Consider the following 57,671-nt stretch of genomic DNA (forward strand, 5'->3'; position numbering starts at 1 on the left):
CATGCCGTAACTGATGTAGTGCCAGTGCGGCACCGGCTCGGTGCGCGAATAGGCACTGATCCCGTCGAGCGGATCCGGCCCGCCGAGCGACCAGCGGTGATCGGTGGCCCAATGGAAAGGTTCGGTAGCGCCGTACAGCGGCTGCAATGCGTCGTCGATGGCCTTCCAGCCGGGTGCTTCACTCACACCGCCACCCTAAGTCCGCCGAGCCGCCCGGCGCCGGGCGGATTGTGTTGCCGGGCAGCCGGTGCCGCGCGGCCGGGTCCAGGCCCGGCCTAGGGCACGTTGCGGGCGAGTTCGTCGAGCCAGGCCGCCGCCGACGCGTCGCTCGGCGCGCGCCAGTCGCCGCGCGGCGAGAGCGAGCCGCCGGAACCGACCTTCGGCGCGTTGGGCAGGGTCGAGCGCTTGAACTGGCTGGTCTGCACGAATCGGCGCAGGAACTCGGCGAGCCAGTGCTTGACGGTGGGCAGGTCGTAGGCGTTGCGCTGCTCGACGGGAATCAGCTCGGGCCAGCTGCCTCGGCTCGGATCCGACCACGCGTGCCTGGCCAGGTAGGCGATGCGGCTCGGCCGATAACCGAAGCGCAGCAGGTAATAGAGGTGGAAGTCCTGCAACTCGTACGGCCCGACGGTGGCCTCGGAGCTCTGGCTCGGCGCCGCGCTGTCGCCGGTGTGCGGGGCACCGGTGCCGGGCACCAACTCCGGTGAGATCTCGGTCCGCAGAATGGATCCGAGCACCTCGCCCGCCGCGGGTCCGAACTCGCCGGTGTCCACCGACCACGCGATCAGGTATTTGATCAGCGTTTTCGGCACCGAGGCGTTCACGCTGTAGTGCGCCATATGGTCGCCGACGCCGAAAGTGCACCAGCCGAGGGCGAGTTCGCTCAGATCGCCGGTGCCGACCACCAGGGCGCCGTGCTGGTTCGCCAGGCGGAACAGGTGCGAGGTGCGCTCGCCCGCCTGCACGTTCTCATAGGTGACGTCGTACTGCGGCGCCCCGTCGGCGGCCGGGTGCCCGAGGTCGCGCAGCATCTGCGTGGCCGAGGGCCGGATGTCGATTTCACGGGCGGTGACCCCGAGCGCGTCCATCAGGCGATGCGCGTCGGTGCGGGTCCGGGTGCTCGTCGCGAAGCCGGGCATGGTGTAAGCCAGCACATTCGCCCTGGGCAGGCCGAGCCGGTCCATGGTCTTCGCCGCGACGATCAGCGCCAGGGTGGAGTCCAGCCCGCCGGACACACCGATCACCACGCGCTCGGTCCCGGTGGCGCGCAGCCGGGTGCTCAGTCCCGCCACCTGGATCTGCTGGACCTCGGCGCAGCGTTCGTTGCGCACCGCCGGATCGGCGGGAACGTAAGGGAAGCGCTCGATTTCGCGGCGCAACGGCACGGCCGCGCGCGGGATCGGCAAGGTCACGTCGATGCGCCGCACCCGCGCCAGCCGCTCGCGGTGATCGTGCACATTGTCGGCAAAGCTGGTGGTGCGCAACCGATCAGCGGCCAGCCGTCGCAGGTCGAGATCGGCGGTGACCAGCTGCGGCCGGTCGGCGAAGCGCTCGCCCTCGGCGAGCAGATCGCCGTTCTCGCACACCAGGGCCTGGCCGTCCCAGGCCAGATCCGTGGTCGATTCGCCCTGTCCCGCAGCCGAATACAGGTAGGCGGCCAGGTAGCGCGCGGAATGCGAAGCGCAGAGCGCACGTCGGTAATCGGCCTTACCGATGACGATATTGCTCGCGGACAGATTGACCAGTACGGTCGCGCCCGCCAACGCGGCATAACCACTGGGCGGCAACGGAACCCAGCCGTCTTCGCAGATCTCGAGATGAAAAACGAAACCCGCGAGATTGTTCGCCGTGAACAACAGATCCGCGCCGAACGGCACCCGCTGACCGGCGATGGTGATGTGCGTGTCGAGATTTTCCCGGGCGGCGGCGAATTGCCGCTTCTCATAGAACTCCCGGTAATTCGGCAGATAGCTCTTCGGTACCGCGCCGAGAACCGTGCCCGCGCATATCGCGATCGCGCAATTGAACAACCGCCCCTGGCTGCGCACCGGCGCGCCGACCACGAGCACGGTGGCCAGCTGCGCGCTCGCCGCGACGACCCGGGTCAGCGCTTCTTGCACGGCGTCGTCCAGCGCGTCTTGCTGGAACAAGTCGTCCGCGGTGTAGCAGGACAGCCCCAGCTCGGGGAATACGGTCAGCACCGCGCCGTCGGCCGCGGCCTGCTCGGCCAGTTGCAGGGTCTGTGCCACGTTGTCCGCCGGATCGGCGACCCGCACCCGCGGCACGGCCACCGCCACCCGCGCGAAGTCGTGCCGGTAGAGCGAATCGAAGGGTAGGTCGTGCACGGCCGTCCCCCTTAGCGGAGAATATCGAAAATGATCATGATTCCCTTCTGCAATCTACGCCGCCCCGCGGCCCGCTAAGCTATAGCAATGGCGGATGAAACGGATTCCGACCTAATCGCGGGGGAACGACGCGCGGATCTGCTGCGTGCGCTTTCTTATGTGTCCACGGAGTCGCAGCCGGACGGCAGTTATGTCGTCAACGGCGACCTTCCCCCCGACGTGGCGCCACCTTTTATCAGGGCGATCATGCGGGTCGAAGCGGAGTTGTTGTTGCACGACGCGGAGTTGGTCACGGTGGAGGGCGGTGAGCCGCGCACGCCGGAGGAACGCCGGACCGACGCCTTCGTGGCGCTGGTGCTGCGCGTCGACGACCGCGCCTGAACCGAGCGAACCGACCTTGCACTCGGCACCCCCGAGTGCTAGAAATGGCTTTGGCACTCTCTACCGGTGAGTGCCAGGTCGGGACGGTGAGACCGGGTTCCATCGACACCCTCGGTCGTCCGTCGCGGGCACCGAACCTGGCCAGCGTAATGGGGCGATCCAACCTGCGGTCGTCCTGTGTGTCAGCCATATACATGGAGGATCTCAACAACGCCATGGCCAAGACAATTGCGTACGACGAAGAGGCCCGTCGCGGTCTCGAGCGGGGCCTCAATGCCCTCGCTGACGCGGTCAAGGTGACGCTGGGGCCGAAGGGTCGCAACGTTGTCCTGGAGAAGAAGTGGGGCGCCCCCACGATCACCAACGATGGTGTGTCCATCGCCAAGGAGATCGAGCTGGAGGACCCGTACGAGAAGATCGGCGCCGAGCTGGTCAAGGAAGTCGCCAAGAAGACCGACGACGTCGCGGGCGACGGCACCACCACCGCCACCGTGCTCGCCCAGGCGCTCGTGCGTGAGGGCCTGCGCAACGTCGCGGCCGGCGCCAACCCCCTCGGCCTGAAGCGCGGCATCGAGAAGGCCGTCGAGGCCGTCACCGCCAAGCTGCTCGACACCGCCAAGGAGATCGATACCAAGGAGCAGATCGCTGCTACCGCCGGTATCTCCGCAGGCGACTCGTCCATCGGTGAGCTCATCGCCGAAGCCATGGACAAGGTCGGCAAGGAAGGCGTCATCACCGTCGAGGAGAGCAACACCTTCGGGCTCCAGCTGGAGCTCACCGAGGGCATGCGCTTCGACAAGGGCTACATCTCGGGTTACTTCGTCACCGACCCGGAGCGTCAGGAAGCGGTCCTCGAGGATCCGTACATCCTGCTGGTCGGCTCGAAGGTCTCGACCGTCAAGGATCTGCTGCCGCTGCTGGAGAAGGTCATCCAGGCCGGCAAGCCGCTGCTGATCATCGCCGAGGACGTCGAGGGCGAGGCCCTGTCCACCCTGGTGGTCAACAAGATCCGTGGCACCTTCAAGTCTGTCGCCGTCAAGGCGCCGGGCTTCGGTGACCGCCGCAAGGCGCAGCTCGCCGACATCGGCATCCTGACCGGTGGCGAGGTCATCACCGAAGAGGTCGGCCTCTCGCTGGAGACCGCGGGCATCGAGCTGCTGGGCCAGGCCCGCAAGGTCGTCATCACCAAGGACGAGACCACCATCGTCGAGGGTGCGGGCGACGCGGAGGCCATCAAGGGCCGCGTGGCGCAGATCCGTGCCGAGATCGAGAACTCGGATTCGGACTACGACCGGGAGAAGCTGCAGGAGCGTCTGGCCAAGCTGGCCGGCGGTGTTGCGGTGATCAAGGCCGGTGCCGCGACCGAGGTCGAGCTCAAGGAGCGCAAGCACCGCATCGAAGATGCCGTGCGTAACGCGAAGGCCGCCGTCGAAGAGGGCATCGTCGCCGGTGGTGGCGTTGCGCTGCTGCAGTCGGCGCCCGCGCTCGACGATCTGACCCTGACCGGTGACGAGGCGACCGGTGCGAACATCGTGCGGGTCGCGCTGTCGGCGCCGCTGAAGCAGATCGCCTTCAACGCCGGCCTCGAGCCGGGCGTTGTCGCCGAGAAGGTCTCGAACCTCCCGGCGGGCCACGGCCTGAACGCCGACTCGGGCGCCTACGAGGACCTGCTGGCTGCCGGCGTTGCCGACCCGGTCAAGGTCACCCGCTCGGCGCTGCAGAACGCGGCGTCCATCGCGGCGCTGTTCCTCACCACCGAGGCCGTCGTCGCCGACAAGCCGGAGAAGGCCGCCGCTCCCGCGGGCGACCCGACCGGTGGCATGGGCGGCATGGACTTCTGAGTCCTGCCTTCCGGCAACACCTTTCAGAAAACCGAAAGCCGGTCCACCCTCGGGTGGGCCGGCTTTCGGCTTGTCGCGGCGTCCCTTCCGCTTACTCCACGCCCTACTATACAGGTAAGCCTAACCTTAATTCCAGTGGGGTGTAACTACAGGGTCAGATCCCGGATACCGCGAGCACGGCGAACGGCCCCGGCGTGCCCGGGCCCATCGGGCCGCCCTTGTCGAATTGTGACGAGACGACCAGGATCCGGTTGTCCACCCGCACCAATGTGGTTGGCAGGGCGAGGGATTCGTCGGTGAAACGCGCGTCCAGGGTGGCGCTGGTCCCGTCGTCGGTCAGCGTCCAGCGCGAGATCGTCGCGGCCGTGTTCTGCACCGCCCACAGGGTACGGTCGTGCAGGTCCAGCCCGTCGCCGAAGGTCAGATCGCCGCCGCGCAGCGCAACCTTGCGGATCTGGCCGATTGCGTTGGGGGCGAGGTCGATTCGGAACAACTCCCCCGCGTGCATGTCGACCGCCAGCAGATAGCGACCGGCGGGGTCGGCCGCGATGCCGTTCAGGGTGAAGTCGCTCGGGGTGTGCGGCGCCAGCGCCGGGTTCAGGTCGAAGTGCGCGGTCAACTCGGCCCGTCCGCCGTGCGCGGCGGTCGTGCTGACCTGATCGGCGGTGACGCGATAGACCACGCCGCGGCTGGAATCGGTCAGATAGGCCGTGCCGTCCGGGGTGACGGCCAGGTCGTTGACGAATCTCGGGCCGGTTCCGGCGACGTCGAAGCGGGCGATCGGCGCGCGAGTCGCGGTGTCGTACACGGTGACTCCGGCGGTGGAGTCCGTCACCCACAGTCGTCCCGCCTGGTCGACTTTCAGGCCGTTGGCGGTCTTGCGGCCGTCGGCTCCCTCGGGGAGGAAGACCTCGGCGGTCGCGGCGCCGGGGGCGGCCCGATAGATCGCGCCGGTGGTGTACGAGCCGACGTAGGTGTCGCCGGTGCGGGGATCGGCGGCGATGCCTTCGGGGTAGGCGTGATCACTCGGCAGCGCGTAGGCGGTGCTGATCCGGTTGGCCGGCGCGGCGGGGGTGGGTTGCGCGGCTTCCTCGGTGCCGCAGGCCGCGAGCAGGCCGCAGGTCAGGGCGACGGCCAGGGTCGACAGGCCGAGTCGAGTCGGGTGTTGCATGGTTAAGCCTCTCATTGAAGTATGGATGCAAAGCTAGGTTAGAGTTCTAATGATCGTCAAGAGTCTAATGATCGGATGGGCGGATACGATCGGGTGATGACGTCCCTGCCCTCCACCGAGCGCATCGGCTCGTACGTGAAGCGCGCCGAACAGGCGCTGCAAACGGCGAAGCATGCCGCCTTGAAGCCGGCGGGCGTCACGGTGCCCCAGTACGCCGCCCTGCTGTACCTCGATGAGAATCCCGGGATCTCGGCCGCGGCCCTGGCTCGGCTCTGCGGCGTCACCCCGCCCACGATGAACACCGTGCTGTCCAATCTGCAGGATCGCGGTCTCATCGAGCGGACCCCGCACGCGTGGCACAAGAACATTCTGGAAACCAGGTTGACCGAGGCGGGCGCCGCGGTGATGCGTGACGCCGACGCCCGTGCGGTGCGGGTCGAGCGTGCCGTCGCCGCCGGTTTCACCGACGCTGAACGTGCCACTCTGCAAGACCTGCTGACCCGCTGTGCCGACCTGTTCGACTCGGTCCGGCCCGAAACTCCATCCGCCACAAAGGGTTGACCGGCCGGCGCTTGTCCGGGTCGTCGGAGTGCCGAACGTCGGAGTGGTGGGGATCGCTTGTGCCTCTTGGCGTTCGGTCAATTCGGCGCGTATTCGCAGATGGGATGAATCCGGCATAACCAGCGGTCCAGTTCGCTTTCTGAATAATTCTATGAATTCCCGTCAAAATCGTCCGCGCGCGCTGTGACCGAACTGTTAGAACTGTTTCGGCAAACATTCAGTGACAAGACAGCTGTCCGCAATCCGCAGAAGTATCGGATGGTCTGAAAAACTGTTGTCCGTGCTCGGAAGGATTTCGTTAAGAGTTGCTCGGCCCGGTTTTCGTAGGACGACATTGTGTGCGCAACGAACCTGACAACTCTGGGCAAACGCCCGGTCAGGCCATGGTTGAAACGAACAGCCCGATCCATGTCGAGCGCTTCTGGCGCTTCTGTATTGTCTGCCCCAATGTCACAGGATGCGAATACGGGTCGAATGTATGCCGGGCAACCCGTCGAGGACCGGCAACGTCAGCGGCGTGCGCGTTTTCTGGAATCAGGCCTGACGGTCTTCGCGCGCGACGGCTACGCCAATAGTTCGGTCGGCGCCATCTGTAAGGACGCCGGACTCTCCTCACGACAGTTCTATGAGGAGTTCACCGGCCGCGAGTCCCTACTACTAGAGCTCTATGAGCAGATCGACCGCGAATCGCGCGACGCGGTCGCCAAGGCGCTGGAGGCGAAGACCGACGCGAGCGTGCTCGAGATCATCGACGCGTCCGTGCGCGCCTACGTCGAATCCATCGGCGCCGATCCGCGCAAGGCCCGCGTTGCCTTGGTCGAGGTGGTCGGGGCGGGCCCCAAGGTGGAGAAGTTCCGGTTGGAGCTGCGCCGGGTGTGGGGATCGCTGCTGGCCGGCGCCGCGGAGGACGCGGCCCTGCAAGGGGAGATTCCGACCGGCGACTACGAGATGCGCGTGCTGGCGGTGATCGGCGCGGTCAACTACGTGGTGGATTCGTGGAGCGGTTCGGATCCGCGCCCGCCGCTCGACGACGTGATCAGGGTGCTGAGCAGGGTGATCATGGGAGCCGTCCGGGCTTGAGCGGGTCGCGGCGCGGTAGCGTGCCGGGCATGGAAACGGTCCCGATCCAGATGCCGGACGGCAGTACGGTGCCGGTCCGGCTGCTTCCGGCCTCGGGTGCGCACCGGCACCCGGTCACGCCGGACGCCCCGCGTCCGGTGCTGGTGGTCGTGCCCGGCCTCGGGGTGCCCGGCGAGTACTACGACGGTTTCGCCCTCGGCCTGTCCCGGCGCGGCTTCGACGTCGCCATCGGTGAGCTGCGCGGCAACGGCGCGAGCACGCCGAAGCCGAGCGCCGCGAGCACCTACGGCTACCACGAGCTGGTCTCGGTCGACTTCCCGGCGATCTTCCAGGTGGTGCGCGACCGGTTTCCGGCGAGCACGCCCTACCTGCTCGGGCACAGCATGGGTGGTCAGCTCGCCGTGCTGTATGCCGCGCGGATTCGCGGGCGGCTCGGCGGGCTGATCCTGATCGCTTCCGGCACGCCGTATCACCGCGGCTACCGGGGACTTTCGGGTCCGGGCATGCTCGTCGGCACCGCGGCGGTCTCGTTGACGGCGAACCTGGCGGGCTTCTGGCCGGGCGATCGGATCTCGATGGGCTTCGGCAGACAGTCCAAGGTGCTGATCTCGGACTGGGCCCGGCTCGCCCGCACCGGCCGGTTCGTGCCGGTCGGGGCCGATATCGACTACGAGGAGCGGATCGCCCGGCTGAAGCTGCCGGTGCTCTCGATCACCATGACCGGCGACGAACTGACCCCGCCGGGCTCGGCCGAGCACCTGCTGGCGAAGCTGCCCAAGGCCGAGGTGACCACCTGGCGCGCGCCGGAACCGTTGGGGCACAACGGCTGGATCCGCGATTACACCGGCACGGTCGATCAGATCGAGAAGTGGTTGCGCGATCGTCAGTGAGGCCTGCGCGGTGTCTCGACATACCGCGCGAACCCGTCGAGCATTGCGTCGACCCCGATGTCGAAGTGGTCGGCCGGTGAAATGTCCTCGGCCGCATCGGGTTCCGCGCGCACCGCGGCGATGGTGTAGCTGAGCAGGTGGCCGAGCACGTATTCGCGCAGGCAGGTGGTCAGCTGCGCCGCGACGTGCGCCGGGAACCCGGCGCCCTGCAGATGTTCCACCAGCCAGCTGCCGGTCTCCAGCGCGGACTCGCTGCGCACCGGCCGAGTCGCGAAGACCGGCACCGCATTCGGGTGCCGGCGCAGCGTGGAGCGCAACCGGTGGGTGTAGGCGCGCATGAGCTCGCGCCAAGGTTCCTGCCAGGGCAGCGAGGCCATGTCCAGCTCGTTGAACATGGTCGCGGCGACGGCGTCGAACAGGTCCTGCTGATCGGCGAAGTGGCGGTAGGCCGCCATCGGATCTGCGCCGAGCGCGGCGCCGAGCTTGCGCATGGAGAACCCGTCGATGCCGGTCTCGTCGATGAGGCGCAGCGCGGCCCCGGCGATGTGGTCGCGGTTCAACGCGACTCGCCGCGACGGCGCGGCGCGGCTCGCGCTGCCGCGTATCGGTTTTCCGGCGGCGTTCTCGCCCTGCACGACTGCTCCTCCCGAGCCGGGTCTACGGCGTAGACGACTCCACTACACCGTAGGCCCGGGCGGTCGAATCGGGCGCTATTTGCCGCGTTCGATCAGCATCTGCGTGAAGAACTCGTAGATCAAGCCCGCCTGGAAGGCGGACTGCTTGTTGTCCGCCGCGCCGCCGTGGCCGCCCTCGATGTTCTCGTGGTACCAGAATTCGTGTCCCTGCTCCTCCAGCAGCGCGGCCATCTTGCGGGCATGGCCGGGGTGCACGCGATCGTCGCGGGTGGAGGTGGTGAGCAGGATCGGCGGGTAGGTCACCTCGGCGCGGGCGTTCTGGTACGGCGAGTACTTGCTGATGTACTCCCATTCCTCGGGCTTGTCCGGGTCGCCGTACTCGGCGATCCAGGAGGCGCCCGCGAGCAGCAGGTGGTAGCGCTTCATGTCCAGCAGCGGCACCTGGCAGACGATCGCGCCGAACAGTTCCGGATAGCGGGTGAGCATCACGCCCATCAGCAGGCCGCCGTTGCTGCCGCCCACCGCGCCGAGCTGGTCGGCGGTCGTGATGCCGCGGGCCACAAGGTCTTCCGCGATCGCCGCGAAATCCTCGTACACCTTGTGCCGGTTCGCCTTCTGCACCGAGGTGTGCCACTGCGGGCCGTATTCGCCGCCGCCGCGGATGTTCGTCATCACCCAGGTGCCGCCGCGTTCCAGCCAGCCCATACCGGACGCGCCGCTGTAGGCCGGCGTGCGGGAGACCTCGAAACCGCCGTAGCCGGACATCACCGTCGGGCCGGGCACGCCCTTGCGGTCGCGATGCCGGATCACGAAGTACGGCACCGCGGTGCCGTCCGCCGAGGTCGCGAAGAACTGCTCGGTCTCGATGCCGTCGGAGTCGAAGAAGCCGGGCTCCTGCTTGAGCCGGGTGGTCTGCCCGCCGACCGAACTGGCCAGCAGCGTGGCGGGTGTGGTGAAACCACTGGTGGTGAGCATGAATTCGTCGCCGCCCTCGAGCGGGTCGAGATTCAGCACGCTGGTCGTCGCCATCGGCGGGGTGTCGGCCAGCGACTCCCGGCGCCAGCCGTCGGCGCCCGGCGTCACCACGTACAGCTTGGTCTGCACGTCCTCCAGGGTGATCAGCAGCAGATGGTGCTCGGTCCAGCCGTAACCGTGCAGCGAGGTGTGCGCGTCCGGTGTGAAGATCACCTCGAAATCCCTTGCCCCGGCGAGGAATCGCTCGAAGTCGGTGGCCAGCAGCGCGCCCGCGGGATAGGTCCGGCCGCCGACCTCCCACGGCGACTTCAACCGGACGAGCAGCCAGTCCTTGTACCAGGATTCGCTGGCGTCGGTCGGCGTGTCCAGGTGGGTCAGCGTGCCGTCGGCGCCGACCAGGTACACCTCTTCGTTGAAGAAGTCGGTGGCCCGGCCGACGAAATGCCGTTCGTAGCCGGGGGTTCGGTCATAACCCGCCGAGACCGCGACGTCCTCGGCCGCGCCCTCGAACACGGTTTCCGCCGCCGCCAGCTCGGTACCGCGGCGCCAGCGCTTGGCGATGCGCGGATAGCCGGAATCGGTGAGCGAGCCGGGACCGAAATCGGTGCCGATGTACACCGAATCCAGGTCGATCCAGCGCATCTCGGATTTCGCCTCGGGCAGGAAGTACCCGCCGTCTTCGGGGGCGATGAACGCCCTTGTCGCGAGGTCGAATTCGCGCACCACCTTGGCGTCCGCGCCGCCGCGGGACAGGCTGATCAGTGCCCGGGACTGTTCGGGCCGCAGCACCGCGGCACCGCCCCAGACCCAGTTCTCCTCCTCGGCGGCGGCGAGCGCGTCCAGGTCGATCAGCACGTCCCAGTCCGGCGACTCCTTGGCGTATTCGTCGAACGTCGTGCGCCGCCACAGGCCGCGCGGGTGCTCGGCGTCGCGCCAGAAGTTGTAGAGCCAGCGGCCGCGCCGTCCCGGATAGGCGATCTTGGTGTCCGTATCGAGCATGTCCAGGATGCGGTGCTCGAGTTCGCTGAACCGGTCGGAAGAGGCGAATCGCTCGACGACGACGTCGTTGTGCGCCCGCGCCCAATCGAGGGCCCGCTCGTCGGTCACTTCTTCGAGCCAGAGGTAAGGATCGGTCACGTTCTGCTCAACGCCGCTCATCCCCACATTGTTGCCGAGCGCCGCGCATCGGCACGTGGGGGTTACCACAAGTGTGCTACGTCCACCACGACGCGCGAGCCGCTACCGGGACCGTCGAGGGTGAACACCCGCATCGGCAAGCGGGCCCGCACCCCGAGGCCGACGGTGGTCTGGCCCTCGAACGAGCCGGCCCACGCGACCTGACGGAAGGTGCGATAGCCGGCGACGTCGGCCAGCTCGGCTCGGTGCGCCGGCTGGTAGGTGGCGTGCCCCGCGTCGTTGTAGGCGGGCGCGAGCACCACGACATTCAGGAACGCGCCGCCGCGCAGCGCGACCGGTGTACCCGATCCGTCCGCGTGGACCCGGTCGACGTAGCCGACCCGATATCCCGGCACCGGGCCGGCCAGGTCGATGACCAGCCGGTCGAAGCATTCGTGGCGGCCGGTGCGCAGGCCGGTGACCGGCGCGGTGGACATCGCGGGATTCGTTTTGTCGAGCGAACCCCACACCAGTCCGCAGTAGGAGGGGGTCGCGGTAGCCGCGCCGGGCACGATCCAGAGGCCGGCGCACAGCGCGACGGAGGCGATCAGGAGAAATAAGCGACGCATGTCGCACCGCCTTCAGGCAGTAAGAATGGAGCACTCGGTGAATCGGGCGAATTGGACACGCTGTTACCGCGCGCGGCGCTGACCTGGGTCAAGGCTGGTTGCACCGAATCGATTCACAGCGCCACCGCGGGTTTGCCCGTGACGGTGACCGCCGCGGCACCGGCAGTAGGATCGCAGCTCCGAGGCCGGTCCGATCAGGAGGTTCGCGGTTGCCGCACTTTCTCTGGGAGCAGCACTGCTGTCTGCCGCTGCTGCCGTCGGCGCGGATCGCGGATCTGGCGCGCTATCCGTCCGGCTCGTATCTGTCGGTGAACGTCGGCTATTCGGCGCAGTCGACCGCCGATTCGCTGGCGCTGATCCGGCAGTTCCGCGCGGACGCGCACGCCGACGGCCGATTCCGGTTGGTGCACAAGCACTCCGACATCGGCGACCCCGAAACCATCGCGCTCGCCTTCGATCTGGAGGACTCGGGTCCGCTCGGCGGTGACATGGACAACGTGGCGCGGTTCTACGAGTTGGGTGTGCGTTCGCTGCTGCCCACCTACAACCATGCCAACGCGGCCGGGTGCGGGTGCCTCGACACCGAGGACACCGGGCTCACCGCCTACGGCCGAGAACTGGTGCGCGCGCTCAACGACGTCGGCATGTTCGTCGACGGGTCGCACTGTTCCCGCCGCACCGCACTGGATCTGGCCACGCATTCGCAGGCGCCGGTGATCTACAGCCACTCGAATTTCGCGGCGCTGTGGGAGCATCCGCGCAACATCACCGACGAGCAGGCGAAGGCCTGTGCCGCCACCGGCGGGGTGATCGGACTGAACGGCGTCGGAATCTTTCTGGGACACAACGGGATCGAAGCAACGGGTGCGCGGATCGAGGCGCTGGCCGACCACGTCGAGCACGGTGCCGCACTCGTCGGCATCGAGCACATCGGGATCGGCTCGGACTATTCGTTCGACGCCGCGGATTTCAACGACATGCTCGCCCAGCATCCCGAGGCTTTCTCCGAGTCCTACACGAAATGGGGCCCGCTGCAATGGGTTCCGCCGGAGGACCTGCTCGGCCTGGGTGCGGTACCCGGCCTCGACGCGGTACTCGCCCGGCGCGGTTTCAGCGCCGCCGACCGAGCGGCGGTGTTCGGCGGCAACTTCTCCCGCGTCGCGGCACAGGTCTGGCGGGACTAGTCGCGAGCGCGGGACCAGCCGAAAGCGCAGTCCCGAAACAGCTGTGGCGCGACCATGCCGGTCGCGCCACGTAACCCGTTCGGCAATCAGCCGAGCCGCACCAGCATCTTGCCGGTGTTGGCGCCGGAGAGCACGCCGAGGAAGGCGGCCGGGGCCTGCTCGAGTCCTTCGTAGACGGTTTCGGTGGTGCGCAGGGTGCCGTCGGCCAGCCAGCCCGCGGCCTTGCCGAGGTACTCGCCGAAGATCGGGAAGTAGCTGTTGACCAGCATGCCGCGCAGCGAAACCTCCCGGGTCGCAGCCTTGTACAGGTCCGGACCCGGCGCGTCGGCGGCGCCGTTGTAGCCGCTGATCGCGCCGACCAGTGCGATCCGGCCCTTCGGCCGCATCGCCTCGACCGCGACGCGCAGGTGTTCGCCGCCCACGCTGTCGAGGTAGACGTCGATGCCCTCGGGCGCCGCCGCGGCCAGCTGCCCGGCCAGATCGCCGGCCCGGTAGTCGAGGGCGGCGTCGAAGCCGAATTCGTCGAGCAGCAGCCGGGTCTTGGCCGGGCCGCCCGCGGAGCCGATCACTTTCGCCGCGCCGAGTGCCCGGGCGATCTGGCCCGCGACGCTGCCGACCGCGCCCGCGGCGGCCGAGATGAATACGGTGTCACCGGGATTCACCGGCGCCACGTCGGTGAGCGCGGCGTACGCGGTGAGGCCCGTGGTGCCGAGGGCGCCGAGGTAGTGGTGGTCGGCCGCGAGCGTGGGATCGATCGGGGTGGCCACGGCCGCGTCCAGCACCGCGTACTCCCGCCAGCCCGCGAAGTGGGACACGGTGCTGCCCACCGGAATTCCCGGCGCCGTGGAAGCGACGACCTCGCCGACCGCGGATCCCTCCAACGCCTCACCCAACTGGAACGGCGCGATGTAGGACGGGCGGTCGTCCATCCGGCCCCGCATGTACGGGTCCACGGACATCCAGGTGTTGCGCACCAGGATCTGGCCCTCGGTCAGCGCCGGAATCGGCTTGTCCACCAGCGCGAAATCCGCGGCGGTCGGCGCGCCGGTCGGCCGCGCCGCCAGCTGGATCTCACGCGAGGTCCGCGGCAGGCCGGTCTGGGTGGTCTCGGTTTCGGTGGTCTGAACGCTCATTGCTCTGCCTCTGCTTCGGTGACTGTCGCGGACCTCGTCGATCCGCTACGGCCAACGCTATGAGCTGCGCGTCTTCGGCCCCAGGTCCGCACACGCCACGCAACGGTCCAAATGCGACAGGCTCGGGATCAGCCGATCGCGAGGCGCGACGGGGACGTGCCGCTCCAGCGGTGCACCGCTTTGCGCAGCGCCCGATCGTCGGTGAAGCCGAGCCGGTCGGCGATCGCGGCGGTGGTCAGATTCCCTTCGGCGAGTAGCGCTTTCGCCTGTTCGTAGCGGATCCGGTCGTATTCGGCTCGCCAGCTGGTGCCGTGTTCGGCGAGCTGCCGCTGCAGGGTGCGCGGGCTGACCGCGAGACGGCGGGCGACGGTCGTCAGCGCCGCGTCACCGGCGGCGAGGGCCGCGTCCAGCGCGACGCGGAACGCTTCCAGCGGACCTGGGATGGTGCGCGCGGCGGCCAGGACCAGGTCGGCGTGGCTGCGCAGCAATTCGGCCAGCATCGGGTCGGCGCGGGGCAGCGCGGCGGTGGCATCGGCGGCGGCGAAGGTGACGGTGTCGGCGGGTGCGTCGAACTCGATGCGGCGGGTGCCGAAGGCGTCCACCAGCACGGCGTGGTCGGCCGGTGCGGCGCGGCTGAAGGCGACCCGCTCGGGTACCACGGGCCTGCCGGTGGCTTCGCGAGCGCGCCGCAGGTAGTAGGCGAGCACGTACTCGTTGACGGCCGCCACCACCGCCGGCTCGCCTGCGGTGGTGCGGAAGCCGACGGTGAGCGCGCCGTCGTGGGTGAGGTCGAAGCCTTCGGCGGCCGCGGTCACCAACCGGTGATACGGCTGTGCGGCGAGCAGCGCGTCGGTGAGTGTCGGCCCGTTCGTTACGAGATAGTCCCAGGTGGTGAGCGTGCCGAGCGGCGCGGCGGCGACCACCGCGAGCCCGGCCCCGGGCTCCGGATGAGCCTGGGCGAGCAACTCCCACAGCCGGATCAGCGAGTGCAGCGGTATGCGATTGAGCTCGCCCGACAGTGCTGCGTCGTCGACCCCGTGGATCGCCGCGAGCCGGTCCGCGCCGATGCCGAACCGCAGCGCGGTGTCGCGGACCAGCCGGATCAGATGCGTCGAGGCCGTGCCGTCGATGGGCGAGGGCGGTGATGGATGGTCGCCCGGTGCGGCCGTGTGGTCGGCGGCGATCGCACCTGCCGATCGACCCGCTGCCACGGGTCAACAGTAGCGAGCCCGGACCGCTCGGTCTCGATCCGATCCGCTCCGCGACCGCCGGGGTGTGGCCCACGGCGCATCGTTGTGGGGGACCGGTGGGCCAACTCGCGGCGACGGAGTTAGGCTCGGTGGCGTGACTTCCCATTACGACGTTGTCGTTCTCGGTGCCGGTCCTGGCGGTTACGTCGCCGCCATCCGCGCGGCACAGTTAGGCCTCCGTACCGCGATCGTCGAGCAAAAGTACTGGGGCGGTGTGTGCCTGAACGTCGGCTGCATCCCTTCCAAGGCGCTGCTGCGTAACGCCGAACTCGCGCACATCTTCACCAAGGAAGCCAAGACCTTCGGGATCTCGGGCGAGGTGGACTTCGACTTCGGTGTGGCGTTCGATCGCAGCCGCAAGGTGGCGGACGGCCGGGTCAAGGGCGTCCACTTCCTGATGAAGAAGAACAAGATCGACGAGTTCGACGGCAAGGGCACCTTCACCGACGCGAACACCCTGTCGGTCGAGCTGTCGAAGGGCGGAACCGAGACCGTCACGTTCGACAACGTGATCATCGCGACCGGCACCGTCACCAAGCTGCTGCCCGGCACCCAGCTCAGCGCCAACGTGGTCACCTACGAGGAGCAGATCCTCACCCGCGACCTGCCCGGCTCGATCCTGATCGTCGGCGCGGGCGCCATCGGCATGGAGTTCGCCTACGTCCTCAAGAACTACGGCGTGGACGTGCGCATCGTCGAGTTCCTCGACCGCGCGCTGCCGAACGAGGACGCCGACGTCTCCAAGGAGATCACCAAGCAGTACAAGAAGCTCGGCATCACCATCACCACCGGTGCGGCCGTGCAGTCCATCGATGACGACGGCTCGAAGGTCACCGTTTCGATCAAGGACAACAAGTCCGGCAACGTGGAGACGGTCACCGTCGACAAGGTGCTGCAGGCCGTCGGCTTCGCGCCCCGGGTCGAGGGCTACGGCCTCGAGGCGGCGGGCGTGCAGCTCACCGACCGCGGCGCCATCGCGATCGACGACTACATGCGCACCAATGTGGATCACATCTACGCCATCGGCGATGTCACCGCCAAGCTGCAGCTGGCCCACGTCGCGGAGGCGCAGGGCGTGGTCGCGGCCGAGACCATCGCGGGCGCGGACACCGTCACCCTGGGCGATTACCGGATGATGCCGCGCGCCACCTTCTGTCAGCCGCAGGTCGCCAGCTTCGGCCTGACCGAACAGCAGGCCCGCGACGAGGGCTACGACGTGAAGGTCGCGACCTTCCCGTTCACCGCCAACGGCAAGGCGCACGGCCTCGCCGATCCGACCGGCTTCGTCAAGCTCGTCGCCGACAGCAAGTACGGCGAACTGCTCGGCGGCCACCTGATCGGCCCGGACGTCTCGGAGCTGCTGCCCGAGCTGACCCTGGCGCAGAAGTGGGATCTCACGGTCAACGAGCTGACCCGCAACGTGCACACGCACCCGACGCTCAGCGAAGCCCTGCAGGAGGCCTTCCACGGTCTCGCCGGGCACATGATCAACTTCTGAGCCGAGCCCCTGAAGCGGTGGCGTCCTACGGGACGCCACCGCTTTCGCATGCTGCCGTCCCGCGCGCGAATCGATGGCAAGGACCGTGCGCGGCAAGAAAAATCGTGTGCCGCGCACTGGTGGACCTCCGCCGGTTTGCTAGACAGCAATGATGCGGAAGTGGCTCATCGGTGGTGCGCTCGTCCTCGTCGTGCTGTTGGTGCTGGCGGTCGGCGGGTACTACCTGATGAACTCGCGCAGTTTCCAGTTGGCCGGGCGGTTGGTGAACCGGGTGGACACGGCCGACAAGGTGGTCGCGCTGACCCTGGACGACGGCCCGACCGAACGCACCCCCGAGGTGCTGAAAACCCTTGCGGACGCCCAGATTCCGGCCACGTTCTATCTGGTGGGCGGTGATCTCGCGGCCCGCCCCGACTACGGCAGGGCGATCGCCGCGGCCGGCCACGAGATCGGCAACCACAGCTACCAGCACCGCCGCATGGTCTTCACCTCCGCCGATACGGTCCGCGACGAGATCGAGCGCACCGACGCCGAGATCGCGAAAACCGGCTACCGGGGCGAGATCACGTTCCGCCCGCCGTACGGCAAGAAGCTCTGGTCGCTGCCGAAGTACCTGTCCGATCACGACCGCACCACGGTGACCTGGGATGTGGAACCGGCCACGGGGGAAGCCGACACCAGCGACGGGATCGCCGCGCAGACGGTGCGCGAGGTGCGTCCCGGCTCGATCATCATCCTGCACGTCATGCATCGCTGGGCGGGCCCGGCGCTGGCCGCCATACCGCGCATCGTCAGCGAACTCCGGGCCGCGGGTTATCGATTCGTCACGGTCGCGGAGCTGCTGCGGCACTGATCAGAGCATGCCGTACGCGTGCGTCGGGGTGAGCAGGGCGAGCGCGCGGCGATCCGCGACCATGGCCCGGCGATAGTCGTCCCAGTCGGGGTGTTCGCCGTTGGCGGCCCGGTAGTAGTCGACCAGGGCTTCCACCGTCTCGTCGTGCGGGTCGGCGGCCACGGGCGTCACCGAGGCGATGGCCTCGACGACGGCATAAGCGAAGAAGTCCGCGCGGGTCACGTGGATGGCGGCCCACGGCTCGCGGACCAGGTTGTGGTACTTCGCGCGGTCGGCGGTGAGGGAGATCCGGATGCGGCCGTCCGCGCCGATCACGTGCAGCACATTGGACAGCTGCGGCCGGCCGTTGCGGCGAATCGTGGTCAGCACCGACCTGGGGTGGCTGCGGGCGAAGTCGACTGCTTGGGCGAGTTCCATACCGGTAGCAACCGGCGGTGATCCAGGTCTCTTCCCCGGCTCACTGCCGGTGGTAGGCCGCCTGCGCCTCGTGCACCCGCGGCATGTTCTGCTCGACCACCAGGATCAGGGCCTCGAGCCGGTCCGCGACGTCGGCGCCGAGTTCGGTGAGCGTGTATTCCACTCGCGGCGGGATGGTTTCGTGCACCTCGCGATGGACCATGCCGTCGCGCTCGAGCGCCTGCAGGGTCTGCGACAGCATGCGCTCGCTGACGCCGTCGACGCGGCGGCGCAGCGCGCTGAACCGGTACGGCCCGTCGCGCAGCGCGACCAGCGCGAGGATGCCCCAGCGACTCGCCACATTCTGCAGAACCAGCCGTGACGTGCAGTTCTTCGCGAAAACGTCGGCTTCGAGGGTCGGATCATCCAGTTCTGGCGACGCGGTGTCGCCGGAAAATCCTGTGCTCATGAACTCAATAGTACCCAACGCGCGGATAGTGGTGTATGAATGTGTAGTACTTACTATTAGTTAGCACTAACAATCCGTACAGACCTCTGGAGGTAAGTCATGACCGTTGCCGTCACCGCTGCCAGCGGACAGCTGGGCCGTCTCGTCGTCGAGTCCCTGCTCCGCGCGGGCGTCGCGCCGATCGTCGCGATCGTGCGCGATCCGGGCCGGGTGGCCGATCTGGCCGAACAGGGCGTGCAGGTGCGCGCGGCGAGCTACGACGATGCCGAGGCGCTCGACCGTGCGCTGGCGGGTGTCGATCGGGTGCTGCTCGTCTCCGGTAACGAGTTCGGCGCCCGAGTCGCCCAGCACACCAATGTCATTCGCGCCGCAGAGCGGGCGGGTGTGCGACTGCTCGCCTACACCAGCATTCCGCTGGGCGCCGACAGCCCGCTCATCCTGGCGCAGGAGCATATCGGCACCGAGGCGGTGCTCGCCGAATCGACTGTCCCGCATGCGATTCTGCGCAACAGCTGGTACTGGGAGAACTACCTGGGCGGCCTCGCGCACACCGTCGAATCGGGCGTGCTGCACGGCGCGGCGGGCACGGGCCGGGTATCGGGTGCGGCCCGTGCCGACTATGCCGAGGCGGCCGCGAAAGTGCTCACCACCGAGGGACACGAGGGGCAGGTCTACGAGCTCGGCGGCGACGAGCACCTCACCTATGTCGAACTGGCCCAGGTGATTTCGCAGGCGGCGGGCAAGCCGGTCCGCTACGAGAATCTCACCGAAGCGCAGTACCGCACCACCCTGGTGCAGGCAGGCATACCCGAGGAGCACGCGCAGGTGCTCGCCGACGCGGATTCCGGCCTCGCCGCGGGTGCGCTCGATGTCACCAGCGGTCATCTGCAGAAGTTGCTCGGGCGGTCCTCGACCCCCGCGCTCGAGGTCTTCCGCGCCGCGCTCGCTTGATCCGAGCGGCCGATTCGCTACTGCCGTAGCGACATTCGGCCTCGAACGGTGAGCTCTCCAACGTCAGAGAGCTCACCGTTCGCGCTAAGTGCTCACACCCACTGCACGAGTTGCAGGATGATGCCGTTCGGGTCGTGCATCTGAAAGTAGCGCTCGCCCCATTCCTCGGTCTCGATCGGCGTCGCGATCGGCACGCCCTCGCCCTGTAGCCGGGCGTACTCGGCGTCGATGTCGTCCACCTCGAACACGACGAGCAGTCCCTCGCCCGCGCTGCCCGCGATGCTCGCCGGCTTGAAGGATTTCAGGCCGGTGCGCAGGTAGATGACGTTCAGGCCGGCGTCGGGACGCTCGAGGGAGACGAAGCCGTCGGCGGACATCTTCTCGGTGAATCCGAGGTGCTCGATGAGGAATTCCGCCGAAGTGCTCGGGTCGGCGACGTTGAGGGAGATGGCGGAAGCGGTGATGTTCAAGGGGTCCTCCTCGGGCTCGCGATTAACTCTATACTAAGTACGTTGTACTTTGTAGAAGAATTCCCACCGGGTTGCACTATGACCCGCGTCACGCCGATACGATCGGACCGACCAGGGCGAGGAGGCAGGGTGACAGACGGCGCGACACGAGGCCGCGGCAAGCAGGACCGCAGCAGCGGGGGCGATCCCGTGCGCACCCTGGAGTTGCTGTGGCGGGTGCCCGGAACTCCGGTGCGCGGTCCGAAGCAGCGCAGCAGCGTCGATGCCGTGGTCGACGCGGCCATCACGATCGCCGACACCGCGGGTATCGAGGCGCTCACCATGCGCGCGGTCGCGACCGAACTCGGCATGACGCCGATGGCGACCTACACCTACGTACCCGGCAAGGCCGAACTACTCGACCTCATGGTGGACAAGGTCTACGGCGCGATGGCCCGGCCGGACCTGACCGAAATGCCTTGGCGCGCAAGGGTCACCGCGATCGCGGAGGAGAACCGCGCATTGCTCACCCGGCATCCGTGGCTGGCCTACCTGCCCACCACCCGCCCGCCGCTGGGCCCCGGCCAAGCCGCCAAATACGACCACGAACTGCGCGCCTTCGAGGGACTCGGCCTCGACGACGTCACGATGGACGCCGCGCTGACCTTCGTTCTCGGCTTCGTGAACTCCGTAGCGCGCATCGCGATCGACACCGCCCGCGCCGCCGCCGACAGCGACATGTCCGACCCGCAGTGGTGGGAGCGCGTCGCCCCGGTCCTCGCGCAACTCGTCGACCCGGCCCGCTACCCGGTAGGTTCCCGCGTCGGCACCACCGCAGGCCAAACCCACAATTCCGCCTACAGCGCCGACCACGCCTACGATTTCGGCCTGGCCCGCATCCTCGACAGCCTCGCGGTCCTCATTCCCTGAGCGGGCAACGCCTTGCGCCGCAGCGCGCCGGCACATCATCGTGGCGGCGTCGCGCGATTTCGCATGCCACGTCCCTGGGTGTCGGCTCGACCGAGGTTCAGACGCCGTCGCGTTGGATGCGCAAGGCGGTGATGGTGGCGGCCAGGCCCTCGTATTGGTTTACCAGGAGGACGATTTCGATGAGGCTGCGTTCGTCGTAGTGGGTGGCGAGGGCGGACCAGTGGGCGTCGTCGAGGTCTCGGGTCTGCACCAGTTGGTCGACGGCGGCGATCAGGGCGCGGTGCTTGCCGGTCCAGCCGGGGGCGTCGGGTCCGGTGCGCAGCCGGTCCAGGATCTCCGGCGTCACGCCCGCTTTTTTACCGAGGCGGATGTGGTGGTCCATTTCGTAGTCGCACCCACGTAGGTGTGCGACCCGGATGATCACCAGCTCCGACTCGTGCCGGGGCAACCTGCCGCCCGGCATGAGCTTGCCCGAATAGTGCAGCCAGCCGCGGAACAGCCCCTTGGTGCGGCCGAGCGTGCTGAACAGGTGCGCGTCCTCGGTGCCCGCGGCGCGGGACAGGGCCCGCCAGACCACCCAGTTGACCGGCCCGAGTTCTCGCAGCCGTCCGGGCGAAATACGTGGTCGCAGCGCTGAAACCATGGTCGGTCGGCACCTCCGCCGGATCGGTGAGCGGCCGCGCGGTGCCCGGCCGATTCGTCAGCCTACCGGCGAGTTCGCCGCGGATCGAGGTCTGCGCTCCCCGGGCCGGCCGGGTTCGGTGCCGAATTGCCTGCGCACCCTGGGGATTACCCGGTTACGATCGGATTCGTGGGCAGCTGGGCAGCGTGTGGGGGACAGCCGCAGCGCGCCGTGCCTTCGACCGCGGGCCGTCGGCGCAGCGTATGCGACGGCACGCGGCGGTAGCCCGGAAGACGCGGAGAGGCGGACGAGCTCGACATGCTGGTGAGGGTCAGGCCCGGGGCGCAGCTCTCCGGTGCCGAACAAGAGTTCGTCGAATGCCTGCGGTCCTATCCGTCGCCCGCCCTCGCGATGGTCGATCTGCAGGTGGCCGAGCGGCAGATCGACGCGGTGGTCTGGACGCCCCGCGGGCTCACCGTGCTGGAGGTCAGAGGCTTCCAACGCAGGCAGAGCGGCATTCTCAACATCTCCGCCGACGGTCCGTGGAAGATCAGCGACGCCGACGCCGACCTGGACGAACAGCCCGGCCGCCCGTCCGACCGACTGGAAAACGGCATGGTCGCGGTGAAGCACACGCTGGAGCGGGCGCTGCTCGACGCGGGACACGTCTGCGGTGCCGTGGTGCTGGTGCCGTTCCGCGGTGCGGTCGTCCGGCCGTCGCGCACCAATCTGCGCCCCGGCCTCGACGTGGTGGTCGGCAATGTCTCCGACGCCACCGAACTGCGCATCTATCTCGAAGGTTTCTCCGCCGGACCGCGGCGCTGGACCGCCGACCGGGTGATCGGCGATTGCAACGCGCTCGGCCTCGGCGACCTCACTCCGTCGCGTGCGGAACTGATCGACGCGGGTTTCGAACAGGTGGCCCAGGAATCGCCGAGCGTCATTCCGCGTCCGCCCAAGCCGCGGGTCGAGCCGACTCCGGGCGTCGCGACCAAGCGACAGTCCTACGCGGGCTGGGGCGTTGTCGCCTTGGCGCTCGCCGGGATGGTCGTCGTGCTCGGCGTGATCGCGAACTCGCTGGTGCACGACTCGTCGCACCCACAGACCGAGACCAGCACCACGAGCCCGACCCCGTCCCCGCCGCCATATCACCCGACCTCGTGCTACCCGTTCCAGACGGATTGCTGACCTGGACAGCATTGCGCGATCGCGCCGGAAGCGGCCGGTGGCTGCGGTGGTGGTTACCGTCTGGTGAACCCTTGGGCGGCTGCACCGTGCTTACGGTTGCGTAGCGTCGCCGCGGTACGGCACGCTGCGTTTGTACAACGTCAGAACGGCCGAACCGTGGGAGGACCGTCGTGGGTCACTACAAGGCGAACGTGCGAGACATCGAGTTCAACCTGTTCGAGGTGCTCGGGCTGGACAAACTCCTCGACACCGGTGCTTACGGTGATCTGGACTCCGAGACCGTGCGCGAAATCCTGGCCGAGGTGAAGCGGCTGGCCGAGGGGCCGATCGCGGAATCCTTCGCGGCCGCTGATCGCGATCCGGTGGTCTTCGACCCGGCCACCCACTCCATCTCGGTGCCGGACGCGCTGCGCAAGACCATCACGGCGGTGCACGAGGCCGACTGGAGCAGGCTCGGGCTGCCCGAGGGCATGGGCGGCACGCCCGCGCCCGCCGCGGTGGTCTGGGCGGTGCAGGAGATGATCAACTGCGCCAACCCGTCGGCGAGCTTCTTCAACATGGGCCCGGTGATGGCCTCGGTGCTCTACAACGTCGGCACCGAACAGCAGCAGCACTGGGCCACCGCCGGCTACGAGCGCGGGTGGCAGGGCACCATGGTGCTCACCGAGCCGGACGCCGGCTCCGATGTCGGCGCGGGCCGCACCAAGGCGATCGAGCAGCCCGACGGCACCTGGCACATCGAGGGCGTCAAGCGGTTCATCTCCGGCGGCGACGTCGGCGACACCGCCGAGAACGTCTTCCACCTGGTCCTCGCCCGTCCGGAAGGGGCGGGTCCGGGCACCAAGGGCCTGTCGCTGTTCTACGTGCCGAAGTTCCTGTTCGATCCCGAAACGCTCGAGCTCGGCGCCCGCAACGGCGTGTACGCGACCAATGTCGAGCACAAGATGGGCCTGAAGTCCTCGCCCACCTGCGAGCTCACCTTCGGCGGCGACGTGCCCGCGGTCGGCTGGCTGGTCGGCGACGTGCACAACGGCATCGCGCAGATGTTCCAGGTGATCGAGAACGCGCGCATGATGGTCGGCATCAAGTCCTCCGGCACGCTGTCCACCGGTTACCTGAACGCGCTCGACTACGCCAAGCAGCGCGTCCAGGGCGCCGATCTCACCCAGATGACGGACAAGGCCGCGCCCCGCGTGACCATCACCCACCACCCGGACGTGCGGCGCTCGCTGGCGCTGCAGAAGGCCTACGCCGAGGGCCTGCGCGCGGTCTACCTGTACACGGCCGCGCATCAGAATGCCGATGTGGCCCAGCTGGTTTCGGGTGCGGACGCCGAGTTGGCGCACCGGGTCGACGATCTGCTGCTGCCGATCGTCAAGGGAGTCGGTTCCGAGCGGGCGTATCAGTATCTGACCGAATCGCTGCAGACCTTCGGCGGTTCGGGTTATCTGCAGGACTACCCGATCGAGCAGTACATCCGGGACGCGAAGATCGACTCGCTGTACGAGGGCACCACCGCCATCCAGGCGCAGGACTTCTTCTTCCGCAAGATCATTCGGGACAAGGGTGTGGCGATCGGCCACGTCACCGGTCAGATCGCGGCCTTCCTCGACACCAAGAGCGGGCGCTTCGACACCGAACGTGAGCTGCTGCGTACGGCTTTGGCCGACGTGCAGGCGATGGCGGCCTCGCTCACCGGCTATCTGATGGCGGGACAGCAGGATCCGGCCGAGCTGTACAAGGTCGGCCTCGGCTCGGTGCGCTTCCTGCTCTCGGTCGGCGATCTGCTCATCGGCTGGCGGCTGCTGGTGCAGGCCGAGATCGCGGCGGCCGCGCTGGCCGCCGAGGCGTCGGCGAAGGATCGGCCGTTCTATACCGGAAAGGTCGGTGCGGCAAGCTTCTTCGCCAAGAACGTGCTCCCGCAACTCACGGCGAACAAGGCGATCATCGCCGCGATTGACAACGACATCATGAAGCTGGACGAAGCGGCCTTCTAGGCTCAGTCGGCGAGTAACTTCAGCACGACGGGTCGCGACAGCGTGCCCGATACCCGGCGGGCGAGTTGGTTGGCGCTCGCACCCGTCGCGTGTGCGTCGCGGAGTGCGGCGGCCAGCTCGTCGCGCGCGGCCTCCGCGGCGGCTTGTGCGGCGCGCAGGCGTTGCGCGGCGCGGTCGACCGCGGCGTCGGGATCGAGGGTGGTCTCGGGGTCGAGGTCGGTGGTGCCGCCGCGCGCTCCAGTGGTCAACCCGTTGACCGGCTCCGCTTCCGGCTGGACGGCGGGCTCGCGCCGCTGATAGGCGCGCGGGAAGTTCTGCATCGCCGCGCGGGCGAACTCCTGCATGAACTCGCGGGTCGCGTCCCGGTCCTCGGCCGCGTCGCCGAGCAGCAGCCGGGTGGTCTGCGGCACCGCGAGACTCCAGTTGGACATGCCGCAGAGCGCGAGCAGCAGGTGTCCGGCGAAGCGCGCGTCGACGCCGAATTGGTCGATGGCCCTGTCGAATTTCTGCTCGTAGTGCTGGGCCCGCCACCCGTCGATGTCGTGCGCGTCCACCCCGCGGTGCAGTCCCTCCCAGAGCAGCAGGCGCAGCAGTTGCGGGTTGTTGTTGTGGTAGTCGAACAGCTTCGCGACGTAGCGGCCGGGATCGGTCTCGGTCAACGGCTGGACCACGTCCATGAATTCCCGCATGGTGTCGATCAGGATGACGTCGAACAGCTTGTCCTTGCTGCCGAACAGCCCGTAGATGCGTTCCTTGTTCACCCCGGCCGCCTCGGCGATGCGGTCGACCCGCGCCCCGGCCAGGCCGTATGCGGCGAATTCGTCGCGGGCGGCGCGCAGCAACGCCTGCTTCGTGGCGTCGCTGCGCTTCATCGTTGCCGTCATGGGTCCGACTTTACCAGCCCATTAAACCAACTATTTGGTTGACATTGTGGCGACCGCGGTCTTAATGTCGTCCGCATGGCAACGCAGACACTTCTCGCGGCCGGCGCCCCGGCCACCGCGCCCACCCGTAGCGCCCCATCGCGCGCTCACACGGCGCGCACCCTGCCTGTTTTCGTGCTGTCCGCCTTGCTCGCGACCGGACAGATGTATGTCCCGATTCCCCTGTTCACCGCCATGAAAGCGGACTGGAACGTCGGCTCGGGCGTGATGACCTGGATCATCAGCGCGTTCGCCTTCGGCTACGCGGGCGGGTTCGTGCTGTTCGGCCCGCTCTCGGATCGCTACGGCCACCGCAAGGTGCTGATGACCGGCATGCTCGTGGCCGCAGTGGTCACGCTGTTGACCGGCTTGGCGTTCAGTGCGCCGGTGGCGGTCGCGCTGCGCGTCGTCCAGGGCCTGGTCGTCGGCTCGATACCGCCTGCGATCATGGCCTATGTCGCCACCCGCATCACGCCCGCACACCGCGCGGTGGTGACCATGTCCATCGCCACCTCGTTCCTGGCGGCGACCGTGATCGCGCAGATCGTCTCGCAGGCGGTGGTCGCCTCCTTCCCGTGGCGCTCGGTATTCATCGCCTCCGCAATCGTTTTCGCGGTGCTCGCGGTCGCGCTGCGCAAGGTGATGCTCGAGGATGCCCCCACCGGGCGCGACCTGCCGCTGCGGCACAGCTATGCCGCGATCCCCGCGGTGTTCCGGCTGCTGCCCCTGGTCCCGATGCTGGTCGCGGGGGCGATGAGCATGGCGGTGATGGTCGGTATCTACACCGGTCTCGAACTCACCGGCGTGGTCGAGAGTTCCGGTGAACTGCTCACGCTGCGGGCGGGCGCACTGCCGGTGATGCTGTTGCTGCCGTTGCTCGCGGTGCCGCTGGCGCGCCTGTCCAAGCACAGCCAGATCGTGCTCGGTGTGCTGGTCGCCGCCGCCGCGATGGTCGCGGCCACCTTCGAGGGCAGCCACCTCGCTGTGCTGACCGTGCTGCTCGCCGTGATGGTCGGCGGTCTCGGCGTGATCGCGCCGGCCGTCCTGCAGAGCGCGGGCGAACTGGGCGGTGAATCCCGTGCCGCCGCAATGTCGGTCGCCATGTTCAGCTTCTATGTCGGCGCCACCGTGGGGCCGCTGGTGGCCGCGGCCGCCGCGCCGCACGGGTTCGCGGCCCTGGCCTGGACGCTGGCCGCCCTGCTGGTCGCGGCGCTGGGCATGACGGTGATCGGTCTGGTCCTGCAGCGCCGCGTGCAGGCAAAGGCGGCGGTCCTCGCCTGAGCATCGAAAACACAAGGCCGGCATCGCGATCCAGCGGTGCCGGCCTCGTCGTGCGCCTACTTGAGCACGTAGGGCGAGACCGAGCTGCGGTGCTCGCTGATGTCGAGGACCTTGCCCAGCGGCGGGAACGCGCGCTGCGGGCAGTTGGTGCGATCGCAGACGCGACAGCCCGCGCCGATGGGGGTGGGCTGGACCTCGTCGAGATCGATGCCGTCGGCGTAGATCACCCGGCCCGCGTGGCGCAGTTCGCAGCCGAGACCGATGGCGAAGGTCTTGCTCGGCTGGCCGTAGCGGGTGGCGCGGCGCTCCACCGTGCGGGCCACCCACAGGTACTTGCGGCCGTCGGGCATCTGCGCGATCTGGGTCATGATCTTGCCGGGATAGGCGAAGGTCTCGTAGACGTTCCAGAGCGGACAGGTGCCACCGCTGGCGGAGAAGTGGAAACCGGTGGCGGACTGGCGTTTCGACATGTTGCCCGCCCGATCGACCCGGACGAAGGAGAACGGCACCCCGCGCAGTTTCGGGCGCTGCAGCGTCGAGAGCCGGTGGCAGATGGTTTCGTAGCTCTGAGTGAAGAACGCCGACAGCCGCTCGATGTCGTACCGGAAATCCTCCGCGACCTCGTGAAAATGCGTGTACGGCAATACGGTTGCCGCGGCGAAATAGTTCGCCAGCCCGAGCATCGCCAGCTTCTTGGTGTCCTCGGAGGCGAAATTGCCTTCCTCGACCAGCTTTTCGAGCAGCTCGCCGCATTCGAAATAGGCGAGCTCGGCGGCCAGTTTGAAGGTGCGCTGCCCGCCGGACAGGTGCGGGGCGATCTCGAGCCGCTGCGTCTGCTCGTCGTAGCGGTGCAGCACGCCCTCGCCGAGGTCGATCCGCTCGACGATCCGCACGTCGTGCGCGCGCAGGATCCGGGCCACCTCGCTGTGCACGTCGCCGCCGTGGAAGCGGATGCGCGCGGTGAGTTCCTCTGCGGCGGTATCCAATTCGTGGATGTAGTTCTGCCGCTGATAGAAATAGTCGCGCACCTCCTCGTGCGGCTTGCTGATCGTCGCGCTGCCCGAGCCGTCGGCGAACCGGTCCTCGGTCGCAGCGGCCAGCTGGGCGGAGGTGTTGCGGTAGCGGTTGTGCATGTTGACCAGGGCGCGCGCCATGCTGGGATGCGCGGACACCATGTCGGCGATCTCCTGGGTGTCGGCCTCGATGCCCAGCTCCTGGTCCATCACGACCTCCTGGAGTTCGGCGATGAGCCGGGTGTCGTCCTGGGAGGAGAAGAAGGTCGCGTCGACGCCGAACACCTCGCTGATCCGCAGCAGCACCGGCACGGTGAGCGGACGCACGTCGTGCTCGATCTGGTTGAGGTAGCTGGCCGAGATCTCCAGCTTCTGGGCAAGCGAGACCTGGCTCAGTCCCCGTTCGGTGCGCAGCTGGCGTAGCCGCGCCCCGACGTAAGTCTTGGCCATTCGTCCAGTTTATGGTCGATTTCGCAACCCTGCCAATGGGGAATTAACAGCAGAGCTGAGCGATTTGTCACAGCGAGGCGCTACCGTCGTCGGGTGTTGTTCTCGCATGTCGTCCAGGCTTCGGAGACGGTTCGCGCAACCAGGTCACGGAAAACGAAGATCGCCGCCTTCGCCGAATTGCTGACCACCGCCGGACCGGACGAACTCGCGCCCGTCGTCGCGTGGGTCTCCGGCGAGTTACGCCAGGGACGCATCGGCACCGGCTGGCGCACCCTGGCCGGGCTGGACACGCCCCCGGCTCCCGTTGCGACGCTGACGGTTTCGGCCGTGGACGCGGCGCTGAGCGAGGTGGCCGCGACCTCGGGCACCGGTTCCACCGCGCGCCGCAAAGAGCTGCTGGTGGCGTTGTGGACCGCGGCGACGTCGGATGAACAGGCCTTTCTGCTGCGGCTGCTGACCGGTGAACTCCGTCAGGGTGCGCTCACCGCGATCGTCAGCGAGGCTGTCGCGGTGGCCGCGGCCGTGCCGGTGGAGCTGGTGCGGCGGGCCTACATGCTGTCGGGCCGGTTGCCGGTCACCGCACTCGCCGCATTGACCGGCGGGGTGGCGGCGCTCAGCGAATTCCGCCTGGAGGTGGGCCGCCCGATCCAGCCGATGCTGGCCTCGCCGGGGGCCTCGCTCGACGAGGCCCTGGCCGAATTCGACGGCAAGGTGAGCGCCGAGATCAAGATGGACGGCGCGCGGATCCAGGTGCATCGCACTGGTTCGCAGGTGTGGGTGTTCACCAGGACGCTGCGTGACATCACGGCCGGGGTGCCGGAATTGGTGGACCTGGTCCGCGGACTCGACTGCGCCAGCGTCGTGCTGGACGGCGAGACGCTGGCGCTCGACGATGCCGGTCGGCCCCGTCCGTTCCAGGAGACGATGAGCCGCTTCGCCGAGGTGAGTTCGACCCGGGAACTGCTGCTGCATCCGTATTTCTTCGACTGCCTGCATCTGGACGGTCAGGACCTGCTCGACGCGCCGCTGTCCGAGCGGCGGGCCGCACTCACGAAAGTGGCCGGCGAACACAGCATTCCCGCGCTGCTCGAGCCGGACGCGGAGGCGGCCGCCGAGTACTTCGACGGCGCGCTTGCCGCGGGCCACGAGGGCGTGATGATCAAATCGCTGGCCGCGCCGTACGCGGCGGGCCGGCGGGGTCGCGCCTGGCAGAAGATCAAGCCGACGCACACCCTGGATCTGCTCGTGCTCGGCGCCGAATGGGGCTACGGCCGCCGCACCGGGTATCTGTCGAACCTGCACCTCGGCGCCCGCGATCCGCACACCGGCGAACCGGTGATGGTCGGCAAGACCTTCAAGGGGCTCACCGACGCGCTCTTGCAGTGGCAGACAGCGGAATTCCCGCGGCACGAACGTACCCGCGACGAGCACACCGTCTACCTGTATCCGGAACTCGTGGTGGAGATCGCCCTGGACGGAGTCCAGGTCAGTCCGCGCTATCCCGGTGGGGTGGCGCTGCGCTTCGCCCGGGTCGTCCGTTATCGGCCCGACAAAGAGGCCCGCGACGCCGACACCATCGACACCGTGCGCGCGCTGCTGCCCTGAACGGCGGTGCGGCTTCGGCGATTCGGCGCACAGCCGCGCCGGCGCGATGCGAAGATGGCGCTGCCACTGCAAATAAGGGCTCCTCAGGGGCGTGGGGTGCGAGCCAGAATGCAGTGGGTTCGGCGGGATGCTGCTTCGGGATCGGGGATGACGGTTGGGTTCGATGGTGTGGCGGCTGCGCGCGCTGGCGCTGGCCGCGGTCGTGGCGGTGAGCGCGGTGCTCGGCACCCTCGCGCACGCGAATCCGATCGATGATCTGCTCTTTCCCTCCAAGAACATCGCCGATGTCATGCCGACGCCGCTGGGTGATCCGTTCTACGTGCCGCCGGCCGGCTTCGAATCCCGCGCTCCGGGCACGGTTCTCGCGTCCCGTCCGGGCGGCACCGGGGTCACGGGTGTCGCGCTGACCTCCACCGAGCTGCTGATCCGTTCGAACGACGCGAAGGATCAGCCGGTGCCCGTGGTCGCCACCCTGCTGATGCCGACGACACCGTGGCCGGGTCCGGGTCCGCGGCCACTGGTCACGCTGAACCCGGCGATCGATTCGCTCGGGCACCAGTGCGCGCCGTCGTACGAGCTGCGAATGGTGTCGAGCAAGTTGTGGATGGCGCAGATACCGCTGTCCAAGGGTTTCGCGGTGCTGGTTCCCGATCATCAGGGGCCGCGGCAGGCGTACGCGGCGGGTCTGATGGCCGGGCACGCGGTGCTCGACGCGATCCGCGCCGCGGTGCGCACCCCCGAACTCGGCCTGGAACCCGCCGCGCCGACCGCGATCACCGGCTACTCCGGCGGCGCCATCGCCTCCGCCTGGGCCGCGCAGCTGGCGCCGCGCTATGCGCCGGAGCTGAATCTCGTCGGCGTCGCGTTCGGCGGGGTGCCCGCCGATTACGAGATGTTGATCCACACCATGAACGGGCGCGACGCGGCCTCCGGGGTCTTCCTGGCCGCGACGCTGGGTCTGGCGCGCGAGTACCCGGAGATACTCGACCTGATGAACGACAACGGGTGGCGCCTGGCACGGGTGGGCCGGGACTTCTGCATGGCCGCCGAGGAGTTCGTGGGCCTGGTCGCGCCGATTCCGGTGCAGGCGCTCACCGACGTGCCCGCGCCCACCGAGGTCCCGTTCATCCGCGAGATCCTGGCGCAGAACCGGCTCGGCGCCCTGCCGCCGACCATTCCGGTGTTCATGTATCACGGCGGGAACGAATGGTGGGTGCCGCTGGCCGGTGCCGAGAACCTGTATCGGGACTGGTGCCGCGGCGGCACACAGGTGGATTTCCAGGTATATCTCGGTGAACATTTCATCGTCAGCACCAGCGGCATTCCTGGTGCATATGCCTGGATCGAGGACCGCGTCGCGGGCAAGCCGATGGCGCCGGGGTGTACCCGATTCGGCTGATGGACGGGGGAATCCGGGCCGATAGAGGACAGGAACCAACTTAACGCACGGCCGACGCGCGGTTAACCGCAACCACCTGGCAATCCTATTGACCCGTACCGCACACTAGAGGCGTGACCGTCGAATTACTGGTTCTTCTGATCGTCATCGTCACAGCACTCGCATTCGATTTCACCAACGGGTTCCACGACACCGCGAATGCCATGGCGACCTCGATCGCCACCGGCGCATTGCGGCCACGCGTCGCGGTCGCCCTGTCGGCGGTGCTCAACCTGGTCGGGGCCTTCCTGTCCGTGGCGGTCGCCGCCACCGTGGCCAAGGGGATCGTCCGGCTCGATGCGGTGCAAGGCCACGACCTGCTCATCATCGTCTTCGCCGGCCTGGTCGGCGGCATCCTCTGGAACTTGATCACCTGGCTGTTCGGCCTGCCGTCGAGTTCCTCGCACGCCTTGTTCGGCGGCCTGATCGGCGCCACCCTGGCCGCCCTCGGCTGGAGCGGAGTGATCTGGGCGGCCGGCTCGGACGGCGTGCTGACCAAGATCATCTTGCCCGCCGTGCTCGCCCCGATCGTGGCGGCACTGGTCTCGGCCCTGGGTACCTGGCTGGTCTACCGGATCACCAGGGGGTCCGACCCCGGCAAGGTGGAATCGGGCTTCCGCTGGGGCCAGATCGGCTCCGCCTCGCTGGTCTCGCTGGCGCACGGCACCAACGACGCGCAGAAGACGATGGGCGTGATCTTCCTCGCGCTGGTGGCGCACGGCACGCTCACCAAGAACGACGAGATGCCGCTGTGGGTGATGGCCGCGTGTGCGGTCGCCATCGCGCTGGGCACCTACCTCGGTGGCTGGCGGATCATCCGGACACTCGGCAAGGGCCTGGTGGAGATCGAATCCCCGCAGGGTTTGGCGGCCGAAACGGCCTCGGCGGCGATCATTCTCAGTTCGGCCCACTTCGGGCTGCCGCTGTCGACCACGCAGACCGCGACCGGCTCGATCCTGGGTACCGGCCTCGGCAAGGGCGCCGAGGTGCGCTGGGGCGTGATGGGCCGGATGGTGGTCGCCTGGCTGCTCACGCTGCCGCTCGCCGGGGTCGCGGGCGCGCTGTGCTGGGCCGTCGCGCATTTCATCGGCGGGCTGCCGGGCGTGCTGGTGGTGTTCGCGATCCTGCTCGGGCTGTCGACCCTGATCTACCTGCGGTCGCGCCGGGATCCGGTGGACACCACCAACGTCAACGAATGGCCGGGCGACACGCCGGGCGTGGCAGGCGATCTCGGGGGTGTTGCGAAGCCGGACGAACCGGCCGCCGCCGCGCCGCAAGCATCGGGAACACCGGAAACACCGCAGGCGCCGGAGGCGACAGAGCGGGCGGCGGGCGCGCCGCAGCCGCCCGCCCGGAGCGGGCAGCCGGCCGAGCCCGGTACGCCGAACCGGTCGGCTCAGGTCTAGGAGGACGCGACATGCATACGCTCATCACGAATCTGAACTCGCTGTGGAAGGTCATGCTGGCCGGGCTGGTGCTCGGCGCGGGGCTGCCCCTGGTGTTCGCGGTCGGGGTACGGTTCTGGTCGGCGGCCGAGACCGTGACCGTGACCGCCGATGGTCGTGTGACCCAACGCAATTACCCCGCGCTCGCGGTTGCGTTAGTGTGTTTCGGGCTGATCATCGCGGCGATCGTCACCGGGATCCTCTATACGGCAAAGGCTTTCATCGCCGCCAGGTTCGGTATTCACCTGTTCGGACAGTCCTGAAGGGCGGAACGTGACCGATCAAGCCAAACCCGCGGAACTCCGGCCGAATCTGCTCGGCCGGGTGATCGGCTGGCTGCGTGCCGGCTACCCGCAGGGGATTCCGCATTCCGACTACGTCGCGCTGTTCGCCGTATTGCACCGGCATCTCACCGATTTCGAGGTGGTCGCGATCGCCGAGGAGCTGGCCGCCTCGAACCCGGACAGCGAGATCACGCGCGCGGAGATCGAGGACGCCATCGCCCGTGTGGCCAAGGAGCAGCCGGCCGACGTCGACGTGGCGCGCGTCGCCTCGCATCTCGCGGCCGGTGGCTGGCCGCTCGCCGACCCGCCCTCCGACTCGGATTGAGCGAGCAGCGTTCATGCCACCCTTCCTGAACGCCATCATCGACTGGCTGCGGGCCGGATATCCGGACGGTGTCCCGGAATCCGACTACATCCCGCTGCTCGCCCTGCTGCGCCGTCGCCTCTCTGAGGACGAGGTGCGCCAGATCGCCGCTGAACTGGCCGGGTCCGGGGATCTGCCCGCGGACAAGACCGATATCCAGGTGCTGATCACCAAGGTCACCAACGAGATGCCCTCGGAGGCCGACGTCGCGCGGGTGCAGACGCGGCTCGAAGCCCACGCCTGGCCGCAGGACGGCTCCGCGTCGGTCGACGATCTCTGATTTGCGCTGCGATACACCGTCTTTCGTGCGGACAGGGTGTGCGCTCCGGCGCGTGGGAAGCGTGCTCTGTCCCGGGCGAGCCGCCGCGGCCGTGCGTGCCACACAGCCGATTCCCAGCTGTACCGGGGCGGCCCTCGAGCTGCACCGGTCACGCTGAACAGGTCGGAATCCGCGCCTTCCGGCACGTGCCTGGTGGGCCTACTGCCCTGGCCCACCAGCCCCACCGGCCGGCGGTGCTCGCCCCTCGCCCGCGCCGCCGGCCGGCCGCGTCATCGGCCGGGGCGCACGCCTTCGCGGGCCGCGGTCCGGAGGCGCTGCGGCGTGGTGCCGTACCAGCGACGCACGACGCGGGTCAGCGCGGATTGCTCGCGCAGCCCGACGAGCGCGGTGATGCGGCCCATGGGCAGGTCGGTTTCGCACAGCAGCCGGTAGGTCGCGTCGCGCCGGGCGGTGTCGAGCACCGCGGTGAAGGTCGTTCCCTCCGCCGCCAATGCGCGCTGCAGGCTGCGTTCACCGATGGTCAGCATGTCCGCGACAGTGGCGATATCGGCGGTGGATTCGACCAGGGCGCGATCGACGGCCAGGCGGACCCGGGCGGTCATGGTCTGGTCGAGTTCGGAGTAGTTGCGGGCGAGGTAGTCCATCGCGAGCTTGTGCAGCATCGGGTCGCGGTCGACCAAGGGGCGCACGAGCAGTTCCCCCGGAAAGCGAAACAGCGTTGTCGGCATGTCGAATCGCACCTCCGCGCCGAAGAACTCGAGATAGCGCGAAATCGGTGCGCGCTGGGTGTGCGGCAGGTGGACCGCCCGCAGTCCGTATTCGCCGCCCACGCCGTGCCGCAGATACCGGTGCACCAGCCCGGCTCCGTGATCGATACCTTGACTGAACGAGGTCACCTCGGCCATGTCGCGGTAGTGCAGGGCGAGCATGCCGCGCTGTTGTTCCGGGTCCGGGCACAGCTGGATCGCGAGCCCGGCGTGCTGGACGAACAGGTACCGCTGCAGGCAGCTGAGGGCCGCGCCGACGGTGTCCGCATTGAGCATCGCGACTGCGAGGGGGCCGAGCACATCGAGGCTCTGCCGGGCAGCCAGGCGTAAACCGAAGTCGGGACACGCCAATTCGGTGGCCGCGATCTCCAGTGCCCAACCCATGGACTCACTGGTCAGGATCGCGTCGTCGGAGTCGAGGGCTTCCGGGGCGATGCCGAACCGGCGGAGCAGCGCGGCGCCGTCGCCACCGAGTTCGTCGGCCAGTTGCCGATAGCCGCGTAAACCGGCCGCCCGCGCCATGATCGCCATCCGCTTCCCTCCACCGTGCGACCGCAAATCGTCCCGGCCGGTTCGCAGGGTAGCGAGCGAACAGGGCCACCAACAAGATGCCTGCGCGTTGTCTGAGTTGCTTACCTGGCTCTCAACAGGGGAAACGTGGTCGTTCTAGCTAGCGGGCCGGTGTGGCTGTCGCCCTCGGGTAAAACGATGTCGCCTAGGGACGAGTCGTAGTTACCGGCCGGTAGCAACAATCTGGCCCATGGAACGAATGAGAGACGGGACACATCGCAAGCGGTTCGTGATGCACGGCATGGTGCTGGCGGCAGTGGCCCTGGCGGGCGCACCCTTCCTGACACCTACCGCCTTCGGTGAGCCGGTCGGGGGCTTCACCGGAATCGACGGTGGCGCCCATGCCGCGCAATGGACTTCGGCGGTGGACGGACCGCAGCCCTACAACGGAATCACTCCCGATCTCGCGGTGCCGATCACCATGAGCGACGGCAAGGTGCTCAAGGCCGACATCATTCACCCGGCCCGGGACGGCCGCCTCGCCGACGGCCGCCGGCCGGTGATCCTGCAGATGCAGGGCTACGGCAAGCTGCCGATCCTGATCGGGCAGGCGGTGCTCGCCGCCTCGGACGGGTTGGGCATCAAGAAGCCGCTGGAGGATTGGATCGCCTCGATCAATCTGCCCGGCGTCGGCATCGACGGCCTGTTCGATATGACCCGTCAGCTCGACGGCGGTGCGCTGGAGGCCGCCGCGCAGGATTGGGCGCTGACCGAGGCCGGATACACCCTGGTACAGGTCGACATGCGCGGCACCGGCACCTCCGAGGGCACCTGGCAGGTGTTCGGCGACCGGGAGAAGCAGGATTCGGCGGAGGTGATCGACTGGATCACCCGGCAGCCCTGGAGCGACGGCAATGTGGGCACCATGGGCGTCTCGTTCACCGGGATCTCCGCGATCGAGGCCACCGACCGGCGTCCGCCGGGGCTGAAGGCGGTGTTCGCCTACGAACCCAGCGCCGACATCTTCACCGATATCGCCGGACCGGGCGGCGCGGTGGGCGTCGGCTTCCTGGTGCCGTGGCTGGTGGGTGTCAACGCGCTCAAGATGATTCCCGACGTCACCGCACTCGCCGTCGGAAAGTTCGATCCCGCACAGCAATTGCAGTGGTTGAAAGACCGCATCGCCGACCCGCTGACCCTGGTCGACATGGTGGCCAACGGCTACACGGCGTTGACGCCGGACCAGCTCACCCCGCGGACCCGGGAGTTGGTGGACCCGAATTCCCCGTTCCGGCAGGGGTTGAAGGCCAAGGTCGACAACATCCGGGTGCCGACGTTCATGGTGGGTGCGTGGTTCGACATCTTCGGCACCACACCGACGGACACGTTCAACAAGATCCCGCTGCCCACGGAGCAGAAGAAGCTGATCATGGGCGACGGCTACCACCTCGGTTCCGGTGTCGGCGGATTCGGGCATCCCGGCATGCCGCCGCGACTGGATGTGTTGCAGCGCGCCTGGTTCGACCACTGGCTGCGCGGCATCGACAACGGCATCGAGGAATACGCGCCGATCGTGGTCAAGCAGCAGGGTGCGGGCTGGACGGACCTGTCGGAGTTCCCGCGCACCGAGGCGACCTATCGGCGCGTGTACCTCAACGACCTGCCCTCGGGTACCGCCCCGGCCTCGGTCTACGACGGCAGTCTCGCGGAAAGCCCGCGGCAGGGGGCGATTCGCGACCTGACGGTGGCGCCGGGCCTGCTGAGCCTGTGCGGCCGGGACACCGCCCGGATCACCGCGGGAGCCACCGCGATCCTGGACGTCTGCGGTAACGACTCGCGCGTATGGGAGCACGACGGTCTGAGTTTCACCAGCAGCCCGGTCGCCGACGCGACCACCATTTCGGGTCCGATCAGCGTGCACCTCAACGTGACCCACGAGGCGGCCGACGGCTACTGGGTGACGACGATCAACGATGTGGCGCCCGACGGCACGTCCCGGGAGATCGCCACCGGGCAGCTGGTCTCCTCGCTGCGCCAGATCGACGAGGCCGCCAGCAAGAAGTCCGCGAACGGCGACTACACCGCGCCGCAGTACTTCCTGGATCTGGACCGGCGGCAGCAGACCGTGCCAGGGGAACCGGTCGCGCTGGATGTCGCCGTGACGCCGATCGACGCGGTGTTGCAGCCCGGGCACCGGTTGCGGGTGGACGTGTACGCCAGCAACTTCCCGAAGGGGCTGCCGCCCGCCCCCTTCCTGTTCGATTCCGGCCTCCGTCCGCAGCATCTGCGCCTCGACCCGGAGGCTCCGAGCTGGGTCAATATCGCGCTGACTGCCTCGATCCCGGACTAGGGCGGGTCGTATGAGTTCCTAACGGAATCTCAGGTGCGTCAGGGGAAGCGCTCAGGTGGGCAGGGCAGTGTCGATGGTGTTGGTGGATCGGCTGCCCCGATGCACCCCTCCCCGAGCGGTCGGCGGCGGTAATCCTGCTGCCGCCGGCCGCCCTCTCCCGGGGGACCGAGCTTCGGTGGACCGCATGGGAACGGTTCACCCTTCCCAGCGGTCGGCGGCGTGGAAGTTGGCGTCGCCGACTGCGCCTTTTCCAGGTCAGGCCAAGAGCTGCAGGAAGCGCGTGACTTCGTGCTGTACCGCCGCGCGCCCGGGGCCCAGGTATTTGCGCGGATCGGACAGGGCGGGATCGGCCGCCAGGGCGGTGCGGACCGCCTCGGTCATCAGGACATTGAGCCGGGTCGCGATGTTGACCTTGGTGATGCCGTGCTGGACCGCCGCGCGCAGCCCGTCGTCGGAGACGCCGGAGGAGCCGTGCAGGACCAGGGGGACCGGCACCTTGGCCGCGAGCCGGGCGATCAATTCGTGGTCGAGGGTCGCAGTGCGCGTGTGCATGGCATGCGACGAGCCCACCGCGACGGCCAGCGCGTCTACGCCGGTGGCGGCGACGAACTCGACGGCCTCGTCCGGATCGGTGCGGACGCCGGGGGCGTGCGCACCGTCCTTCCCGCCGACCTCGCCGAGTTCGGCCTCGACGTGCACGCCGCGCTCGTGGCACCAGCGGGTGATCTCGGCGGTGCTCGCCACATTGGCGGCGTAGTCCAGGGTGGAACCGTCGTACATCACCGAGCCGACGCCGAGTTCGACCGCGGCGCGCACCAAGACCGGATCGGTCGCGTGGTCGAGGTGCACCGCGATGGCGGCGCTGCTGTCGGCCGCGACCCGCAGACAGGCGAGGGCCAGCGGCGCGAGGCCGCCGTGATAGCTCGCCGTGTTCTCCGAAAGCTGGAGCACCACAGGTCGTTTCGCCGCTTCCGCGGCCGCCGCGATGGCCTCCGCGTGCTCCAGCACGATCACGTTGAACGCCCCCAGCCCGCCGGGCGCGGCGGTGGTGACCAACTCGGAGACAGGCGTCAGCGGCATCGGTATCTCTTTCTGGGGGCTCAGCCCGCCGCGGCGGTCACGCCGAGGGCTCCTGGGCGGTGGGTAGGTCGAGCCGGGTGACTCGGACAGTCGGGGCGATGCGGGTGCGCAGGCAGCGGTCGATCTCGCCGGCCACCGGGATGACCACGGCGGCGGCGGAGGTGGCCACCGCGTCGGTGAGAATGGTCGGCCAGTCGGGGACCTCGTCGGCGGTGAGCGCGGCGATCACCGCGGCGGTGGCGGAATCGCCCGCGCCCGTGGGATTTCCGGCCAGCGGTTCGGGCAGTGCGGCGAACCAGGCGCCCTCGGCGGTGACCGCGACCATGCCGTCGGCGCCGCGGGTGGCGATCACCGCGCGCACTCCGCTCTCGATCAGCGGATACGCGGCCGTGACGACCTCTTCGGCGGTGGCCGGCTTGACGCCGGTGAGCCGGTGCAGTTCGTCCCCGTTGGGCATCAGGACGACGCCGGGGACCTGGGCGGCCAGGCGCAACGCCTCGCCGTCCACATCGCAGATGGTCGGCACGTCGGCGGCGATGGCGCCGCGGGCTATCTCGGCGGGCAGCGTCGCCGCGATACCGCCGGGCAGTGAGCCGGAGATGACCAGGCCGTCGATATCGGGCAGCATGCCGGTGACCCGGACTGCGAGCTGTTCGGCGGCGTGCGGGTTGGAGACCCGGGCGCCGGGCTCCCACAGGGCGGTGGCGGTGCCGTCCTCGGATTCGCTGATCACCACGGTGCGCCGGACCCAGGGCAGCGCGTGCACGAAATCGACCGGCATCTCCAGCTCGGCGGCGGCCGCGAACGCGTGATCGGCGAAACCGGTTGCCCGCGCGTACTTCCCGAGCTGGTTGAGCACCCGGGTGACGTCGATGCCCTTGCCGCCGATGCGTTGCTCGACGGAACGGACCCGGTGCGCCTGGCCGCGTTCGAAGTGCTCGACCCGGTAGGTCATGTCGTAGGCGGGGTTCATGGTCACGGTAAGGATCACGACAACCACTGTCCTCGCCTGAGCACCCGATGCAAATGGAGATTGTCACCGACTATCAACAGGTCGGCGAAATATCCCGCGCGCAGGTCACCGACGTCGGCGAGGCCGAGCGCCGCCGCGGGCGTCGCGGTGGCGGCGCGGACCGCGGCCTCGAGCGGCACCCCGGATTCGCCGACGGCCCGTGCGACACAGTCGAGCAGCGTGCTGATGCCGCCCGCCAGCGAACCGTTCGCGATGCGGGCCACGCCTTGGCGCACGGTGACCGACTGCGGGCCGAGCTGGTACTCGCCGTCCGAGAGGCCCGCCGCCTGCATCGCGTCGGTGATCAGCGCGACCCGGGTGGGCGCGGCCGCGAAGGCCAGCGCGGCGAACCCGGGATCGACGTGCACGCCGTCGCCGATCAGCTCGACGATCGCGTGTCCCGCCGCGGCGGCGACGAGGCCGGCGCCGACCGGTCCCGGTTCGCGATGGTGCAGCGGCGGCATGCCGTTCGCCAGGTGGGTCACCACGCTGCCGAAACCGTTGGGCCGCAAGGCCGTCAGGAACGCGGAGAAGTCGGCGTTGCTGTGGCCGAGCGCGACCACCACGCCGTGCTCGGTGAGCCGCTGCGCGACCGCGTCGTACCCGGAACGTTCCGGTGCGAGCGTCATCATCCGCAGCGCGCCGCCGCCGGCCCGCAGCAGCTGGTCGGTCAACTCGAGATCGGGGTCGCGCAGAAACCGCGGATCCTGGGCCCCGCAGCGGGCCTCGGACAGGAACGGGCCCTCGGCGTGGATGCCGCCGAGCACGCCGTCCTCGGCCAGTCCGCGCAGCATCGCGGTCTGCGCCACCATGTCCGCGGCGGCCGCGGTGACGATGCTCGCGACCACGGTTGTGGACCCGCTCGCGTGGTGGAAGGCCGCGGCGGCCCGCGCCTCGGCGGGATCGACGGAGTCGAACCGATGCCCGAGCCCGCCGTGATTGTGGATGTCGATCAGTCCGGGCAGCAGGGTGCCCGCGAACTCCGGCTCCGCCGACCCCGGATGTGCCGCAACCCATTCCGAATAGGGCACGACCGCACTGACCCGATCGCCGACGATCGAGACGACACCGTCGTCCCACTGAGCGGACGCGCACACCACGCGCCCACGAATAGCCAATTCGGTACCCGGACTCATAGGAACACCCTATTGCCGTGACCCCCACGCCCCACTCCCGCACAACAGCCAGCAGCCACCGTCCCGGTAACCGGCCGATCGCGGGGTGCAACGACGGTCAGCGGTCGATCCCGATGGGTGCGGGCCGCGGGCGTGCGGCAGCCCGCTCCAGGTATCGCCTGTGCTATCGCCCAGTCGCGGCGCGCAACGGCGAATGGTGGTCCATCCCGATGGCCGCGACCTTCGGCGGATATCGCTCGTGCTGCCGGGCGGTCGCGGGGCGCCAGTGGTCCATCCCATGGTCGGTCCGGCGCTTGGTGCCCGTCAATCTGGGGCGGGTACCCAGTTGGGTACGGGAGGGGAGCGCTCGTCCCGGGCCGGGTGTGCCGCGCTGGGCGGGTCGGGGTGGGGACCACCGGGCTCATGCCAGGGCTCCTTGGCGGGCGAACAACGCGGCACCCATCAGGCCGGCGCGGGCGCCGTATTCGCCGAGTACGACGTGCGGGGCGGGTACCAGGCGGAGCCGGTCGGCGATGGCCTGGTGCAGCGGATCGGTGAGGGCCGCGCCCGCACCGGCGAGTCCGCCGCCGAGGATGATCAGCTCGGGACAGGCCGCGTGCACGATGCCGATCAGTCCGTCGGCCAGCGCGTCCACCGCGTCCACCAGCACGGCCTTGGCGGCGGGGTCGGTGTCGACCAGCGCGAAAACCTCTGCCGCGCCCTTGATTTCGCGACCGGTGCGGCGGGTGTAGGCGCGGGCGATCGACGCGCCGGAGGCCACGGTCTCCACGCATCCGGTGTTGCCGCACGGGCAGGGCAGCCCGTCCGGGCGCACCGGGATGTGCCCGTATTCGCCGACCTGGCCGTAGCTGCTGCGCACCAGATGACCGCCGACGGACAGCGTGCCGGAGATGCCGGTGCCCAGGATGACGACGCAGACGTTGTCGTGCCCGCGACCCGCGCCGAAGCGCCATTCGGCCCAACCCGCCACGGCGACATCGTGTTCGATGAGCACGGGGATGCCCCAGCGGTCGCGGAACCGGTCGCCGATGTGCACGTCCCGCCAGCCGACATTGCTGCTGAATACCGCGATCGAGCGGACGGAATCGACGATTCCGGGCAGGACCACGGCCGCGCGGCGCACCCGATCCCGTTGGGCCGCGGTCAATTCGGCCAGCAGGTGATCGCCGAGCGCGCCCATCGCCTCGAACGCCGCCTCGCCCTGCGGCGTGGCCACGGTCGCGACGGCGAGCACTTCGCCTGCGCGGTCGGTGATTTCACCCTTGATCGTGGTGCCGCCGACGTCCAATCCGAGGACCAGTGCGTCGTCGGGCAACGGGGCAGGCCGCGCAGGTGCCGCGGTCTGCCCCGTCGACGGGCCGCCAGGACGAGCCGTCGCGGTCGGCCCGGCAGCGCCGATCGCGGGCCTGGCGGCACCGGCCGAGGGCGTCGTGCTGTTCGCAGCGGCGCCCGCGCCCACTTCGGCCGCGGTAGCGGCCTGGTCGGACGATCCGGCCGCGGCGCTGCCGGGCCGGTCTGTGCTCTTCGGGTCGTGCTCGGCTGACATGCCTCGCACAATAGGCGGCGTCGATACCGGCGCCGCGGTCTGCTCGGGGCTCACCGAACCGGATCTTTCACTGGTCCAGGACGACCGAGCGGTTGAGGCCACGCGGGTGGTCGGGGTCGAGCCCGAGGTCGGCCGCGCGCAGGATGCACAGTTGGTGCACCCGAACCAGGTCGGCCATCGGGTCGATGTCACGGTGCTCGAAGTGCGCGCCGGTGCTCGCGATATCGGCGGCGAAGTTCGGCACCAGCGGGCCGAACGCCCAGACCGCGCGACCGGGTGCGGAGATGGCGATCGGGCCGTGCCGGTATTCGGTGGACAGGTAGGACTCGGTCCAGGACTGGCAGGATTCGCGCAGCTTGAGGCCGGATTCTTCGGCGATGGCGGCGGCGAAGCCCATGCCGACGAAGCTGATCTGCTCGGCGTGGCGGACCTGCGCCAGCGACACCGTCGGGTCCTCGGCCAGCACGGCCCTGGCCTGTGCGATCACGGGCTCGAGGTCTTCGCCGAAGTGCCAGCGCAGGATGGCCAGCGTGGTGGTGGCGAAACGGGTCTGCACCACCGATTCCTCGTCGACCTCGTCGATCAGGATCGGGTCGCCCAGCTCGAGCACCGGAGTGTCCGGGCTGGAGCAGATGACGGTGCGGGGGACGTCCGCGGGCAGCTCGCGCATCGCGTTGACCACCTCGGTGGTGGTGCCGGAGCGGCAGATCACCAGATAGCGGTCGTACTCGCGGCCGGAGCGGACCTCGCTGGCGGGCCAGGCGTCGGTCAAACCGTGGCCGGCTCGCTCGCGCAGGGCCGCGATCGCTTTGGACATGAACAGGGAAGTGCCGCAACCGATCACAGCGACTCGCTCGCCCTTTTGGGGGAGGATCTCGCGGTGTTCGGCGGCGATCGTTTCGGCGCGCGCCCAGTCGTCAGGCTGGGTGGCGACCTCTTTGGCCAGGTGGGTGGCGGGCGTGGGTTCGGCTGAGATCGACACAACAACAGAATCCGCCCGGTGATCGTTCATGTCAACTTAACGAGCGAATCGGTCACATATGATCAAGATGGGGTCTAGATTGAGTGTCGGGTCGATCAGGTCGATCCCATCATCGGCTGTCCAGTGGCGCCGGATGTGCAAATTTGAAAGGTTCTACTCGTGAAAAGACCACTCCACGGCGTGCTCGCGGGGGTCGCGATGGTCACCGGCCTGGCGCTGGCGATCTCGTCCTGTGGGTTCGGCTCGAAAGATTCCGCCGACTCCGACACCACGATCAACTTCTTAGCTCCGGCCTACAGCGATGGGGCCAACGGTACGAAGGCGCTGTGGGACGGCATCATCGCGGACTTCCAGAAGCAGAATCCCGATATCAAGGTGAATCTGCAGATGGAGTCCTGGAACTCGATCAACGACGTGGTGCGCACCAAGTTGCAGTCGGAGTCGACCACGCCCGACATCCTGAACATCGACGCGTACTCCAGCTTCGCCAGCGACGGCATGCTCTACCCGGCTTCCGAAATCGTCTCCCCGCAGGTACTTTCGGATATTCAGCCCGGTTTCGCGAAGAACGCCTCGCTCAACGGGACGCAGTACGCGCTGCCGCTGTTCGCCTCCACCCGCACGCTGTTCTACAACACCGATCTGTTCACCAAGGCGGGCATCGCCACGCCGCCCAAGACCTGGGCGGAACTGACCGACGCGGCCAAGAAGATCCAGGCCCTCGGCGGCGGGGTGTCCGGTTACGGCCTGCCGCTGGGCAGCGAGGAAGCGCAGGGCGAGACCTCCATCTGGACCTTCGGCGCGGGCGGCACCTGGTCCGACGGTGACAAGGTCACCGTCGACACCCCGGCCAACCTCGAGGGCGTGCGTGCCATGCGCGAGATCGCCGATGCCGGTGTCACCCAGCCGAATCCGGGCGCGACCGATCGCAAGGACGTGATCAACGCGTTCATCCAGGGCAAGATCGGCATGATCGAGGGCCTGCCGCCGACCATCGGCCAGATCGCCTCGAAGAACCCGAGCCTGAAGTACGCGACCGCGCCGTCGCCGACCAAGTCCGGCACCCCCGTGACGCTCGGCGTGGCCGACCACCTGATGGCGTTCAAGAAGGACGGCAAGAAGGCGGCGAACATCAAGAAGTTCCTCGACTTCTTCTACGGCGCCGATGTCTACGCGAAGTTCGTCTCGACCGAGGGCTTCATCCCGATCACCAACACCGCGGCCGCCAAGCTCGCCGCGGACCCGGTGACCAAGGCCTTCGGCTCGACCCTCGCGGTGGCCCAGTTCTACCCGAGCAACAACCCGAAATGGGCTGCGGCGCAGGGCGCTATCCGGCAGCAGATGGGCACCATCGCGCAGGGCACCGACCCGGCCCAGGTGTTGCAGCGCATCCAGGAAGCCGCGAAGTAGCGTGCGGCGGAAAGGAACTCTGGCGGCGATACCGTGGATCGGACCCTCGCTGGTTCTGATCGCGGCTATCGTCGCCTTCCCCGCCTGCTACATGGTGTGGACCAGTACCAGGGATCTGAGCGCCTACGGCCAGGATCGCGGCGCGGCCGGCCTGGAGAACTTCCGCACCCTGTTCGGGATCTCCGAGCTCGGCTCGGTGCTGCTGCACACGGTGCTCTGGGTCGTCGCCGTCGTCCTGATCACGCTGGTGATCTCGGCGGGGCTGGCCCAGTTCCTGAGCAAGGACTTCCCCGGCCGCACCGCGGTGCGGATGGCGGTGCTGGTGCCGTGGGCCGCGTCCGTGGTGATGACGACGACGATCTTCTACTACATGCTCGATCCCGACGTCGGCATCGCGAACCGGTTCCTGGTCGATATCGGCCTGCTGGATCGTGGCTACGGCTTCACCAAGCAGCCGACGCCCGCGTTCCTGGTCGCGATCGGCGTGGCGGTGTTCGTCTCGATCCCGTTCACCACCTACACGATTCTGGCCGGGCTGCAGTCGATTCCGGCCGAGATCAGTGAGGCGGGCCGGGTCGACGGCGCGGGCGCGTGGCAGCGCTACCGGTATCTCATTCTGCCGCAGCTGCGTCCGGCGATCGCCGTCGCGACCATCATCAACATCATCAACTCGTTCAACTCGTTGCCGATCCTGCAGGTGATCACCGGCAGTATCGCGGGCTTCCAGGCGGACACCACAACCACGTTGATGTTCAAGCTGATTCGGCAGAATCAGCAGGTCGACACCGCCGCGGCGATGAGCGTGCTGAATTTCGTCCTGATCATCGTGATCATCGCGATCTACGTGAAGGTGATCCGGCCTACCCAGGAGGTGGACGGATGACCGCCGACGCCGAGGTGACGCAGATCGAAAAGGTCACGGGCGCAGCCGCGGTGGCCGAGCCGGCCGAGCGGCCGAAGGTCCGGGCGAAGCGACGCCGGTGGGAACTGACCGCGGTCGGCGTGGTGATCGCGGCGCTGTTCCTGCTGCCGTTCATCGTGATGGTGCTCGGCTCGTTGAAGAATCGCGCCGAAATCCTGCGCATCCCACCGACCTACCTGCCCGAGTCGTGGCATCCGGACAACTACGCCACCATGTGGGACACGCCGGAGACGCCGCTGCCGTACAACATGATGAGCACCGTCATCATCTCGGTGTTCGCCACGGTGCTGGTGCTGCTGGTCGCCATTCCGGCCGCGTATTACACGGCGCGGCACAAGTTTCCGGGTCGTGCGGTGTTCCTCGGCCTGGTGCTGGTGACCCAGATGTTGCAGCCGACGGTGCTGGTGACCGGTCTGATCCGGGAGTTCTTCGCGGTCGGCATCAACGACACCTTCCTGGCGATGATCCTGGTGAACGCCGCGTTCAACCTCTCGTTCGCGGTCTGGATCCTGCACAGCTTCTTCGCCGCCATCCCGGTGGAGATCGAGGAGGCCGCGCAGCTGGACGGGCTGAGCCGCTGGCAGACCCTGGTCCGGGTGAGCCTGCCGCTGGTGTGGCCCGGCATCGTCACCGCGACGATCTTCGTCGTGGTCTCCTGCTGGAACGAATTCGCCGCCAGCCTGGTGGTGCTGACCACGCCGGAGAATCAGCCGCTCTCGGTCGCGCTGACCAAGTTCGTCGGGCAGTACGACACGTCCTGGCAATACGTCTTCGCTATTTCCACCGTGGGCATCATCCCGGTCGTCATCCTGTTCGCGCTGATCGAGAAGCGCCTGGTGGCCGGTCTGACCGCGGGCAGCGTCAAGTAGTAGTCCGACGCGGCGGGTGGTGCGCTGGGCCACCCGCCGCTGTCGTGTCGTGAACCGCACCACTGTCTGAGTCTGGACTTCTGGCCCGTTATCTGAAAATATCTCTGACCAATATGGGTCACGGTTGGTAACGGGAAGGCACTTCGATGAGCGTGCGCAATGGTGGGCGCGTCGTCGCCCTCGGCGTCATCGCGCTGATGGCGGCATGGCTGGGTCCGGGCTCGGGGCAGGCGGTACCGGGGGAGCAGGTGCGGGTCGAGCCGGCCCCGGCGCTCACCCTCCCGCCCGAGCTGGACGACTTCTATCGACCGCCGGCCGGTGACGTGGCGGCCGCGCAGCCCGGCGAGATCCTGCGCGCGCGGGCGATCTATCCCGCGTTCATGGGCATCCTGCAGCTGAATGTCGATGCGTGGCAGCTGCTCTACCGCACCACGAACAGCCACGGCGCGCCGATCGCGACGGTCACCACGGTCCTGAAACCGCGTGGCCCCGCCCCGGCCGGTGGCTCGAAGCTGCTGTCCTATCAGATCGCCGAGGACAGCGTCGCGCAGTACTGCGCGCCCTCGTATGTGGCCCAATCCGGCGCCATCCCGGTCGATTACGTGAACGCGGCGGAGACGCTGATCCCGATCGCCGCCGGTCTCGGGCAGGGGTGGACGATCGCGATGCCCGACTACCAGGGCCCGAATTCGGCCTACGGTGCGTCCCGGATGAATGCCCAGGCGACGCTCGACGGTATTCGCGCGGCGGAGAATTTCGCACCCGCGCAGTTGAGCGGGCCGGAAACGCCGGTCGCGCTGTGGGGTTACTCCGGCGGCACGATCCCCTCGGCGTTCGTGCCGGAGATCAAGGAAAGCTATGCGCCGGAACTCAATATCGTCGGCATTGCCGCCGGCGGTGTCGCGGCGGGCGACTATGCCGGGGTGGTACGTCACAACAACGGCGGCGTCTATGCCGGGTTGATCTCCGCCGCGATCGTCGGCATCTCCACCGAATACCCGGAAATGCAGCGGGTGATGCGGGAACGCGTCGATCTGCTCGGCCAATTCGTGATGGCGTCCAAGAAGGTGCTGTGCCATCCGCAGGGTGCCGCGCTCTTCCCCGGGTTCAACTATTTCGGCACATTTCAGGGCGGAGATCCGTTGACGCTGCCCGAGATCCGGGAAGCCATCGCGGACAATTCCCTCGGGCAGCGGACGCCGACCGTGCCGATCTACTTCTATCACGCGCAGAACGACGAACTCATTCCGATCGCGGGTACCGACGCGACCGTGCAGAAATATTGCGCGGAAGGCGCGCCCAGCGTGACCTATGTTCGGGAATTCGCGGCCGAGCATCTCTCCGGCGTGCTGTCGCATCTGCCCGGCGCGTTCTATTGGCTGAAGGATCGGCTCAACGGCGTTGCCGCGCCGCCGGGCTGCTCGATCACCAGCCCGGTGAGCACCATCCCCGAACCGCAGTTCGGTCAGGCCCTGTCGGAGATTCTGCCGCCCATGGCGCAGGCGCTCGTCGGCCACGCGATCGGCGCGCACAAGTAGGCCGCGACCGGCGCGGACCGATGTCCGCGCCGGGATCACCGGCGGCGAACGGGTAGCATCGAACGGTGGCACGGCGGGAAGAGGAAGCGAAGGACGGGCGCAGCTACGGCGGGCTGTCGCGGGAGCAACGGGTGGCCCAGCGGCAGACCCGATTGATCGACGCCGCCCTGGAATTATTCGGAACACAGGGTTACGCAGCCACGTCCATCGAACGCCTCTGCGCGGTCGCCAACGTTTCCACGCGCAGTTTCTACGAGGACATGGGCAGTCGCGAGGCATTGCTGATCGCGCTGGTCAATAGAATCACCTCGCGCGCGGTGGAGCGCGCCTTGGAATCGCTGGCGAAAACGGAGAACGAGCCGCTCTCGACCAGGGTGGTCGAGGGTTTCCGCGCTTATCTCGCGGTGACCTGTGCGGATCAGCGTTCGGCCCGGGTCTGCTATGTCGAAGTGGTCGGGGTGAGCCCGGCGGTGGAGGAATGGCGGACCGAACAGCGGCGCCTGCTGTCGGCATTGCTGGTCAGCGAGGCCGAGCGGGGTGTCGAACGCGGTGAGGCCAAGCCGCGGCGTTTCGACCTTTTCGGGCTCGCGGTGATCGGAGCGGTGAACTCGCTGGCTCAGGAATTGGTGCACAGCACCAAGCCGGATTCGGTCGTCACGCTCGATGAGATCTGCGACGAGATCGCGTATCTCGTGCACGCGGGGCTCGTCTACACCTGAGTTGAATTCAGTGTAATCGGCGCCTGCAACGATTGCAGATTCCATCTGAAAAGACGTCTTGCCGAAATTCGCTGAATCTCCTACAGTCGATGCGAGCCCCTCGGTCGAGGGGCGGACAATTCTCTGGACGGAGTGTTCATGTCCGCCATCGGAAATGCCGCACGTGCATTGCTGGTCAAGCTGCATTCGGTAGGTGTGTTGCAGCGTGCGGGAATGATCGATCTGCTCGCGCCGATCGGTGTGCTGCGCGCGTCGCGAGCGGTGCGGCAGTACGGCGGCATCGCCGGGCCGGTGCGGATGTCGGCCCAGCGCGAGCCCGACCGGGTCGCGTTGATCGACGAGCTGGGCCCGCTCACCTATCGGGAACTGGAGGCGCGCAGCAACGCGCTGGCGCGCGGGTTCACCGCGCTCGGGCTCGGTCCGGGGGACACGGTGGCGGCGTTGAGCCGGGATCGGCGCGAGCTGGTGGACACCATGCTCGCCGCGGCCAAGATCGGTGCCGGGCTGGTGCTGCTGAACACCGGATTCGCCGGTCCGCAGCTGGCCGACGTCGCGGCCCGCGAGGGCGTGAATGCCGTTGTCTACGACGCTGAATTCGCCGACCTGCTGGCGGTGCTGCCCGGCGAGGTGCACCGGGTCCTCGCGGTGCACGAGGGTGTCGCGGCGGAGGTCGCGACGGTCGACGCATTGATCGCGGCCAACGACACCGCCGAATTGCCGCCACCACCGCGCCAGGGTGGCTTCGTGCTGCTCACCGGTGGCACCACCGGCACGCCGAAGGGGGTGCCGCGCCAGATCCGGTCGCCACTCGCGGCGGCCGCGCTGCTGGAGCGGATCCCGTTGCGCCGCAACCAAACCCTGGTGCTGGCCGCGCCCCTGTTCCACGGCACCGCGCTGAACCAGTTCATTCTCGCGTTGTCGCTGGCCTCGACGGTCGTGCTGCGCAGGCGATTCGACGCGGCGGCCACGCTGGCCGCCGTCGCCGACCATCGGGCGCAGGTGCTGGTGCTGGTGCCGACCATGCTGCGCCGGATCCTCGACCTCGGGCCCGAAGTGCTGGCGCGGTACGACACCAGCAGTCTGTGTGTCGTTTTCAGCGCGGGCTCGGCCCTGCCCGCCGCGCTCGGCGATGCGGCCGCCGCGGCGTTCGGCGACGTGCTCTACAACTTCTACGGCTCGACCGAGGTGGGGGTCGCCGCCATCGCCACGCCCGCAGACTGGCGGGCGGCGTCCGGGACGGTGGGTAGACCGCCGACCGCGTGCACGGTCCGGCTCTACGACGAAGACGGCCGGGTGATCACCGAGCCGGGCCGGCGCGGCACGATCTACGTGCGGAGCATGCTGTCGTTCAATGGCTACTCCGGCGGCGGCAACAAGGACATCGTCGACGGCCTGCTGTCCTCCGGCGATGTGGGGCACTGGGATTCGGGCGGACGGCTGTTCATCGACGGCCGTGACGACGACATGATCGTCTCCGGCGGCGAGAACGTCTTTCCTGGCGAGGTCGAGGAGTTGCTCTACGCGCACCCGGCGATCGCCGAGGCCGCCATCGTCGCCGTGCCCGACGACGAATTCGGCCAGCGCCTGGCGGCTTTCGTGGTGCGCCACCCCGGGCCGGAACTGGACGCGGACGCGGTCCGCGCGTACGTGAAGGCGAACCTGGCCCGGTTCAAGGTGCCGCGTGACGTCACGTTCGTCGACGAACTGCCGCGCACCAGCACCGGGAAGCTGCTGCGCAGAGACCTGGCCGGGCCGGTGGTCCAGCCGAAACCAGCATGAGCGGACGCTGATCCGCTCCGTATCCAGTAGGTGATCAATGAAGATGACCGTCCGGCGGACCACCACGAATCTGCTCCGCCTCGCGACCGCCGCGGGGGTGCTCGTCGCGTCCGCAACGCTGCCGATGGCCGCGCCGATCGCGCTCGCCGCCCCGCCGTCGGTCGCCGACTTCCCGAAAGCGAACGCCCGCACCGGATTACCCGACGGGTGGAATCCGGGGCCGGAGCGTTACGGCGTCGGGGAGCACAAGAACGTCGAACTGCCGATGGCCGACGGTGTCGTGCTGCGGGCCGACGTCCGCTACCCGACGGAGGCGTCGGGCGCGCCCGCGGCGGGGCCGTTCCCGATCGTGTTGACCCAGTCGGCCTATGGGAAGGACAGCGCCGGGCTCATGCGGTTGCTGTCCTATGAGGGACTCGGTCCGCTGCTGGAGCACGCGCTGCCGAGTGTCATCGACGTCGCGAAGCAGATCAGCGATGCCGCGGGCTACGGCGACTACTTCGTCAAACGGGGCTACATCAGCGTGGTCGTCGATATCCGCGGCACCGGCTCGTCCAACGGTCAGTGGAGCATCCTGCAACCGCAAGAGCGCGAAGACGCCAAGCGCGTGATCCAGTGGGCCGCAGGGCTGCCCGGCTCGACCGGCGAGGTCGGGCTGTGGGGACTGTCCTACCTCGGCATGAGCGAACTGTTCGCGGCCGGTGTGCTGGAACCGGATTCGCCGGTCAAGGCGATGTTCCCGCTGATGGCGGGCAATCACGCGTTCCAGGACCTGCTCGAGCACGACGGCTTCTACAACACCGCGTTCCTCGCCTCGATGCTGCAATTCCCGATCACCCTACTGCCGCAGCTCGATCCGATCCTCGGGTTGTATCGCGAGCCCGGCAAGATGGCCAGTGTCTTCGTCGACCACCTGCTCGCGCACTTCCGCGCCGAGGGCACCTGGCCGTCGGTGCTCAACGCGCTGGTCGACGGGGACCGGGCGTACAACGGGCCGTATTGGGAGGCCCGGGCGATCGACAACGTGCTGGATCGGATCGGGTCCAACGGGATCCCGACCTACCTGGTCGGCGGGCAGTACGACCTGCTGCAGGACGGCACGCCGCGGACCTTCGCCGGATTGCAGAACGCCTACGCGGGCCGCTCGCACCACGGCCCGATGCCCGCCGACGCACCGTCCAGCGGCCGTTTCCAAATGCTCACCGGCCCTTGGTTCCACGTCCAGCCGGGCGTGCAGCGCAACGCGGACATCGATATGCACGCCATCCAACTGGCCTGGTTCGATCGGTGGCTGAAGAACGACCACAACGGCATCGATGAGACCGCGACGCCGCTGCACGCGATCGATATCAACGGCAACGTGATCGAGAGCGCCACCTATCCCGTGCGCGAAACGCCCACGCAGCACCTCTATCTGGCGGATGGCGGTCGTCTGGTATCGGAACGTCCTGCGGCCCAAGCGGGTTCGGACCGGGTGACCTTCAGTCCGGTCAATGGCGGCACCATCTGCAATGCCTCGTTCTCCCGCAACTTCTCCGGCGTCTACGAGCTGCTGACCACGCTGGCCGGCATCGACGATCCGTGCGCGCAGTTCCCCGCCCACCCGGATATCCCTGGGCTGCTGGACAATCCGCAGTACACGACCGAGCCGTTCACTGAACCGACCGTGCTCGCCGGGCCGATCGGCGCCACGCTCTTCGCCACCTCGAACACGCCCGCCTCGGCGTTCAGCGTGACCGTGCAGGACATCGCCCCGGACGGCACCGTCTTCGCCCTCACCGACGGGCAACTGGCCGGGAACTTCCGGGCGCTGGACGAGGACCGCACCTGGCGGACCGCGGACGGCAGCGTACTCGGCGCGTTCCACCCCGGTACCCGGGAGTCACTGCTGCCGGTGGTTCCGGGAGAGGTGACCGAGTACAACGTGAAGGTGCGCCCGGCCTTCCACGTGTTCCAGCCCGGCCATCGCTTGCAGGTGACGATCGCCACCGGTGACGCGCCGACGCACATCGTCAATCCGAAGGACTACCCGGCGCTGCTCGGCGGGGTGTACGACATCCAGCGCACCGAGCACGCAGCGTCGTTCCTCACGCTGCCGCTGGCAGGGGTGTCACAGCTGCGTCGCTGAGTAGTAGGCGCGGCGGGCGCGGGGTAGTAGATGCGGCGGGCGCGGGGTAGTAGGCGCGGCGGGCGCTGAGCCATCGGTGCGGCGGGCGCGGAGCGATCGGCTTGGCATCGCCGCGCCGGAATCTCTACGGTCGGCGGGGTGCCTGTGATCAGATTGTCCGCGTGCCAAGTGAAACTGCAGGTCGCGTGCGAGGCGGTGTGAGATGACGGGACCGACCGACCGCCCGCAACGGTGGAACCGCCTGCTCGAACTGCTCGCCGAATCCGGGCGGCTCTCGGTGGAGGAGGCCGCCGAGCGACTCGGCGTGTCCTCGGCGACCGTGCGCCGTGACTTCACCGCGCTGGCCGAGCAACAGCTGGCCACCAGGACGCACGGCGGTGTGGTCGCGACCTCGGTGGCTTACGACCTGCCCGCCCGCTACCGCCAGACCGGCGGCGAGGCCAAGCAGCGCATCGCCGAACATGCTGCGTCCCTGGTGGATCCGCGCGCGGTGATCGCGATGAACGGCGGCACCACGACCACCGCGGTGGCGCGGGCCTTGGCCGGTCGCACCGATCTGGGCATCACCGGTGACGAGCAGCTGACCATCGTCACCAACGCGCTCAATATCGCGGGGGAGATGGTGCTGCGCCCGCATATGCGCACGGTCGTGCTCGGCGGCGTCGCCCGCCGCGAGTCCTACGAACTGCACGGGCCGCTCGCCGAACGCGCGCTCGCCGAACTGCGGCTGGACGAGCTGATCCTCGGTGTCAACGCGATCTCCGCCGAGGGCGGCGCCCAGTGCCGCCATATCGATGAGGCGGGCGTGACCACCGAGATGGTGCGCCGTTCCCGCCACGTCATGGTGGTGGCCACCGCGGACAAACTGGAACGCACCGCGCTGGCCCGGATCTGCAGCATCGAGCAGGTGCAGGCGCTGGTCACCGACACCGACGCCGATCCGATGGCGGTCGCGGCGATCCGCTCGGCGGGAGTGCGCGTCGACGTGGTGTGACCCCCTTCGATCCCCTGCCGAACAGCCCGGTGCACCCCGTGCGCCGGGCTGTTCGGCTGTTCGGCTGCCGGGTGTGGAATTAGGGCCGATGCCCGTTGACTGGGTCGCTGTGTCTCACTACTGTGAGTGGGACAACACGTCCCACGTGAGTCGCAGGGAGCCCGCTATGGTCGAGGTCGATACCGCCGATTCCGTCGCAGACAAGACGCTGTACCCGCCACGCTGGGCGCCGACCTTCATTCGGTGGCACCGCACGCGGATCGGCTGGCGCGAGTCGATCAAGCTGTCGCTGGGCATCCTGCCGCGGGTGCGCGACCATACGGTGCTCGACTACGTGACCGCGTTTCCGGGCGAAGACGACGTGATCGTCGCGCGGGTGCCCTTCAAGAAGTTCGTCGTGGTGCGCAGCCCGGAACTGGCTCGCCACGTTCTGGTGTCGAACCAGAGCAACTACACCAAGAGCCCCGACTACGACATGCTCGCGGTGGCGTTCGGGCGCGGCCTGGTCACCGACCTGAACGACGCGCTGTGGCAACGGAATCGACGGCTGGTGCAGCCGATCTTCGCCAAGCGCAACGTCGACGGCTTCGCGCCGGTGATGGTCGAGGCCGCGGCCGACGCGGTGGCCAGGATCCGGGAGCTGGCGCAGGGCGACGGCATCGTCGACGTCAACGCCGAAATGAACCGGCTCACTTTGGATATCACGTCACGCACGATGTTCGGCACCGATATCACCGGGCCCATGTCCGAGGTCACGCTGTACCGGTTGCTGCGATTCTTCGGTCGCGGCTTCATGACCAACGCCAGCTATCCGATCCATTCCGTCGGGACCTGGCTGCACCGGCACGGCAGGCATCGCAACGAGGCCGGGAACTCGCGGCTGCCGATGCGCATCATGCGGGCGGCGGGCTGGGTGATCGAGCCGCGCAGCATGCGCGATCTGCGCCACGCCGAGCAGGTCGTCGACGGTTTGATCGCCGACCACCGCAACGGCCGGATCGACCGCAAGGACAATCTGCTCGCCGCGTTGATCGACGCGGCCGATCCGGAAACCGGTTACAAATACTCCGATCAGGAGATCCACGACGAGCTGATGACGTTCATCGGCGCGGGTATGGAGACCACCGCGACCGCGCTGAGCTGGGTGTGGCAGCTGCTGTCCGAACATCCCGAGGCCAGGGCCCGGCTACGCGGCGAGGTCACCGCGGTGCTGGGCGGACGCCCGGCGACCGCCGCCGATCTGGACCGGCTGCCGTGGACCCAGGCCGTCGTCGCCGAGACCATGCGACTGCTGCCGCCCGTCGTCGGCCTGGCGCGCACCGCGAAGGAGCAGGATGCACTCGGCGGCTACCTGATCAAGCCCGGTACCACGGTGATCACCCTGATCCACGGCGCGCACCACAGCACCCGGGTGTGGGACCGGCCGGACGAATTCGACCCGAGCCGGTACCTGCCGGAAAACGTGGAGCGTGAACACAAACGGGCGACCATGCCGTTCGGCGCGGGCAAACGGATGTGTGTCGCTTCGGGATTCGCGAATATGGAGGCCGCGCTGGTGGTCGCCACCTTCGCCCAGCACCTTGAGTTCGACGCGGTGTCGGACAAGCGGATCCGGCGGCAGAACTCGTTCACCGGCGGGCCCGACGGCCCGTTGCCCATGCGCCCGCGGTTCCTGCCGGAACTGGAGCGGGCGGACACCGCCGTATAGTCGGACTGGTGAAACCGCCCGCCAGCATGCGTACCCATCGCAGGCGCGGGAGCGGACAGCGCTGGCGTGAGCACAACTCGAACCGCCAGGCGCAGATCCTCGAGGCGGCCGTGGCGCTGCTCGAGGACAACGATTTGCACGTCGAGGTTTCCATCCAGCAGATCGCCGAGCGCGCCGGGCTGGCCCGCTCGGTGGTCTACCGGCAGTTCGACAACCGGGACGATCTGGACTCCCGGGTGCGTGCGTACATCCTCGAGAAATACGTGGCCGAGGTCGAGGCGGTGCTCGTGCTCGACCCGGCCAAGACGCTCGAGCAGATCATCTTCGAGGCGATGCGCACCGTGGTGCACTGGGCGGCGGCGCATCCGAAGCTGTATCAGTACGGCCAGAGCGGTTCCGTGCACGGGCACGCCGCGGGCGAGACCAGCCTCACCATCGGCAGGCACCGGGTCGCGGAAACGCTGTGGGAGAAGTTCGCCGCGGGCAGCGCGCTGCTCGGCATCGAGGTCGCCGAGTATCGGCCGGTGGTGTACGGGGTGGTCGGGCTGGTCGAGGGCATCGTCACCCAGTACATCGGTACGCCGGCCGCCGAACGCCCCGACCAGGAGACCATCGCCCGCCTGCTCACCGCGTCGGCCTGGCATCTCTACGCGGGCCACGCCGCCGACCGCGGATATCACTTCGAGCGCACGGCCACCATCTCCGAAACCTTCGCGGTCATCCTCGCCGCCGGCGCGGACTGAAACCAGCCGCACCCCTTCTGTTTTCCCGCACCCGTAACACGCTGCGGAAACGGGTGCGAGAAGTTGGAAAGGGTGCGACTGCGGCTTACCGGCAGCGCGACGGCGCGGACGCCCACGCCGGAGTCCGCCAGTACTTACCGGCGCCGCCGCGCCGATTCATCGCCAGGAGGGAGAGGATTTTCAGCGTGTCGATGTCACCGGTACGGCGGCCGGGGCGGCGGCGGGGCGCATGCTGCGCATCCAGACGACGAAACCCCAGGCGACGAAGCCCGCGTAGACGAAGTACAGGGTGGCCGAGGGGTAGTAGCCCGCCTTCACCAGCAGCGGGATGCCGACGATGTCGACGGCGATCCAGATCAGCCAGAACTCGGCGAGACCGCGGGCCATGCCGTAGGTGGCCAGCACCGATCCGGTGAAGATCCAGGCCTCCGCCCACGGACCGTAGGAGCCGATCGCGGCGAACAGCTGCGCGAACGCGGCGGTGCCGACGAACATCGCCGCCACCAGGACCAGACGTTCCCGGTTGCTCGCCCAGCGCGGGTCGACGCCGCGGTGCTCCAGCCCGGTCTCGATCTTGGCGTGCCGATACCAGCTCCACCAGCCGTACACGCTGACCGCGATGAACATCAGCTGCCGCCCGGCCTGTCCCGCCATGTTCAGGTGCTGCGGGGTGTTGAAGACTCCGCCGACGAACACGGTGAACAGCAGCGTGTTCCCCGTGATGCCGATCGGCCACGCCCATACCCGCCGCCGCATCCCGCCGATCGCGGAGGCGAGGCCGAAGCCGTTGCCGATCACTTCGCGCCAGAGGATCTCCGAGCCGGCGATGTGCAGCTTGGCGTCGAGCAACGTGAGGAGCGGGTTCACCTGTCGTACAACCAGCGCGACGGCCGATCCCATCCACGGCCCGGATATCGGCTCGCGCGGATTCGAATCACGGCCGGGGTCCGCGCGCATGCAATGTGACCGGGAGCGCCGAGGGCGAGAGCACGAAATCGTTGTTCGACGCGCGCACCCGGTACTTCGGGTCCGGCTCGGGCCGCCAGCGGGCGAGCAACGCCGCCGAGGCCAAGGTGATCTCCAGCAATGCGAAGTGGTCGCCGAGGCAGCGCCGCCTGCCGACGCCGAAGGACAGATTGGCCTTCTTGTCGATATCGCCGGCGCGCTCGGGCGACCAGCGATCGGGATCGAAGGTGTCCGGGTCGGCGAAATAGCGGCTGTCGTGCTGAACCATGTAGGGGCTGAACATGATTGCCGCGCCGTCGGGGATGGTGAGCCCGCCGATGGTGATGTCGCCATCCGCGGTGCCCGCGCTGATCCACGGACCCCAGAACCGGAGTACCTCTGCCACAACCTGTTTCAGGTACGGCAGCGCGTTGATGTGTTCGGCGCGCACCGGACCGGCGCCGACCACGGCGTCGAGTTCGGCGTACAGGCGCTCGGCGATCTCGGGCCGGTGCATCACCTCGTGCCACAGCCACCCGGTCAGCGACGCCATCGAGCCGACACCGCCGGCCAGCATCAGGATGGCCTCATCGATGATGTGCTCGTCGGACAGTCGTGCGCCGGTCTCACTGTCGGTGTGCCGGATCAGCGCCGACACCACATCGTGGAAATCCTCGTCGCGGCGGCGGTATTCGGCCACCACCTCGCCGATCGCGCCCCGCAGGTGCCGGGATTTGCGCCGCCACCGCCAGTTCGCGAGCAGGCGGAGCCGGCGCAGCTGCGGCGGCAGCGCGGTGCGCAGGATGACCTGGCTGAGCAGCCACGGCACGTTGTCCCGGATCTCGCGCCGCGCGGCGTCGCTGAATTCGGCGGTGAACAGGGTCGAGGACACGGTGTCCAGCACCA

Annotated in this window: 51 protein-coding genes and 1 pseudogene (1 of these 52 running past the window's edge); 30 read left to right on the forward strand and 22 right to left on the reverse strand. The window is 68.4% G+C overall.

The genetic code is table 11. From position 1 onward, the window contains the following. Positions 1 to 186, reverse strand: a pseudogene (locus TY25_RS10620) (suppressor of fused domain protein); the annotation flags it as partial. 89 nt (positions 187 to 275) lie between these two features. Beyond that, positions 276 to 2,345, reverse strand: a complete 2,070-nt coding sequence (locus tag TY25_RS10625; RefSeq protein WP_042255766.1) for an NAD(+) synthase — start codon at positions 2,343 to 2,345, stop codon at positions 276 to 278. An 87-nt stretch (positions 2,346 to 2,432) separates the two neighbouring features. Between TY25_RS10625 and TY25_RS10630 the strand changes: the two genes are divergently transcribed. Next, positions 2,433 to 2,726, forward strand: coding sequence for a hypothetical protein (locus TY25_RS10630; protein WP_014988705.1), 294 nt, complete (start codon positions 2,433 to 2,435; stop codon positions 2,724 to 2,726). 215 nt (positions 2,727 to 2,941) lie between these two features. Continuing rightward, positions 2,942 to 4,567, forward strand: a complete 1,626-nt coding sequence (gene groL, locus TY25_RS10635; protein ID WP_014988704.1) for a chaperonin GroEL — start codon at positions 2,942 to 2,944, stop codon at positions 4,565 to 4,567. Between the two features lie 154 nt (positions 4,568 to 4,721). On the opposite strand, the gene TY25_RS10640 is transcribed toward groL, so the two are convergent. Continuing rightward, positions 4,722 to 5,738, reverse strand: coding sequence for an SMP-30/gluconolactonase/LRE family protein (locus tag TY25_RS10640; RefSeq protein WP_042255767.1), 1,017 nt, complete (start codon positions 5,736 to 5,738; stop codon positions 4,722 to 4,724). A gap of 96 nt (positions 5,739 to 5,834) precedes the next feature. Here TY25_RS10640 and TY25_RS10645 point away from each other — a divergent pair, with 96 nt between their 5' ends. The 3 genes from TY25_RS10645 to TY25_RS10655 all read left to right on the forward strand — a co-directional run bounded on the left by TY25_RS10645 (position 5,835) and on the right by TY25_RS10655 (position 8,269). Continuing rightward, positions 5,835 to 6,299, forward strand: coding sequence for a MarR family winged helix-turn-helix transcriptional regulator (locus TY25_RS10645; protein ID WP_226887143.1), 465 nt, complete (start codon positions 5,835 to 5,837; stop codon positions 6,297 to 6,299). A 447-nt stretch (positions 6,300 to 6,746) separates the two neighbouring features. Further along, complete coding sequence (locus tag TY25_RS10650) at positions 6,747 to 7,379, forward strand: TetR/AcrR family transcriptional regulator (RefSeq protein WP_226887144.1); 633 nt, start codon at positions 6,747 to 6,749, stop codon at positions 7,377 to 7,379. A 29-nt stretch (positions 7,380 to 7,408) separates the two neighbouring features. Continuing rightward, positions 7,409 to 8,269, forward strand: a complete 861-nt coding sequence (locus TY25_RS10655; RefSeq protein WP_042255768.1) for an alpha/beta hydrolase family protein — start codon at positions 7,409 to 7,411, stop codon at positions 8,267 to 8,269. On the opposite strand, the gene TY25_RS40435 is transcribed toward TY25_RS10655, so the two are convergent. The 3 genes from TY25_RS40435 to TY25_RS10670 all read right to left on the reverse strand — a co-directional run bounded on the left by TY25_RS40435 (position 8,263) and on the right by TY25_RS10670 (position 11,624). Beyond that, positions 8,263 to 8,904, reverse strand: a complete 642-nt coding sequence (locus tag TY25_RS40435; protein WP_052382907.1) for a TetR/AcrR family transcriptional regulator C-terminal domain-containing protein — start codon at positions 8,902 to 8,904, stop codon at positions 8,263 to 8,265. The genes TY25_RS10655 and TY25_RS40435 overlap by 7 nt on opposite strands. Before the next feature lie 75 nt (positions 8,905 to 8,979). Then, positions 8,980 to 11,037 (reverse strand): prolyl oligopeptidase family serine peptidase, encoded by a 2,058-nt coding sequence (locus TY25_RS10665; RefSeq protein WP_042255769.1) that lies wholly within the window; start codon positions 11,035 to 11,037, stop codon positions 8,980 to 8,982. A gap of 41 nt (positions 11,038 to 11,078) precedes the next feature. Further along, complete coding sequence (locus TY25_RS10670) at positions 11,079 to 11,624, reverse strand: AMIN-like domain-containing (lipo)protein (RefSeq protein WP_042255770.1); 546 nt, start codon at positions 11,622 to 11,624, stop codon at positions 11,079 to 11,081. Between the two features lie 209 nt (positions 11,625 to 11,833). Here TY25_RS10670 and TY25_RS10675 point away from each other — a divergent pair, with 209 nt between their 5' ends. Then, on the forward strand, positions 11,834 to 12,808 hold the full coding sequence (locus tag TY25_RS10675) for a dipeptidase (RefSeq protein ID WP_042255771.1): 975 nt from the start codon (positions 11,834 to 11,836) through the stop codon (positions 12,806 to 12,808). A gap of 86 nt (positions 12,809 to 12,894) precedes the next feature. Here TY25_RS10675 and TY25_RS10680 read toward each other — a convergent pair whose 3' ends face one another. Together TY25_RS10680 and TY25_RS10685 are read right to left on the reverse strand one after the other, a co-directional pair. Then, positions 12,895 to 13,941 carry an NADP-dependent oxidoreductase gene (locus TY25_RS10680; protein WP_042255772.1) on the reverse strand — a complete coding sequence of 349 codons (1,047 nt, stop codon included), beginning with the start codon at positions 13,939 to 13,941 and terminating at the stop codon, positions 12,895 to 12,897. Between the two features lie 128 nt (positions 13,942 to 14,069). Further along, complete coding sequence (locus TY25_RS10685; RefSeq protein ID WP_081868799.1) at positions 14,070 to 15,152, reverse strand: AraC family transcriptional regulator; 1,083 nt, start codon at positions 15,150 to 15,152, stop codon at positions 14,070 to 14,072. A 133-nt stretch (positions 15,153 to 15,285) separates the two neighbouring features. Between TY25_RS10685 and lpdA the strand changes: the two genes are divergently transcribed. Together lpdA and TY25_RS10695 are read left to right on the forward strand one after the other, a co-directional pair. Next, positions 15,286 to 16,689 carry a dihydrolipoyl dehydrogenase gene (gene lpdA / locus TY25_RS10690; RefSeq protein WP_014988693.1) on the forward strand — a complete coding sequence of 468 codons (1,404 nt, stop codon included), beginning with the start codon at positions 15,286 to 15,288 and terminating at the stop codon, positions 16,687 to 16,689. A 148-nt stretch (positions 16,690 to 16,837) separates the two neighbouring features. Continuing rightward, positions 16,838 to 17,542 (forward strand): polysaccharide deacetylase family protein, encoded by a 705-nt coding sequence (locus TY25_RS10695; RefSeq protein WP_042255773.1) that lies wholly within the window; start codon positions 16,838 to 16,840, stop codon positions 17,540 to 17,542. On the opposite strand, the gene TY25_RS10700 is transcribed toward TY25_RS10695, so the two are convergent. Continuing rightward, a complete protein-coding gene (locus TY25_RS10700; protein ID WP_042255774.1) occupies positions 17,543 to 17,959 on the reverse strand; it encodes a PPOX class F420-dependent oxidoreductase in 417 nt (138 codons plus the stop codon). A gap of 40 nt (positions 17,960 to 17,999) precedes the next feature. Beyond that, positions 18,000 to 18,407, reverse strand: a complete 408-nt coding sequence (locus tag TY25_RS10705; RefSeq protein ID WP_042255775.1) for a winged helix-turn-helix transcriptional regulator — start codon at positions 18,405 to 18,407, stop codon at positions 18,000 to 18,002. A 99-nt stretch (positions 18,408 to 18,506) separates the two neighbouring features. Here TY25_RS10705 and TY25_RS10710 point away from each other — a divergent pair, with 99 nt between their 5' ends. Beyond that, entirely contained in the window at positions 18,507 to 19,358 is an 852-nt protein-coding gene (locus tag TY25_RS10710) for an SDR family oxidoreductase (RefSeq protein WP_042255776.1), read from the forward strand. A 92-nt stretch (positions 19,359 to 19,450) separates the two neighbouring features. On the opposite strand, the gene TY25_RS10715 is transcribed toward TY25_RS10710, so the two are convergent. Beyond that, positions 19,451 to 19,828 (reverse strand): VOC family protein, encoded by a 378-nt coding sequence (locus TY25_RS10715; protein WP_042255777.1) that lies wholly within the window; start codon positions 19,826 to 19,828, stop codon positions 19,451 to 19,453. A gap of 129 nt (positions 19,829 to 19,957) precedes the next feature. On the opposite strand from TY25_RS10715, the gene TY25_RS10720 reads away from it, so the two are divergent. Continuing rightward, positions 19,958 to 20,737 (forward strand): TetR/AcrR family transcriptional regulator, encoded by a 780-nt coding sequence (locus tag TY25_RS10720; RefSeq protein WP_042255778.1) that lies wholly within the window; start codon positions 19,958 to 19,960, stop codon positions 20,735 to 20,737. A 97-nt stretch (positions 20,738 to 20,834) separates the two neighbouring features. On the opposite strand, the gene TY25_RS10725 is transcribed toward TY25_RS10720, so the two are convergent. Further along, complete coding sequence (locus TY25_RS10725) at positions 20,835 to 21,368, reverse strand: carboxymuconolactone decarboxylase family protein (protein WP_088607281.1); 534 nt, start codon at positions 21,366 to 21,368, stop codon at positions 20,835 to 20,837. Positions 21,369 to 21,677: 309 nt separating this feature from the next. Here TY25_RS10725 and TY25_RS10730 point away from each other — a divergent pair, with 309 nt between their 5' ends. Together TY25_RS10730 and TY25_RS10735 are read left to right on the forward strand one after the other, a co-directional pair. After that, the gene (locus tag TY25_RS10730; protein WP_042255780.1) at positions 21,678 to 22,547 is read left to right on the forward strand and encodes an NERD domain-containing protein; all 870 of its coding nucleotides are present in this window, start codon (positions 21,678 to 21,680) and stop codon (positions 22,545 to 22,547) included. A 170-nt stretch (positions 22,548 to 22,717) separates the two neighbouring features. Beyond that, positions 22,718 to 24,544, forward strand: a complete 1,827-nt coding sequence (locus TY25_RS10735; protein WP_042255781.1) for an acyl-CoA dehydrogenase — start codon at positions 22,718 to 22,720, stop codon at positions 24,542 to 24,544. 2 nt (positions 24,545 to 24,546) lie between these two features. Here TY25_RS10735 and TY25_RS10740 read toward each other — a convergent pair whose 3' ends face one another. After that, positions 24,547 to 25,428 (reverse strand): TetR/AcrR family transcriptional regulator, encoded by an 882-nt coding sequence (locus TY25_RS10740; protein WP_226887145.1) that lies wholly within the window; start codon positions 25,426 to 25,428, stop codon positions 24,547 to 24,549. Between the two features lie 75 nt (positions 25,429 to 25,503). On the opposite strand from TY25_RS10740, the gene TY25_RS10745 reads away from it, so the two are divergent. Then, the gene (locus TY25_RS10745) at positions 25,504 to 26,748 is read left to right on the forward strand and encodes an MFS transporter (protein ID WP_042255783.1); all 1,245 of its coding nucleotides are present in this window, start codon (positions 25,504 to 25,506) and stop codon (positions 26,746 to 26,748) included. A 56-nt stretch (positions 26,749 to 26,804) separates the two neighbouring features. Here the strand turns inward: TY25_RS10745 and ramB are convergent, their stop codons facing one another. Beyond that, positions 26,805 to 28,211 (reverse strand): acetate metabolism transcriptional regulator RamB, encoded by a 1,407-nt coding sequence (gene ramB, locus TY25_RS10750; protein WP_029895362.1) that lies wholly within the window; start codon positions 28,209 to 28,211, stop codon positions 26,805 to 26,807. Positions 28,212 to 28,304: 93 nt separating this feature from the next. Here ramB and TY25_RS10755 point away from each other — a divergent pair, with 93 nt between their 5' ends. From TY25_RS10755 to TY25_RS10780, 6 genes are all read left to right on the forward strand, one after another. Next, on the forward strand, positions 28,305 to 29,816 hold the full coding sequence (locus TY25_RS10755; protein WP_042255784.1) for an ATP-dependent DNA ligase: 1,512 nt from the start codon (positions 28,305 to 28,307) through the stop codon (positions 29,814 to 29,816). A gap of 163 nt (positions 29,817 to 29,979) precedes the next feature. Next, entirely contained in the window at positions 29,980 to 31,215 is a 1,236-nt protein-coding gene (locus TY25_RS10760) for a lipase family protein (protein WP_042255818.1), read from the forward strand. Between the two features lie 113 nt (positions 31,216 to 31,328). Then, positions 31,329 to 32,660 (forward strand): inorganic phosphate transporter, encoded by a 1,332-nt coding sequence (locus tag TY25_RS10765; protein WP_042255785.1) that lies wholly within the window; start codon positions 31,329 to 31,331, stop codon positions 32,658 to 32,660. Between the two features lie 11 nt (positions 32,661 to 32,671). After that, a complete protein-coding gene (locus tag TY25_RS10770) occupies positions 32,672 to 32,962 on the forward strand; it encodes a hypothetical protein (protein ID WP_042255786.1) in 291 nt (96 codons plus the stop codon). 10 nt (positions 32,963 to 32,972) lie between these two features. Beyond that, positions 32,973 to 33,308 carry a DUF3349 domain-containing protein gene (locus TY25_RS10775; RefSeq protein WP_014988675.1) on the forward strand — a complete coding sequence of 112 codons (336 nt, stop codon included), beginning with the start codon at positions 32,973 to 32,975 and terminating at the stop codon, positions 33,306 to 33,308. A gap of 13 nt (positions 33,309 to 33,321) precedes the next feature. Beyond that, positions 33,322 to 33,627, forward strand: coding sequence for a DUF3349 domain-containing protein (locus TY25_RS10780; RefSeq protein ID WP_042255787.1), 306 nt, complete (start codon positions 33,322 to 33,324; stop codon positions 33,625 to 33,627). Between the two features lie 269 nt (positions 33,628 to 33,896). Here TY25_RS10780 and TY25_RS10785 read toward each other — a convergent pair whose 3' ends face one another. Next, complete coding sequence (locus TY25_RS10785) at positions 33,897 to 34,925, reverse strand: AraC family transcriptional regulator (protein ID WP_042255788.1); 1,029 nt, start codon at positions 34,923 to 34,925, stop codon at positions 33,897 to 33,899. A gap of 229 nt (positions 34,926 to 35,154) precedes the next feature. Here TY25_RS10785 and TY25_RS10790 point away from each other — a divergent pair, with 229 nt between their 5' ends. Further along, complete coding sequence (locus TY25_RS10790) at positions 35,155 to 37,254, forward strand: CocE/NonD family hydrolase (protein WP_226887146.1); 2,100 nt, start codon at positions 35,155 to 35,157, stop codon at positions 37,252 to 37,254. Positions 37,255 to 37,509: 255 nt separating this feature from the next. Here the strand turns inward: TY25_RS10790 and TY25_RS10795 are convergent, their stop codons facing one another. The 5 genes from TY25_RS10795 to TY25_RS10815 all read right to left on the reverse strand — a co-directional run bounded on the left by TY25_RS10795 (position 37,510) and on the right by TY25_RS10815 (position 43,010). Next, on the reverse strand, positions 37,510 to 38,334 hold the full coding sequence (locus TY25_RS10795; protein ID WP_042255789.1) for a class II fructose-bisphosphate aldolase: 825 nt from the start codon (positions 38,332 to 38,334) through the stop codon (positions 37,510 to 37,512). Between the two features lie 37 nt (positions 38,335 to 38,371). Then, the gene (locus TY25_RS10800; protein WP_081868800.1) at positions 38,372 to 39,325 is read right to left on the reverse strand and encodes a hexose kinase; all 954 of its coding nucleotides are present in this window, start codon (positions 39,323 to 39,325) and stop codon (positions 38,372 to 38,374) included. Then, a complete protein-coding gene (locus TY25_RS10805) occupies positions 39,322 to 40,482 on the reverse strand; it encodes an N-acetylglucosamine-6-phosphate deacetylase (protein ID WP_042255790.1) in 1,161 nt (386 codons plus the stop codon). The genes TY25_RS10800 and TY25_RS10805 overlap by 4 nt, the downstream gene beginning before the upstream one ends. 400 nt (positions 40,483 to 40,882) lie before the next feature. After that, positions 40,883 to 42,028, reverse strand: a complete 1,146-nt coding sequence (locus TY25_RS10810; RefSeq protein ID WP_052382908.1) for an ROK family protein — start codon at positions 42,026 to 42,028, stop codon at positions 40,883 to 40,885. Positions 42,029 to 42,095: 67 nt separating this feature from the next. After that, a complete protein-coding gene (locus TY25_RS10815; protein WP_081868805.1) occupies positions 42,096 to 43,010 on the reverse strand; it encodes an SIS domain-containing protein in 915 nt (304 codons plus the stop codon). Between the two features lie 159 nt (positions 43,011 to 43,169). On the opposite strand from TY25_RS10815, the gene TY25_RS10820 reads away from it, so the two are divergent. From TY25_RS10820 to TY25_RS10865, 10 genes are all read left to right on the forward strand, one after another. Next, positions 43,170 to 44,420 carry an extracellular solute-binding protein gene (locus TY25_RS10820; RefSeq protein WP_226887147.1) on the forward strand — a complete coding sequence of 417 codons (1,251 nt, stop codon included), beginning with the start codon at positions 43,170 to 43,172 and terminating at the stop codon, positions 44,418 to 44,420. A gap of 1 nt (position 44,421) precedes the next feature. Next, on the forward strand, positions 44,422 to 45,303 hold the full coding sequence (locus TY25_RS10825) for a carbohydrate ABC transporter permease (RefSeq protein ID WP_014988665.1): 882 nt from the start codon (positions 44,422 to 44,424) through the stop codon (positions 45,301 to 45,303). Then, the gene (locus tag TY25_RS10830) at positions 45,300 to 46,211 is read left to right on the forward strand and encodes a carbohydrate ABC transporter permease (protein ID WP_172595723.1); all 912 of its coding nucleotides are present in this window, start codon (positions 45,300 to 45,302) and stop codon (positions 46,209 to 46,211) included. The genes TY25_RS10825 and TY25_RS10830 overlap by 4 nt, the downstream gene beginning before the upstream one ends. Positions 46,212 to 46,357: 146 nt before the next feature. After that, positions 46,358 to 47,749 (forward strand): lipase family protein, encoded by a 1,392-nt coding sequence (locus TY25_RS10835; RefSeq protein WP_081868801.1) that lies wholly within the window; start codon positions 46,358 to 46,360, stop codon positions 47,747 to 47,749. Between the two features lie 65 nt (positions 47,750 to 47,814). Next, the gene (locus TY25_RS10840; RefSeq protein ID WP_014988662.1) at positions 47,815 to 48,468 is read left to right on the forward strand and encodes a TetR/AcrR family transcriptional regulator; all 654 of its coding nucleotides are present in this window, start codon (positions 47,815 to 47,817) and stop codon (positions 48,466 to 48,468) included. A 138-nt stretch (positions 48,469 to 48,606) separates the two neighbouring features. Then, positions 48,607 to 50,247, forward strand: coding sequence for an AMP-binding protein (locus tag TY25_RS10845; protein WP_042255825.1), 1,641 nt, complete (start codon positions 48,607 to 48,609; stop codon positions 50,245 to 50,247). 37 nt (positions 50,248 to 50,284) lie between these two features. Next, a complete protein-coding gene (locus TY25_RS10850) occupies positions 50,285 to 52,375 on the forward strand; it encodes a CocE/NonD family hydrolase (protein ID WP_042255792.1) in 2,091 nt (696 codons plus the stop codon). 202 nt (positions 52,376 to 52,577) lie between these two features. Then, entirely contained in the window at positions 52,578 to 53,369 is a 792-nt protein-coding gene (locus TY25_RS10855) for a DeoR/GlpR family DNA-binding transcription regulator (RefSeq protein WP_029899687.1), read from the forward strand. Positions 53,370 to 53,535: 166 nt separating this feature from the next. Beyond that, entirely contained in the window at positions 53,536 to 55,077 is a 1,542-nt protein-coding gene (locus TY25_RS10860; protein WP_042255793.1) for a cytochrome P450, read from the forward strand. A gap of 8 nt (positions 55,078 to 55,085) precedes the next feature. Continuing rightward, the gene (locus TY25_RS10865; protein ID WP_042255794.1) at positions 55,086 to 55,820 is read left to right on the forward strand and encodes a TetR/AcrR family transcriptional regulator; all 735 of its coding nucleotides are present in this window, start codon (positions 55,086 to 55,088) and stop codon (positions 55,818 to 55,820) included. Positions 55,821 to 56,000: 180 nt separating this feature from the next. On the opposite strand, the gene pnuC is transcribed toward TY25_RS10865, so the two are convergent. Further along, a complete protein-coding gene (gene pnuC, locus TY25_RS10870) occupies positions 56,001 to 56,687 on the reverse strand; it encodes a nicotinamide riboside transporter PnuC (RefSeq protein WP_042255826.1) in 687 nt (228 codons plus the stop codon). 67 nt (positions 56,688 to 56,754) lie between these two features. After that, positions 56,755 to 57,671 carry the 3' portion of a cytochrome P450 gene (locus TY25_RS10875; RefSeq protein WP_162184197.1) on the reverse strand. Its footprint extends 472 nt past the window's final position, so the window shows 917 of its 1,389 coding nt (coding positions 473–1,389); its start codon lies beyond the right edge, outside the window — the gene reads right to left on this strand; the stop codon is at positions 56,755 to 56,757.

Source organism: Nocardia brasiliensis NBRC 14402, assembly GCF_000308475.2.
Classification (GTDB): Bacteria; Actinomycetota; Actinomycetes; order Mycobacteriales; family Mycobacteriaceae; genus Nocardia; species Nocardia brasiliensis.

Excerpts from the sequence above, each read along its gene's own strand:
- TY25_RS10630 (WP_014988705.1), top strand. The coding sequence starts at position 2,433 with ATGGCGGATGAAACGGATTCCGACCTAATCGCGGGGGAACGACGCGCG.
- groL (WP_014988704.1), top strand. The coding sequence starts at position 2,942 with ATGGCCAAGACAATTGCGTACGACGAAGAGGCCCGTCGCGGTCTCGAG.
- TY25_RS10640 (WP_042255767.1), bottom strand. The coding sequence starts at position 5,738 with ATGCAACACCCGACTCGACTCGGCCTGTCGACCCTGGCCGTCGCCCTG.
- TY25_RS10645 (WP_226887143.1), top strand. The coding sequence starts at position 5,835 with ATGACGTCCCTGCCCTCCACCGAGCGCATCGGCTCGTACGTGAAGCGC.
- TY25_RS10650 (WP_226887144.1), top strand. The coding sequence starts at position 6,747 with ATGTCACAGGATGCGAATACGGGTCGAATGTATGCCGGGCAACCCGTC.
- TY25_RS10655 (WP_042255768.1), top strand. The coding sequence starts at position 7,409 with ATGGAAACGGTCCCGATCCAGATGCCGGACGGCAGTACGGTGCCGGTC.
- TY25_RS10665 (WP_042255769.1), bottom strand. The coding sequence starts at position 11,037 with ATGAGCGGCGTTGAGCAGAACGTGACCGATCCTTACCTCTGGCTCGAA.
- TY25_RS10670 (WP_042255770.1), bottom strand. The coding sequence starts at position 11,624 with ATGCGTCGCTTATTTCTCCTGATCGCCTCCGTCGCGCTGTGCGCCGGC.
- TY25_RS10680 (WP_042255772.1), bottom strand. The coding sequence starts at position 13,941 with ATGAGCGTTCAGACCACCGAAACCGAGACCACCCAGACCGGCCTGCCG.
- TY25_RS10695 (WP_042255773.1), top strand. The coding sequence starts at position 16,838 with ATGATGCGGAAGTGGCTCATCGGTGGTGCGCTCGTCCTCGTCGTGCTG.
- TY25_RS10700 (WP_042255774.1), bottom strand. The coding sequence starts at position 17,959 with ATGGAACTCGCCCAAGCAGTCGACTTCGCCCGCAGCCACCCCAGGTCG.
- TY25_RS10705 (WP_042255775.1), bottom strand. The coding sequence starts at position 18,407 with ATGAGCACAGGATTTTCCGGCGACACCGCGTCGCCAGAACTGGATGAT.
- TY25_RS10710 (WP_042255776.1), top strand. The coding sequence starts at position 18,507 with ATGACCGTTGCCGTCACCGCTGCCAGCGGACAGCTGGGCCGTCTCGTC.
- TY25_RS10730 (WP_042255780.1), top strand. The coding sequence starts at position 21,678 with ATGCTGGTGAGGGTCAGGCCCGGGGCGCAGCTCTCCGGTGCCGAACAA.
- TY25_RS10740 (WP_226887145.1), bottom strand. The coding sequence starts at position 25,428 with ATGACGGCAACGATGAAGCGCAGCGACGCCACGAAGCAGGCGTTGCTG.
- TY25_RS10745 (WP_042255783.1), top strand. The coding sequence starts at position 25,504 with ATGGCAACGCAGACACTTCTCGCGGCCGGCGCCCCGGCCACCGCGCCC.
- ramB (WP_029895362.1), bottom strand. The coding sequence starts at position 28,211 with ATGGCCAAGACTTACGTCGGGGCGCGGCTACGCCAGCTGCGCACCGAA.
- TY25_RS10760 (WP_042255818.1), top strand. The coding sequence starts at position 29,980 with ATGGTGTGGCGGCTGCGCGCGCTGGCGCTGGCCGCGGTCGTGGCGGTG.
- TY25_RS10770 (WP_042255786.1), top strand. The coding sequence starts at position 32,672 with ATGCATACGCTCATCACGAATCTGAACTCGCTGTGGAAGGTCATGCTG.
- TY25_RS10780 (WP_042255787.1), top strand. The coding sequence starts at position 33,322 with ATGCCACCCTTCCTGAACGCCATCATCGACTGGCTGCGGGCCGGATAT.
- TY25_RS10785 (WP_042255788.1), bottom strand. The coding sequence starts at position 34,925 with ATGGCGATCATGGCGCGGGCGGCCGGTTTACGCGGCTATCGGCAACTG.
- TY25_RS10790 (WP_226887146.1), top strand. The coding sequence starts at position 35,155 with ATGGAACGAATGAGAGACGGGACACATCGCAAGCGGTTCGTGATGCAC.
- TY25_RS10795 (WP_042255789.1), bottom strand. The coding sequence starts at position 38,334 with ATGCCGCTGACGCCTGTCTCCGAGTTGGTCACCACCGCCGCGCCCGGC.
- TY25_RS10805 (WP_042255790.1), bottom strand. The coding sequence starts at position 40,482 with ATGAGTCCGGGTACCGAATTGGCTATTCGTGGGCGCGTGGTGTGCGCG.
- TY25_RS10810 (WP_052382908.1), bottom strand. The coding sequence starts at position 42,028 with ATGTCAGCCGAGCACGACCCGAAGAGCACAGACCGGCCCGGCAGCGCC.
- TY25_RS10830 (WP_172595723.1), top strand. The coding sequence starts at position 45,300 with ATGACCGCCGACGCCGAGGTGACGCAGATCGAAAAGGTCACGGGCGCA.
- TY25_RS10835 (WP_081868801.1), top strand. The coding sequence starts at position 46,358 with ATGAGCGTGCGCAATGGTGGGCGCGTCGTCGCCCTCGGCGTCATCGCG.
- TY25_RS10845 (WP_042255825.1), top strand. The coding sequence starts at position 48,607 with ATGTCCGCCATCGGAAATGCCGCACGTGCATTGCTGGTCAAGCTGCAT.
- TY25_RS10850 (WP_042255792.1), top strand. The coding sequence starts at position 50,285 with ATGAAGATGACCGTCCGGCGGACCACCACGAATCTGCTCCGCCTCGCG.
- TY25_RS10855 (WP_029899687.1), top strand. The coding sequence starts at position 52,578 with ATGACGGGACCGACCGACCGCCCGCAACGGTGGAACCGCCTGCTCGAA.
- TY25_RS10860 (WP_042255793.1), top strand. The coding sequence starts at position 53,536 with ATGGTCGAGGTCGATACCGCCGATTCCGTCGCAGACAAGACGCTGTAC.